Source organism: Burkholderia semiarida (assembly GCF_029268935.1).
In the GTDB taxonomy this organism is placed as follows: Bacteria; Pseudomonadota; Gammaproteobacteria; order Burkholderiales; family Burkholderiaceae; genus Burkholderia; species Burkholderia semiarida.
In genome coordinates this window covers 261,594-317,414 of sequence record NZ_JAHLCL010000003.1, presented here as the reverse complement: position 1 = coordinate 317,414, position 55,821 = coordinate 261,594, and the positions used below count along the sequence as shown (strand labels likewise).

At 68.2% G+C, this 55,821-nt stretch carries 56 protein-coding genes (2 of these 56 running past the window's edge); 43 read left to right on the top strand and 13 right to left on the bottom strand.

The window, feature by feature from the left end:
• Nucleotides 1–230, bottom strand: the start of a protein-coding gene (locus KPB06_RS05215; RefSeq protein WP_226224887.1) for a transcriptional regulator GcvA. The gene continues 760 nt to the left of window position 1, outside the view; only the first 230 of its 990 coding nucleotides appear in the window; it begins with the start codon at nt 228–230; the stop codon falls past the left edge of the window.
• A gap of 102 nt (nt 231–332) precedes the next feature.
• Here KPB06_RS05215 and KPB06_RS05210 point away from each other — a divergent pair, with 102 nt between their 5' ends.
• The 6 genes from KPB06_RS05210 (at nt 333) to KPB06_RS05185 (ending at nt 5,555) form a co-directional block, all read left to right on the top strand.
• A complete protein-coding gene (locus tag KPB06_RS05210) occupies nt 333–659 on the top strand; it encodes a DUF2917 domain-containing protein (RefSeq protein ID WP_059642796.1) in 327 nt (108 codons plus the stop codon).
• An 84-nt stretch (nt 660–743) separates the two neighbouring features.
• Nucleotides 744–1,490, top strand: coding sequence for a lipoyl(octanoyl) transferase LipB (gene lipB, locus KPB06_RS05205; protein ID WP_226224889.1), 747 nt, complete (start codon nt 744–746; stop codon nt 1,488–1,490).
• Nucleotides 1,483–2,475: a lipoyl synthase gene (gene lipA / locus KPB06_RS05200; protein WP_059576014.1), complete on the top strand. Its 993-nt coding sequence runs from the start codon at nt 1,483–1,485 to the stop codon at nt 2,473–2,475. Before lipB ends, lipA begins: the two co-directional genes overlap by 8 nt.
• A gap of 257 nt (nt 2,476–2,732) precedes the next feature.
• A complete protein-coding gene (tauA, locus tag KPB06_RS05195) occupies nt 2,733–3,749 on the top strand; it encodes a taurine ABC transporter substrate-binding protein (RefSeq protein WP_060966603.1) in 1,017 nt (338 codons plus the stop codon).
• Nucleotides 3,750–3,789: 40 nt separating this feature from the next.
• Nucleotides 3,790–4,587, top strand: a complete 798-nt coding sequence (locus KPB06_RS05190) for a taurine ABC transporter ATP-binding protein (RefSeq protein ID WP_059576019.1) — start codon at nt 3,790–3,792, stop codon at nt 4,585–4,587.
• Nucleotides 4,587–5,555, top strand: coding sequence for an ABC transporter permease subunit (locus KPB06_RS05185; protein WP_059576022.1), 969 nt, complete (start codon nt 4,587–4,589; stop codon nt 5,553–5,555). Before KPB06_RS05190 ends, KPB06_RS05185 begins: the two co-directional genes overlap by 1 nt.
• A gap of 49 nt (nt 5,556–5,604) precedes the next feature.
• Here the strand turns inward: KPB06_RS05185 and ggt are convergent, their stop codons facing one another.
• The gene (gene ggt / locus KPB06_RS05180) at nt 5,605–7,482 is read right to left on the bottom strand and encodes a gamma-glutamyltransferase (protein ID WP_059576025.1); all 1,878 of its coding nucleotides are present in this window, start codon (nt 7,480–7,482) and stop codon (nt 5,605–5,607) included.
• 95 nt (nt 7,483–7,577) lie between these two features.
• Nucleotides 7,578–8,540, bottom strand: coding sequence for a LysR family transcriptional regulator (locus KPB06_RS05175; protein ID WP_059576029.1), 963 nt, complete (start codon nt 8,538–8,540; stop codon nt 7,578–7,580).
• A gap of 263 nt (nt 8,541–8,803) precedes the next feature.
• Here KPB06_RS05175 and KPB06_RS05170 point away from each other — a divergent pair, with 263 nt between their 5' ends.
• The 9 genes from KPB06_RS05170 (at nt 8,804) to KPB06_RS05130 (ending at nt 21,887) form a co-directional block, all read left to right on the top strand.
• The gene (locus tag KPB06_RS05170; RefSeq protein WP_059576032.1) at nt 8,804–10,945 is read left to right on the top strand and encodes a 3-hydroxyacyl-CoA dehydrogenase NAD-binding domain-containing protein; all 2,142 of its coding nucleotides are present in this window, start codon (nt 8,804–8,806) and stop codon (nt 10,943–10,945) included.
• Nucleotides 10,946–10,974: 29 nt separating this feature from the next.
• Nucleotides 10,975–12,171 (top strand): acyl-CoA dehydrogenase family protein, encoded by a 1,197-nt coding sequence (locus KPB06_RS05165; protein ID WP_059576035.1) that lies wholly within the window; start codon nt 10,975–10,977, stop codon nt 12,169–12,171.
• Nucleotides 12,172–12,185: 14 nt separating this feature from the next.
• Nucleotides 12,186–13,331, top strand: coding sequence for an acyl-CoA dehydrogenase family protein (locus tag KPB06_RS05160; RefSeq protein ID WP_060009021.1), 1,146 nt, complete (start codon nt 12,186–12,188; stop codon nt 13,329–13,331).
• Between the two features lie 29 nt (nt 13,332–13,360).
• A complete protein-coding gene (locus tag KPB06_RS05155) occupies nt 13,361–14,566 on the top strand; it encodes a CaiB/BaiF CoA transferase family protein (RefSeq protein ID WP_060009023.1) in 1,206 nt (401 codons plus the stop codon).
• A 192-nt stretch (nt 14,567–14,758) separates the two neighbouring features.
• A complete protein-coding gene (locus tag KPB06_RS05150; protein WP_059576041.1) occupies nt 14,759–15,064 on the top strand; it encodes a DUF485 domain-containing protein in 306 nt (101 codons plus the stop codon).
• A gap of 11 nt (nt 15,065–15,075) precedes the next feature.
• A complete protein-coding gene (locus KPB06_RS05145) occupies nt 15,076–16,761 on the top strand; it encodes a cation acetate symporter (RefSeq protein WP_060009025.1) in 1,686 nt (561 codons plus the stop codon).
• Nucleotides 16,762–17,130: 369 nt separating this feature from the next.
• Nucleotides 17,131–18,423, top strand: a complete 1,293-nt coding sequence (locus KPB06_RS05140; protein WP_059576044.1) for a dicarboxylate/amino acid:cation symporter — start codon at nt 17,131–17,133, stop codon at nt 18,421–18,423.
• 4 nt (nt 18,424–18,427) lie between these two features.
• Nucleotides 18,428–20,437: a sensor histidine kinase gene (locus tag KPB06_RS05135; RefSeq protein WP_060008925.1), complete on the top strand. Its 2,010-nt coding sequence runs from the start codon at nt 18,428–18,430 to the stop codon at nt 20,435–20,437.
• Nucleotides 20,438–20,534: 97 nt separating this feature from the next.
• Nucleotides 20,535–21,887 carry a sigma-54-dependent transcriptional regulator gene (locus KPB06_RS05130; protein ID WP_059576050.1) on the top strand — a complete coding sequence of 451 codons (1,353 nt, stop codon included), beginning with the start codon at nt 20,535–20,537 and terminating at the stop codon, nt 21,885–21,887.
• 86 nt (nt 21,888–21,973) lie between these two features.
• On the opposite strand, the gene KPB06_RS05125 is transcribed toward KPB06_RS05130, so the two are convergent.
• Entirely contained in the window at nt 21,974–22,510 is a 537-nt protein-coding gene (locus KPB06_RS05125) for a peroxiredoxin family protein (protein WP_059576053.1), read from the bottom strand.
• Between the two features lie 172 nt (nt 22,511–22,682).
• Between KPB06_RS05125 and KPB06_RS05120 the strand changes: the two genes are divergently transcribed.
• Nucleotides 22,683–23,258 carry a hypothetical protein gene (locus KPB06_RS05120; protein WP_059576056.1) on the top strand — a complete coding sequence of 192 codons (576 nt, stop codon included), beginning with the start codon at nt 22,683–22,685 and terminating at the stop codon, nt 23,256–23,258.
• Nucleotides 23,259–23,591: 333 nt separating this feature from the next.
• On the opposite strand, the gene KPB06_RS05115 is transcribed toward KPB06_RS05120, so the two are convergent.
• Entirely contained in the window at nt 23,592–25,196 is a 1,605-nt protein-coding gene (locus KPB06_RS05115) for a YifB family Mg chelatase-like AAA ATPase (protein ID WP_059608806.1), read from the bottom strand.
• A 289-nt stretch (nt 25,197–25,485) separates the two neighbouring features.
• Nucleotides 25,486–25,737: an accessory factor UbiK family protein gene (locus tag KPB06_RS05110; protein ID WP_006489451.1), complete on the bottom strand. Its 252-nt coding sequence runs from the start codon at nt 25,735–25,737 to the stop codon at nt 25,486–25,488.
• Between the two features lie 356 nt (nt 25,738–26,093).
• On the opposite strand from KPB06_RS05110, the gene KPB06_RS05105 reads away from it, so the two are divergent.
• The 7 genes from KPB06_RS05105 to ptsP all read left to right on the top strand — a co-directional run bounded on the left by KPB06_RS05105 (nt 26,094) and on the right by ptsP (nt 33,527).
• Nucleotides 26,094–26,432: a P-II family nitrogen regulator gene (locus KPB06_RS05105; RefSeq protein ID WP_006398175.1), complete on the top strand. Its 339-nt coding sequence runs from the start codon at nt 26,094–26,096 to the stop codon at nt 26,430–26,432.
• A 37-nt stretch (nt 26,433–26,469) separates the two neighbouring features.
• Complete coding sequence (locus KPB06_RS05100; RefSeq protein WP_059576090.1) at nt 26,470–27,984, top strand: ammonium transporter; 1,515 nt, start codon at nt 26,470–26,472, stop codon at nt 27,982–27,984.
• Between the two features lie 244 nt (nt 27,985–28,228).
• On the top strand, nt 28,229–29,518 hold the full coding sequence (gene gshA / locus KPB06_RS05095) for a glutamate--cysteine ligase (RefSeq protein ID WP_059576095.1): 1,290 nt from the start codon (nt 28,229–28,231) through the stop codon (nt 29,516–29,518).
• A 27-nt stretch (nt 29,519–29,545) separates the two neighbouring features.
• Nucleotides 29,546–30,502 carry a glutathione synthase gene (gene gshB, locus KPB06_RS05090; protein ID WP_059576097.1) on the top strand — a complete coding sequence of 319 codons (957 nt, stop codon included), beginning with the start codon at nt 29,546–29,548 and terminating at the stop codon, nt 30,500–30,502.
• A gap of 231 nt (nt 30,503–30,733) precedes the next feature.
• Nucleotides 30,734–31,210, top strand: a complete 477-nt coding sequence (locus tag KPB06_RS05085) for a PTS sugar transporter subunit IIA (protein WP_059576100.1) — start codon at nt 30,734–30,736, stop codon at nt 31,208–31,210.
• Nucleotides 31,211–31,283: 73 nt separating this feature from the next.
• Nucleotides 31,284–31,553: an HPr family phosphocarrier protein gene (locus tag KPB06_RS05080; RefSeq protein WP_006477716.1), complete on the top strand. Its 270-nt coding sequence runs from the start codon at nt 31,284–31,286 to the stop codon at nt 31,551–31,553.
• A 201-nt stretch (nt 31,554–31,754) separates the two neighbouring features.
• Nucleotides 31,755–33,527: a phosphoenolpyruvate--protein phosphotransferase gene (gene ptsP / locus KPB06_RS05075; protein ID WP_059576166.1), complete on the top strand. Its 1,773-nt coding sequence runs from the start codon at nt 31,755–31,757 to the stop codon at nt 33,525–33,527.
• A 95-nt stretch (nt 33,528–33,622) separates the two neighbouring features.
• Here the strand turns inward: ptsP and KPB06_RS05070 are convergent, their stop codons facing one another.
• The 3 genes from KPB06_RS05070 to gpmA form a co-directional block, all read right to left on the bottom strand.
• On the bottom strand, nt 33,623–34,375 hold the full coding sequence (locus KPB06_RS05070; protein ID WP_060966614.1) for a HesA/MoeB/ThiF family protein: 753 nt from the start codon (nt 34,373–34,375) through the stop codon (nt 33,623–33,625).
• Between the two features lie 104 nt (nt 34,376–34,479).
• Entirely contained in the window at nt 34,480–36,033 is a 1,554-nt protein-coding gene (locus tag KPB06_RS05065) for a S41 family peptidase (protein ID WP_060966615.1), read from the bottom strand.
• 267 nt (nt 36,034–36,300) lie between these two features.
• Nucleotides 36,301–37,047: a 2,3-diphosphoglycerate-dependent phosphoglycerate mutase gene (gene gpmA / locus KPB06_RS05060; protein ID WP_060966616.1), complete on the bottom strand. Its 747-nt coding sequence runs from the start codon at nt 37,045–37,047 to the stop codon at nt 36,301–36,303.
• 135 nt (nt 37,048–37,182) lie between these two features.
• On the opposite strand from gpmA, the gene KPB06_RS05055 reads away from it, so the two are divergent.
• From KPB06_RS05055 to KPB06_RS05035, 5 genes are all read left to right on the top strand, one after another.
• Complete coding sequence (locus KPB06_RS05055) at nt 37,183–37,605, top strand: rhodanese-like domain-containing protein (RefSeq protein ID WP_040142128.1); 423 nt, start codon at nt 37,183–37,185, stop codon at nt 37,603–37,605.
• Nucleotides 37,602–37,862: a glutaredoxin 3 gene (gene grxC / locus KPB06_RS05050; protein ID WP_006477722.1), complete on the top strand. Its 261-nt coding sequence runs from the start codon at nt 37,602–37,604 to the stop codon at nt 37,860–37,862. Before KPB06_RS05055 ends, grxC begins: the two co-directional genes overlap by 4 nt.
• Before the next feature lie 107 nt (nt 37,863–37,969).
• Nucleotides 37,970–38,461: a protein-export chaperone SecB gene (gene secB / locus KPB06_RS05045; protein ID WP_059576108.1), complete on the top strand. Its 492-nt coding sequence runs from the start codon at nt 37,970–37,972 to the stop codon at nt 38,459–38,461.
• Nucleotides 38,462–38,487: 26 nt separating this feature from the next.
• On the top strand, nt 38,488–39,486 hold the full coding sequence (locus tag KPB06_RS05040) for an NAD(P)H-dependent glycerol-3-phosphate dehydrogenase (protein ID WP_124862590.1): 999 nt from the start codon (nt 38,488–38,490) through the stop codon (nt 39,484–39,486).
• Nucleotides 39,487–39,593: 107 nt separating this feature from the next.
• The gene (locus tag KPB06_RS05035) at nt 39,594–40,118 is read left to right on the top strand and encodes an O-acetyl-ADP-ribose deacetylase (protein ID WP_060312476.1); all 525 of its coding nucleotides are present in this window, start codon (nt 39,594–39,596) and stop codon (nt 40,116–40,118) included.
• Nucleotides 40,119–40,151: 33 nt separating this feature from the next.
• On the opposite strand, the gene trmL is transcribed toward KPB06_RS05035, so the two are convergent.
• Nucleotides 40,152–40,622: a tRNA (uridine(34)/cytosine(34)/5-carboxymethylaminomethyluridine(34)-2'-O)-methyltransferase TrmL gene (gene trmL, locus KPB06_RS05030; RefSeq protein ID WP_060966618.1), complete on the bottom strand. Its 471-nt coding sequence runs from the start codon at nt 40,620–40,622 to the stop codon at nt 40,152–40,154.
• 99 nt (nt 40,623–40,721) lie between these two features.
• A complete protein-coding gene (locus KPB06_RS05025; protein WP_089465176.1) occupies nt 40,722–41,519 on the bottom strand; it encodes a ComF family protein in 798 nt (265 codons plus the stop codon).
• A gap of 81 nt (nt 41,520–41,600) precedes the next feature.
• Here KPB06_RS05025 and KPB06_RS05020 point away from each other — a divergent pair, with 81 nt between their 5' ends.
• From KPB06_RS05020 to KPB06_RS04985, 8 genes are all read left to right on the top strand, one after another.
• Nucleotides 41,601–42,566 carry a methyltransferase domain-containing protein gene (locus KPB06_RS05020; protein ID WP_275906089.1) on the top strand — a complete coding sequence of 322 codons (966 nt, stop codon included), beginning with the start codon at nt 41,601–41,603 and terminating at the stop codon, nt 42,564–42,566.
• Nucleotides 42,567–42,761: 195 nt separating this feature from the next.
• Nucleotides 42,762–43,286 carry a DUF2244 domain-containing protein gene (locus tag KPB06_RS05015; RefSeq protein WP_059576125.1) on the top strand — a complete coding sequence of 175 codons (525 nt, stop codon included), beginning with the start codon at nt 42,762–42,764 and terminating at the stop codon, nt 43,284–43,286.
• A gap of 56 nt (nt 43,287–43,342) precedes the next feature.
• The gene (coxB, locus tag KPB06_RS05010; RefSeq protein WP_059576128.1) at nt 43,343–44,935 is read left to right on the top strand and encodes a cytochrome c oxidase subunit II; all 1,593 of its coding nucleotides are present in this window, start codon (nt 43,343–43,345) and stop codon (nt 44,933–44,935) included.
• Nucleotides 44,936–44,978: 43 nt separating this feature from the next.
• Complete coding sequence (gene ctaD, locus KPB06_RS05005) at nt 44,979–46,586, top strand: cytochrome c oxidase subunit I (protein ID WP_006477731.1); 1,608 nt, start codon at nt 44,979–44,981, stop codon at nt 46,584–46,586.
• 80 nt (nt 46,587–46,666) lie between these two features.
• Nucleotides 46,667–46,807 (top strand): cytochrome oxidase small assembly protein, encoded by a 141-nt coding sequence (locus tag KPB06_RS05000; protein WP_006486385.1) that lies wholly within the window; start codon nt 46,667–46,669, stop codon nt 46,805–46,807.
• 35 nt (nt 46,808–46,842) lie between these two features.
• A complete protein-coding gene (locus KPB06_RS04995) occupies nt 46,843–47,454 on the top strand; it encodes a cytochrome c oxidase assembly protein (protein ID WP_034208453.1) in 612 nt (203 codons plus the stop codon).
• 16 nt (nt 47,455–47,470) lie between these two features.
• Nucleotides 47,471–47,671 (top strand): DUF2970 domain-containing protein, encoded by a 201-nt coding sequence (locus KPB06_RS04990; protein WP_059576130.1) that lies wholly within the window; start codon nt 47,471–47,473, stop codon nt 47,669–47,671.
• A gap of 152 nt (nt 47,672–47,823) precedes the next feature.
• A complete protein-coding gene (locus KPB06_RS04985; RefSeq protein ID WP_006486364.1) occupies nt 47,824–48,681 on the top strand; it encodes a cytochrome c oxidase subunit 3 in 858 nt (285 codons plus the stop codon).
• Between the two features lie 184 nt (nt 48,682–48,865).
• On the opposite strand, the gene KPB06_RS04980 is transcribed toward KPB06_RS04985, so the two are convergent.
• A complete protein-coding gene (locus tag KPB06_RS04980) occupies nt 48,866–49,075 on the bottom strand; it encodes a twin transmembrane helix small protein (RefSeq protein ID WP_006477735.1) in 210 nt (69 codons plus the stop codon).
• 84 nt (nt 49,076–49,159) lie between these two features.
• Between KPB06_RS04980 and KPB06_RS04975 the strand changes: the two genes are divergently transcribed.
• The 5 genes from KPB06_RS04975 to KPB06_RS04955 are packed head-to-tail and all read left to right on the top strand — an operon-like array spanning nt 49,160 to nt 53,242.
• The gene (locus KPB06_RS04975; RefSeq protein ID WP_059576168.1) at nt 49,160–49,870 is read left to right on the top strand and encodes an SURF1 family protein; all 711 of its coding nucleotides are present in this window, start codon (nt 49,160–49,162) and stop codon (nt 49,868–49,870) included.
• Between the two features lie 60 nt (nt 49,871–49,930).
• Entirely contained in the window at nt 49,931–50,557 is a 627-nt protein-coding gene (locus KPB06_RS04970) for an SCO family protein (protein WP_059576133.1), read from the top strand.
• Nucleotides 50,558–50,582: 25 nt separating this feature from the next.
• Nucleotides 50,583–51,695, top strand: coding sequence for a COX15/CtaA family protein (locus KPB06_RS04965; protein ID WP_059576136.1), 1,113 nt, complete (start codon nt 50,583–50,585; stop codon nt 51,693–51,695).
• Between the two features lie 8 nt (nt 51,696–51,703).
• Complete coding sequence (gene cyoE / locus KPB06_RS04960) at nt 51,704–52,606, top strand: heme o synthase (RefSeq protein ID WP_059576139.1); 903 nt, start codon at nt 51,704–51,706, stop codon at nt 52,604–52,606.
• A gap of 18 nt (nt 52,607–52,624) precedes the next feature.
• On the top strand, nt 52,625–53,242 hold the full coding sequence (locus tag KPB06_RS04955) for an SCO family protein (protein WP_059576142.1): 618 nt from the start codon (nt 52,625–52,627) through the stop codon (nt 53,240–53,242).
• Between the two features lie 139 nt (nt 53,243–53,381).
• Here the strand turns inward: KPB06_RS04955 and KPB06_RS04950 are convergent, their stop codons facing one another.
• Nucleotides 53,382–53,672: a YciI family protein gene (locus KPB06_RS04950; protein ID WP_006477740.1), complete on the bottom strand. Its 291-nt coding sequence runs from the start codon at nt 53,670–53,672 to the stop codon at nt 53,382–53,384.
• A gap of 261 nt (nt 53,673–53,933) precedes the next feature.
• Between KPB06_RS04950 and KPB06_RS04945 the strand changes: the two genes are divergently transcribed.
• Nucleotides 53,934–55,574, top strand: a complete 1,641-nt coding sequence (locus tag KPB06_RS04945; protein ID WP_060008930.1) for a methyl-accepting chemotaxis protein — start codon at nt 53,934–53,936, stop codon at nt 55,572–55,574.
• Between the two features lie 209 nt (nt 55,575–55,783).
• Nucleotides 55,784–55,821, top strand: the start of a protein-coding gene (locus KPB06_RS04940) for a MetQ/NlpA family ABC transporter substrate-binding protein (protein WP_059576148.1). 778 nt of this gene lie beyond the right edge of the window; only the first 38 of its 816 coding nucleotides appear in the window; it begins with the start codon at nt 55,784–55,786; its stop codon lies beyond the right edge, outside the window.

The window sequence follows — 55,821 nt, the reverse complement described above, 5'->3', positions numbered from 1 at the left end:
GCGGTGCGGATCTGCTGCGCATAGCGCATGCCGGCGTCGGTCAGGCACAGCCGCTTGCCGTTGCGGGTGAAGAGCTGCACGCCGAGCTCCTCCTCGAGCGCGCGCACCTGGTGGCTGACCGCACCGTGCGTGACGAACAGCTCGTCGGCGGCGCGCGAGAAGTTCTCGTGGCGGGCGGCGGCCTCGAACGCGCGAATCGCGTTCAGCGCCGGGAGCTGGCGGAGGTCCATTTGCTAATTTTCCTCACATCGTCGTGAAAATTGGTCGTTTGGTCGGACGCCTTTGAATGACTACGATTGTAGCCATCGAAGCACTTATTGGCGGAGTCGATCATGCAAGAAATCTCTTCAAGCATCACGTTCGAAATTCCCCCGGGCGAAACCGTGCCGATGAAGGTGCAGCGCAGCACGCGGCTGACCGTCCAGTGCGGGCCGGTCTGGGCGACGCGCAGCAACGACGTCGACGACTACTTCCTGGCCGACGGCGAGACGCTGAAGCTGCGCCGCGGCGAACGGCTGTGGCTCAGCGCGGAAGGCCGCGAGGGCGCGTGTGTCGCGTTCTCGGTGTCGCGGCCGCCGCGGGAGGTCGCGCTCGGCGGGCTGACCCGGCTGCGCGAACGCGTGAGCGCGCTGTTCCACGACGGCTGGCGCACCGTTTGACCCTCGTTTCATCCGACGGATACCGGCGATCCGTCCCCCTGCCCAGGCCGGCGAGACCCACGGGTTTTCGGTAAACTACCGCCCATGTCCGTTTCGCCGGTTTCCATCGTGTCCACGCCTGTCGCCGTTTCCGCATCGCCCGCCGGAGCCCCGGATCAGCCGGTCACCGTGCGGTGGCGGGGCCGCGAGGCGTACGAAGCGAGCTTCGACGCGATGCGCGCGTTCACCGACACGCGCACGGCCGACACCGGCGACGAGATCTGGGTGGTCGAGCATCCGCCCGTCTACACGCTCGGCCAGGCCGGCGACCCCGCGCACCTGCTGGTGGCCGACAGCGGCGTGCCGCTCGTGAAGGTCGACCGCGGCGGGCAAATCACCTACCACGGCCCCGGCCAGATCGTCGTCTACCTGCTGCTGGACTTGCGCCGGCGCAAGCTGATGGTGCGCACGCTCGTGACGAAGATCGAGGAGGCCGTGATCGAAACCCTCGCGGCGTATAATCTCGCTTCGGTCCGCAAGGCGGGCGCGCCGGGGATCTACGTGGCATCCGGCGTGCACGAGGGCGCGAAAATCGCCGCGCTCGGCCTGAAGATCCGCAACGGCTGCAGCTATCACGGGCTGAGCCTGAACGTGAAGATGGATCTGCGCCCGTTTCTTGCGATCAATCCGTGCGGCTATGCCGGACTGGAAACCGTCGACATGGCGAGCCTCGAGGTTGCCGCCGACTGGAACGACGTCGCCCACACGCTGGTGGGGCGTCTGATCGCCAACCTCGACGGCGCACCCGCGGCCGCCGACAAGCCGCACGCACTGGAACAATCGAATGACTGACGTTACCGCTTCTCCCGCACCGGCCGATTCGGCCGCGACCCCGGCCTACGATCCGACCGCCAAGCAGAAGGCGCAGGCGAAGACGGCGCGCATTCCGATCAAGGTCATTCCGATCGAGAAGCTGAAGAAGCCCGAGTGGATCCGCGTGAAGGCGGCCACCGGCAGCTCGCGCTTCAACGAGATCAAGACGATCCTGCGCGAGCACAACCTGCACACCGTGTGCGAGGAAGCGAGCTGCCCGAACATCGGCGAATGCTTCGGCAAGGGCACCGCGACGTTCATGATCATGGGCGACAAGTGCACGCGCCGCTGCCCGTTCTGCGACGTCGGCCACGGCCGTCCCGATCCGCTCGACGCGGACGAACCGAAGAACCTCGCGCGCACGATCGCCGCGTTGAAGCTCAAGTACGTGGTGATCACGAGCGTCGACCGCGACGACCTGCGCGACGGCGGCGCCGCCCACTTCGTCGAATGCATTCGCGAAGTGCGCGAGCAGTCGCCCGACACGCGCATCGAGATCCTGACGCCGGATTTCCGCGGCCGTCTCGACCGCGCGATCTCGATCCTGAACGCCGCGCCGCCCGACGTGATGAATCACAACCTCGAAACGGTGCCGCGCCTGTACAAGGAAGCGCGCCCGGGTTCGGACTACGCGCACTCGCTGAAACTGCTGAAGGACTTCAAGGCGCTGCATCCGGACGTCGCGACGAAGTCGGGCCTGATGGTCGGCCTCGGCGAGACCGAAGAGGAAATCCTGCAGGTGATGCGCGACCTGCGCGCGCACGACGTCGACATGCTGACAATCGGCCAGTACCTGCAGCCGTCCGAGCACCACCTGCCGGTGCGGGCTTACGTGCATCCCGATACGTTCAAGATGTACGAGGAAGAGGCGTACAAGATGGGCTTCACGCACGCGGCCGTCGGTGCGATGGTGCGCTCGAGCTATCACGCCGATCTGCAGGCGCATGGGGCGGGGGTGGTCTGAGCGCCGCGTTCGCGTCCATCGGCAGAAGTCCCGCAATTCACAAAGCCCGCAGCGATGCGGGCTTTTTCGTTGGCGCGGCGGTTATCCGTGCCTGCGCACGGCAATCGTTACCCGACCGGACGCGCAATCCGGTCGAGCATGAAAAGCAAAGCTGAAACGGCATCGATAGCTTCGCAGGATAAGTTCGCTCCCGCCGCGCGCAAAGCCCGTAAAGTCGGCTCTCCCGCAGCAATGCCCGCATTCCGAAGGAGAGCCGCATGTCCCGTTTCAGCTTCGTCCGCCGCGCCGTCGTCGCGCTGACCGCCTTTGCCGCGCTCGGCGCGGCGCACGCCGAATCGCGCGAGGTCGTGATCGCGTACCAGGACATGGTCGTGCCGTGGCGCTACGCGCAGGCGAGCGGTGAAGTCGAAAAGGCGACCGGCTACAAGGTCACGTTCCGCAAGCTCGACAGCGGCGCCGACGTGATCCGCGCGCTCGCGTCGGGCTCCGTGCAGCTCGGGGAAGCCGGGTCGAGCCCGATCGCGGCCGGCCTGTCGCAGGGGCTCGACATCTCGCTGTTCTGGGTGCTCGACAACATCAACGACGCCGAGGCGCTCGTCGCGCGCAACGGCTCGGGCGTCACGAGCATCGCGGCGTTGAAGGGCAAGAAGATCGGCGTGCCGTTCGTGTCGACGTCGCATTTCCATACGCTCGTCGCGCTGCAGGCCGCGGGCGTCAATCCGAACGACGTGAAGATCGTCAACCTGCGTCCGCCCGAAGTCGCGGCCGCATGGACGCGCGGCGACATCGACGCGACCTACATCTGGGATCCGGTGCTCGCGAAGGTCAAGCAGTCGGGCACCGTGCTGACGACGTCCGGCCAGGTTGCGAAAGAAAGTGGCAAGGCGACCTTCGACGGCTTCGTCGTGAGCCGCAAGTTCGCGCGCGAGAACCCCGAATTCGTCACGCGTTTCGTGAAGGTGCTCGCGGCGGCGGACGCCGACTACCGCGCGCATGCGGCGGCGTGGAAGGTCGGCTCGCCGCAGGTCGCGGCGGTCGCGAAGGTGTCCGGCGCGAACGCGCAGGACGTGCCGGCCAGCCTCGCGCTCTACGCGTTCCCGACGGCGGCCGAGCAGGCTTCGCCGACGTGGCTCGGCGGCGGCGCGCAATCGGGCGCCGCGAAGTCGCTCGCGGCCACGGCCACGTTCCTCAAATCGCAAGGCACGATCCAGACGGTGCTCGCCGACTATTCGGTCGGCGTCGATCCGCAGTTCGTGCAGAAGGCCGCGCGCTGAGCGCGGCCGTTCAGCCCACTCGTCGCGGAGCCCTTCGATCATGAGCACGCTGGAAGTCCGTCAGGTATCGGTCGCCTACCCGGGCGAGCGCGGCAGGCCGACGACGCAGGCGCTCGCGCGCGTCGACCTGCGCATCGATGCCGGTGAATTCGTCGTCGCGCTCGGTGCATCCGGGTGCGGAAAGACGACGCTGCTCAACTGCATGGCCGGCTTCGTCGCGCCGACGACGGGCGACGTGCGCGTCGACGGCGTGCCGGTCACGGGCCCCGGCGCCGATCGCGGCGTCGTGTTCCAGAAGTACGCGCTGCTGCCGTGGCTCGACGTGCTCGACAACGTCGCGCTCGGGCTGCGCTTCGCGCGCGTGCCGAAGGCCGAGCGCGAAGCGCGGGCGCGCGAGATGCTCGCGCTCGTCGGCCTCGAGCGTCATGCGCATGCGCGCGTGTACGAACTGTCGGGCGGGATGCAGCAGCGCGTCGGCATCGCGCGTGCGCTCGCGAGCGACCCGCGCGTGCTGCTGATGGACGAGCCGATGGGCGCGCTCGATGCGATGACGCGCGGCACGATGCAGGCGCTCGTGCTCGACGTGTGGGCGCGCACCGGCAAGACGGTGTTCTTCATCACGCACGACGTGGAGGAGGCGTTGTTTCTCGCGACGCGTCTCGTCGTGATGACGCCAGGCCCCGGCCGCATCGCAGAAACCTTCGCGCTGCCGTTCGCTCGGCGTTACGTCGAATCGCGCGATGCGCGCGCGGTGAAGTCGTCGCCGGAATTCATCGGCTGGCGCGAGCGGCTGATCGCGTATCTGCATCGCGACGACGCGGTCGCGGAGCCCGCGTGATGAGCGAGCTCGCGCGACACGGCGTGGCCGTCGGGCGCGGCCGGAACAGCACTTTGCACAGGCAGGACGACATGAGCACGCAGGATTCCTGGGCGGCCGATCGCGCGCCCGCCGATTTCGAAGAACGGGATGCGCGCGCGGCGCAGCGGCGCCACGCGGCGCATCCCGCACGCCCATCGCACCGCTACCGGTTGCCGGGGCAAGGGAAAACGGCCGCGCTCAGCACGGCGACGATCGCGGCGCTGGCCGTGCTGTGGTGGGTCGCGACGCATCTGCAGTGGCTGCCGCCGCTGTTCCTGCCCGCGCCCGAAGCGGTGTGGACCGCGTTCGTCGACGCGTGGCACGGCCGTATCCAGGGCGGCCTGCCGCTGTCCGACCATCTGTTGTGGAGTGCCGCGCGCGTGTTCGGCGCGTTCGTGCTCGCAACCGCGATCGGCGTGCCGGCCGGCATCCTGATGGGCGTGAGCCGCGTCGCGCGCGGCGTGCTCGATCCGCTGCTGGAGTTCTATCGGCCGCTGCCGCCGCTCGCCTATCTGCCGCTCGTCGTGATCTGGTTCGGCATCGACGAGACGGCGAAACTCGTCGTGATCTTCCTCGCGTGCTTCGCGCCGATCGCGATGGCCGCGCGCGCCGGCGTGCGCGCGGCGACGGTCGAGCAGATCAACGCCGCGTATTCGCTCGGCGGCAGCTTCGCGCAGATCGTGCGCCACGTGGTGCTGCCCGCCGCGCTGCCGGAGATCCTCACCGGGCTGCGGATCGCGATCGGGTTCGGCTGGACGACGCTCGTCGCGGCCGAGATGGTCGCCGCGACGGCCGGCCTCGGGCAGATGGTGCTCAACGCATCGAGCTTCCTGCGCACCGACATCGTCGTGATGGGCATCCTGATCATCGGCGCGATCGCGTGGCTGTTCGATCTCGCGATGCGCTGGGTCGAGCGGCGCGTGGTGCCGTGGAAGGGAAGGGGTTGACGTCATGCAGGCAGCGGCGGCGCACGCGCGTCGCCGCTGCCTGTCGCACTCAATCCCCCATCGCGACCCCTTCGCGCCGCGGATCGGCCCCGCCGAACCACACCGTCTGCCCCTGCACGTTCAGCCGCTGGATGCCCTGCAGCCCCGAGTTCATCTCGACGACCTGCACGTCGTGCCCGCGGCCCTTCAGCCCGTCGGCGAGCGCGTCCGACACGCGGCCGCGTTCGAGCTGCGTCGGCCCGTTCATCGACCCGAAGTTCGGCAGCGCGATCGCCTGCTGCATCGTCATGCCCCAGTCGAGCACGCCGACCAGCGTCTTCGCGACGTGATTGATGATCGCGGGGCCGCCGGCAGAGCCGACGATCATCGTCACCTGCTTCGTCTTCTTGTCGAACACGAGTTCCGGCGACATCGCCGAGCGCGGCCGCTTGCCGGGCTGCACGCGATTGGCGACCGGCCGGCCGTTCTCGCTCGACACGAACGAGAAATCGGTCAACTGGTTGTTCAGCATGAAGCCGCGCACCATCAGCCGCGAGCCGAACGCATCCTCGATGCTGGTCGTCATCGACAGCGCCTGCCCGTAGCGGTCGACGATCGCGATGTCGGACGTCGACGGCAATTCGGGGCTGCGGTCGTCGGCCAGCGCGAGCGTCGCGCCCTGCGGCGTGCCGGCCTGCGCGACGCCCATGCTGGTGTCGCCGATCAGCCGCGCACGCTGCGCGAGATAGGCCTTGTCGGTGAGGCTCGCCCAGTTGCCGCCCGGCAGCGGCACGAAATCGGGATCGGCGACGTAGCGCGCGCGGTCCGCATACGCGAGGCGCCCGGCCTCGCTGAACAGATGCGCGGCGAACGGCGTCGGCTCGTAGCCGACTTCGTTGCGCACCGGCTTCTGCGCGCCGATCTGCTGCCAGTCGGGCATCGCCTCGAGCATGCCGAGCATCTGCGCGATCGCGAGGCCGCCCGACGACGGCGGCGGCATTCCGCACACGACCGAGCGCCGGTAGTCGGCGCACAGCGGCGCACGCACCTTCGCCTGGTAGCGCGCGAGATCCTGCAGCGACAGCAGCCCCGGGTTGCTCGGGTGCTTGCGTACCTTCGCGACGATGTCGCGCGCGATCGCGCCGTTGTAGAACGCGTTCGCGCCGCGGTCGGCGACCTGACGCAGCACGGTCGCGAGCGCCGGGTTCTTCAGCACCGTGCCGGCGGCCTTCGGCGTGCCGTCGGCGTTGTAGAAATAGGCGCGGGCCGCCGGATCGTTCTTCAGGTACCTGTCGTTCGCGATCAGCATCGCCAGGCGCGGGCTGATCGTGAAGCCGCGCTCGGCGAGCCGGATGGCCGGCTGGAACAGCCGCCGCCACGGCAGCTTGCCGTGCGCGCGGTGCGCGGCGTCGAGCATGCGCAGCACGCCCGGCGTGCCGACCGAGCGTCCGCCGACGACGCCTTCGTAGAAACTCATCGGCTGGCCGGTCGGCCCGTAGAAGAGGCGCTCGGTCGCGGCGGCCGGCGCGGTTTCGCGGCCGTCGTACGCCTGCGTCGCCTTGCCGTCGAAGTACAGCATGAACGCGCCGCCGCCGATGCCCGACGATTGCGGCTCGACGAGCGCGAGCACCATCTGCGTCGCGATCGCCGCGTCGATCGCGGTGCCGCCCGCCTTCAGCATGTCGTAGCCGGCCTGCGTCGCGAGCGGGTTCGCGGCCGCGATCATGAAGTGCTGCGAGGTCCAGCCCGGCTTGTCGGTCCAGCCGGACGACAGCTCGGGCGCGTGGAAGCCGGGCAGCGGCACGGCCGCGCCCGATGCGGCGGCGACGGGCACCACCGCGCTGGACGACGGCGCGGACGGGGACGTGCAGCCGGCGCCGAACGTGACGAGCGCGACGGCGGCAGCGAGCGTCCAGGGACGCGAATGCGGACGAATCCGGTCGAACATTGAACCCTCGGCGGCAGTGAATTCGAACGAGACGGCGGCGTTGATGTTGACGTTGAGGTCGGCGCGGGCGCAACGGCGCTGCCCGCCCCGGCGCGCTATTGTCGCCGTGCGCCCGGCGGCTTGTCATCCGACAGGAAACCCTGACGCATCGCGCCGGGCCCGCCCCGGCCGGTCTTTCCGGCCTGTTCGAGGATGAACTCTATGAACGTGGCGGTGGCGCGCGTGTGGTGGCGGTTCGGCATGTACAGCATGTACATGTGCGTGCCGAAGATACTGAGCCGGTATGCGTCGAGCGACGTGACGACGGTGCCGTGCCGCAGGTCGTCCTGCATCACGTAGTCGGGCACGATGCCGACGCCGATCCCCGCGAGGATCGCCTGGCGCAGGAAGAGGAAGTTCTCCGAAATCAGCGTCGGTTCGAGCAGCACCTCGTGGCGCTCGTCGCCGAGATACGCGGCGATCCGCAACTGCCGGCCGAGCACCGTCGCGGTGACGACCGGCGCGGCGGCCAGCGCGCCGAGCGTCGCGGGCATCCCGTGCGCGGCCGCGAACGCGGGCGACGCGCACGCGACGTAGCGCACCGCGCCCATGTCGCGCGCGACGAGGTTCTGCGGCGGCTCCGACATCACGCGGATCGCGATGTCGACTTCGTCGCGCATCAGGTCTTCCACGCGATTCTCGAACACCACGTCGAGCACGATGCCCGGATGCAGCCGCTTGAACGCGAGCAGCCACTCGGACATCACCATCTGCCCATAGCCGCTCGGCACCGACAGCCGCACGCGGCCCTGCAGGTCCTGCCCGAGCGTCGTCACCGATTCCTGCGCGGCCAGCAATTCGTTGCGGATGCGCCGGCCATGCTCGTACAGCTTGAGCCCGATCTCGGTCGGTTCGATGCGCCGCGTCGTGCGCCGCACGAGCTGCTGGCCGATCGAGCGTTCGAGCTGGTTCAGCCGGTAGCTGACGTTCGCCCGGCTCATCTTGAGCCGCTGCGCGGCCTTGCTGAGATTGCCCGCGTCGAGGATCTCGACGAGCAGCGTCAGCGCGTTCAGGTCCATCCGGGGGTCTCCTGATCCGTCCCGCTTAAAGGGCCGAAACAACGGGCCGAAACGGTTCGAAAGCATTCAATGTCAAGTCGGACTTGACAGCTTGTAAAGGCGCGCGGGAATTGTCAATGAATCTCGATCAATCGAGAATCGAGTCATGCCCGGCAACCACGCCGGACCGTTTCCCGCCGCGCGGGACCCCGCTCGCGAACCGGCGTCGCCCGCCGACCCGGCGGCCGGTCCCGCCCGCCCGGCGCACCGCACCCGGAGACACGATGAATTCACCCGCTTCCCCCGAAACATCCGCCACCGCCACCGGCACCGTCACGCGCGAACGGCGCGACAAGGTGCTCGTCGTCACGATCGATCACCCGCCCGTCAACGCGTTGTCCGCCGACGTGCGGCGCGGCCTCGCCGACGCGATCGACGCCGCGCAGGCCGACGACGCGATCCGCGCGGTGCTGATCGTCGGCGCCGGCCGCAACTTCATCGCGGGCGCCGACATCCGCGAATTCGGCAAGCCGCCCGTGCCGCCGTCGCTGCCCGACGTGTGCGAGCGGATCGAATCGGGCGCGAAGCCGGTCGTGGTCGCGCTGCACGGCGCGACGCTCGGCGGCGGCCTCGAGGTCGCGCTGGCCGCGCATTACCGGCTCGCGGTGCCCGGTGCGAAGCTCGGGCTGCCCGAAGTGACGCTCGGCCTGCTGCCCGGCGCGGGCGGCACGCAGCGCGCGCCGCGCCTGATCGGCGCGAAGGCCGCGCTCGACCTGATGCTGACGGGCCGCCATGCGAGCGCCGAGGAAGCGCTCGCGCTCGGCCTCGTCGATCGCATCGCGCACAGCGACGACACGCTCGCCGAAGGGCTCGCCTATGCGCAGGAACTCGTGTCGCTCGGCGCGCCGGTGCGCCGCACGCGCGACGCGCAGGGCCTCGCCGACCGCGCGGCCGCGCAGGCCGCGATCGATGCGGCGCGCGCGGAATTGCCGAAGAAGTCGCGTGGCCTTTTCTCGCCGGCGAAGATCGTCGACGCGGTCGAGGCCGCGCTCACGCAGTCGTTCGACGCGGGGATGAAGCTCGAACGCGGCCTGTTCCTGCAGTGCGTCGACAGCCCGCAGCGCGCGGGCCTCGTTCATGCGTTCTTCGCGGAACGCGAGGCGGCGAAGGCGCCCGAGGCGCGGCACGCGAGCGCACGGCCGGTCGAGCGGATCGGCGTGGTCGGCGGCGGCACGATGGGCGCGGGCATCGCGGTCGCGGCGCTCGACGCCGGGCTGCCGGTGACGATGATCGAGCGCGACGAAGCGTCGCTCGCGCGCGGCCGGGCGCACGTCGAGAAGGTGTACGACGGCCTCGTCGCGAAAGGGCGGATGACGCCGGCCGCGCACGCGGCGCGCCTCGCGCGCTTCAAGGGCAGCACGTCGTACGACGCGCTCGCGCAGGCCGACGTCGTGATCGAGGCCGTATTCGAGGACATGGCCGTGAAGCAGGCGGTGTTCGCCGAACTCGCCCGCGTGTGCAAGCCGGGCGCGGTGCTCGCGACCAACACGTCGTATCTCGACATCGACGCGCTCGCCGCGAGCATCGACCGGCCGGCCGACGTGATCGGCCTGCATTTCTTCTCGCCGGCCAACGTGATGAAGCTGCTCGAGATCGTCGTGCCGGCGCGCGTGAGCGCGGACGTCGTCGCGACCGCGTTCGCGCTGGCCAAGCAACTGAAGAAGACGCCGGTGCGCGCGGGCGTGTGCGACGGCTTCATCGGCAACCGGATCCTCGCCGTCTACCGGACGGCGGCCGACTATCTGATGGAAGACGGCGCGTCGCCGTACCAGATCGATCGCGCGGTGCGCGGGTTCGGCTTCCCGATGGGTCCGTTCCAGGTGGTCGACCTCGCGGGCGGCGACATCGGCTGGGCGACCCGCAAGCGCCGCGCGGCGACGCGCGATCCGAACGCGCGCTACGTGGAGATTTCCGACCGGCTGTGCGAGCGCGGCTGGTTCGGGCAGAAGACCGGCCGCGGCTACTACCTGTATCCGGACGGCGCGCGTGTCGGCACGCCCGACCCGGAAGTCGAGGCGATCGTCGCGGAAGAGCGCGCGAAGAAGGGCGTCACGCCGCGCACGTTCACCGATGAAGCAATCCTGCGCCGCTACCTCGCCGCGATGATCAACGAAGGCGCGAACGTCGTGCACGAGAAGATCGCGCTGCGCCCGCTCGACGTCGACGCGGTGTTCCTGTACGGCTACGGTTTTCCGCGTTACCGCGGCGGCCCGATGCACTACGCGGACACGGTCGGCCTCGCGAACGTGCTTGCCGATATCCGCGCGTTCGCGAAGGAAGATCCGCTGTTCTGGAAGCCGTCGCCGCTGCTCGTCGATCTCGTCGCGCGCGGCGCGGATTTCGCGAGCCTGAACCGCATCGACTGAACGCCCACCGCATCCGCAACGGACCTACGATGAACCTCGATTTCACTCCCGAAGAGGAAGCGTTCCGCACCGAAGTGCAGCGCTTCCTGCAAGCCGAACTGCCCGAGCGCATCGCGCGCAAGGTGAAGGGCGGCCTGCACTTGACGCGCGACGACATGCGCGAATGGCACGCCATCCTCAACGCGCGCGGCTGGCTCGCGAGCCACTGGCCGCGCGAATACGGCGGCCCCGGCTGGAGCGTCGCGCAGAAGTTCCTGTTCGACAACGAATGCGCGCTCGCCGGCGCGCCGCGCATCGTGCCGTTCGGCGTGAACATGCTCGGCCCCGTGCTGATCAAGTACGGCAGCGACGCGCAGAAGCGTCACTGGCTGCCGCGCATTCTCGACGGCACCGACTGGTGGTGCCAGGGCTACTCGGAGCCGGGCGCCGGGTCCGATCTCGCGTCGGTGAAGACCACCGCGGTACGCCACGGCGATCACTACGTCGTGAACGGCCAGAAGACATGGACCACGCTCGGCCACTACGCGAACATGATCTTCTGCCTCGTGCGCACCGCGACCGACGTGCGCAAGCAGGAAGGCATCAGCTTCCTGCTGATCGACATGAACACGCCGGGCGTCGAGGTCCGCCCGATCATCACGCTCGACGGCGAGCACGAGGTGAACGAGGTGTTCTTCACCGACGTGCGCGTGCCGGTGGAGAACCTGGTCGGCGAGGAGAATCGCGGCTGGACCTACGCGAAATACCTGCTCACGTACGAGCGCACCAACATCGCGGGGATCGGCTTCTCGACGGCCGCGCTCGACCGGCTGCGCGCGGTGGCCGCGAAGGTCATGAAGAACGGTCGGCCGCTCGCCGACGATCCGTTCTTCGCGGCGCGCGTCGCACGCGTCGAGATCGAGCTGGAAAACATGCGCACGACCAATCTGCGCGTGCTGGCCGCGGTCGCGGGCGGCGGCGTGCCGGGCGCGGAAAGCTCGATGCTGAAGATTCGCGGCACGCAGATCCGCCAGGAGATCACCGCGCTGATGCGGCGAGCGATGGGGCCGTACGCGCAGCCGTTCGTCGATGAAGCGCTCGATGCCGATTACGACGGCGAACCGGTCGGCCCGGAAGAAGCCGCGAGCGCCGCGCAGCAGTATTTCAACAACCGGAAGCTGTCGATCTTCGGCGGCTCGAACGAGATCCAGAAGAACATCATCGCGAAGATGATGCTCGGGCTGTGACGAGGGACGCGACGATGGATTTCCAGCACACAGAAGACCGCCGGATGCTGGCGGACACGTTGAACCGCTTCATCGCCGAACAGTACGCGTTCCCGGTGCGCGACCGCATCGCGCAGTCGGCCGAAGGCTTCGACCGCGCGATGTGGCGGCGCTTCGCCGAACTCGGTACGGTCGGCGCGCTGTTCGCCGAAGCCGACGGCGGCTTCGGCGGCGCGGGCTTCGACATCGCCGTGGTGTTCGAATGCCTCGGGCGCGGGCTCGTCGTCGAGCCGTTCCTCGGCGCGCTGCTCGCAGGCCGTGCGCTCGCGCTCGCCGGCGGCGATGCGCATCGCGAGCGGCTCGCCGCGCTGATCGACGGCAGCGCGAGCGCCGCGTTCGCGCACGACGAACCGGGCTCGCATTACGAGCTGACGACCGTGCGCACGCGCGCCGAACGTGCGGGCGACGGCTGGGTGCTGACGGGCGCGAAGGGCGTCGTCGACCAGGCCGCGCAGGCGGCGTTCTTCGTCGTCAGCGCGCGCGTGTCGGGGCGCGACGACGATGCGGCCGGCATCGGCCTGTTCGTCGTGCCGGCCGATGCGCCGGGCGTGTCGCTGCGCGATTACAAGAAGATCGACGGCGGCCGCGCGGCCGAAGTGCGCTTCGAGCGCGTCGCGCTGCCGGCCGATGCCGCGCTCGGCGCGCCGGATGCGCTCGGCGGCGAAGCGGGCGCCGAGTTGCTCGAGCGCGTGCTCGGCTACGGGCTGCTCGCGCTGTCGGCGGAAGCGCTCGGCGCGATGGACGTCGCGAAGGCGCACACGCTCGACTACCTGCGCACGCGCAAGCAGTTCGGGATGCCGATCGGCAGCTTCCAGGCGCTGCAGCACCGGATGGCCGATCTGCTACTCGAAGTCGAGCAGGCGCGCTCGGCCGTGATCAACGCGGCCGCGCAGCTCGATGCGCCGCGCGTGGTGCGCGAGCGCGCGCTCGCCGCGGCGAAATACAGCATCGGCCGGATCGGCACGCTCGTCGCGGAGGAAAGCATCCAGCTGCACGGCGGGATCGGGATGACGTGGGAGCTGCCGCTGTCGCATTACGCCAAGCGTCTCGTGATGATCGATCACCAGCTCGGCGACGAGGATCACCACCTCGCGCGCTACATCGCGCTGTCGAAACAATAAGCGGCGAAACGCGAATGGAGGAGACAAGGATGACGAACGACACGCGCGCGCTGCCGCTGGCCGGCGTGAAGGTGCTCGATTTCTCGCGCGTGCTCGCGGGCCCGTGGTGCGCGATGGTGCTCGCCGATTTCGGCGCGGAGGTGATCAAGGTCGAGCATCCGGCGCGCGGCGACGATACGCGCGACTGGGGGCTGCGGATCGGCGACACCGAAACCACCTATTTCAACAGCGTGAACCGCAGCAAGCGGTCGATCTGCGTCGACCTGCAGACGGAAGCCGGCCAGCGCATCGCGCGCGAGCTGGCCGCGCAGGCCGACGTGGTGATCCACAACTTCAAGTGCGGCGGCGCGGAGAAGCTCGGGCTCGGCTACGACGCGCTGGCCGAACTGAATCCGCGGCTCGTGCATTGCGCGATCTCCGGCTACGACCGCTCCGGCCCGGAGGCCGGGCGGCCCGGCTACGACCTCGTCGTGCAGGGCGAGGCCGGGCTGATGGCGCTGAACGGCGAGGCCGGCCAGCCGCCGCTGAAGTTCGGCGTCGCGGCGGTCGACCTGTTCACCGGCATGTATTCGGCGCAGGCGATCCTCGCCGCGTTGTACGAGCGCCATGCGACCGGGCGCGGGCGGCGCATCGAGATGGCGCTGTTCGACTGCGGGCTGATGATCACCGCGTACTACGGGCTCGACGCGCTGCTGATGGGCGAGGACCCGCCGCGCTACGGCAACGCGCATCCGTCGATCGTGCCGTACGGCGTGTTCGACGCGGCCGACGGTCCGCTCGTGATCACGGTCGGCAACAACACGCAGTTCGCACGCTTTTGCGACGCGATCGAGCGGCCCGATCTCGCGGCGGACGAACGCTACAGGACCAACCTCGGCCGCTCGGAGAATCGCGCCGACCTGCTGCCCGAGATTCGTGGCGAACTCGCGCGCCGGTCGCGCGCGACGCTGCTGGCGGCGCTCGCCGAGGCGGGCATTCCGTGCGGCGAAGTGCTCGGATTACACGAAGCGCTGACGTCCGAACGCGCGACCCGCGCCGGGCTCGTCACGCGGCAGCCGCATCCGGTCGCGGACGGCGTCGACGTGCTCGCGCCGCCGTACCGCTTCGACGGCGCGCGGCTGCCGGTGCGCGGCGCGCCGCCGGTGCTCGGCGCGGATACGGAGGCGGTGCTCGGCGGCTGGCTCGGGATGTCGGCGGAGGACGTCGCGCGGCTGCGGGCGGATCGCGTCGTGTAACGCATTGATGTGCCGCCACGGCGCGGGCGGATGCCGATCACGCGCCGATCATCCACAAGACAGCTCTCGCGACGACGAGGCGACTTGCCCTGCGGGGACCTGAGTAGGCGCTGAAGCGCCAACTCCGGTCGACCGCGAAGCATGGGACCGGAGTAAGCGCTAAAGCGCTAACTCCGGTCGACAGGAGACAACATGGAGCTTTCCGTCATCGAATCGGTCACGGCGCGCCGCGACTACCAGCAGCTCGTGCGCGCACGGCGCCGCTTCAGCTTCACGCTCACCGCGCTGATGATTGCTACGTACTACGGCTTCATCCTGCTCGTCGCGCTCGCGCCGCACGTGCTCGCCGCGCCGCTGTACCGCGGCGCGACGACGACGGTCGGGATCGCCGCGGGCGTCGCGATCATCCTGATCGCGATCGGCCTGACCGCGTGCTACGTGCTGCGCGCGAACCGTGCGTTCGACCGCCGCGTCGACGCGATCCTGCAACGTCCGTGACGGAGGCCGACATGCGATTCATTTCGAGCGCGCCCGTCGCGCTGGCCGTTCTCGTTGCCTCCACCGCCCATGCGACCGGCGTCGCCGGCCCGATGCCCGACAAGGTCGAGCTGAACCCGGTCGCGATCGCGATGTTCTTCGCGTTCGTGTTCGCGACGCTCGCGCTCACGCGCTGGGCCGCGCGCCGCACGCGCTCGACGCGCGATTTCTACACGGCCGGCGGCGGCATCACCGGGCTGCAGAACGGGCTCGCGATCGCGGGCGACTACATGTCGGCCGCGTCGTTCCTCGGGCTGTCGGGGATGGTGTTCATGTTCGGCTTCGACGGGCTGATCTACTCGATCGGCTTCCTGGTCGGCTGGCCGTTCGTGATGTTCCTGATCGCCGAGCCGCTGCGCAACCTCGGCAGGTTCACGTTCGTCGACGTCGTCGCGTATCGCTTCGCGCAGCGGCCGATCCGGCTGCTGACGTCCGCGAACGCGCTGACGATCGTCGTGCTGTACCTCGTCGTGCAGATGGTCGGCGCGGGCAAGCTGATCCAGTTGCTGTTCGGGCTGTCGTACGGCACGGCCGAGCTGATCGTCGGCGTGCTGATGGTCGTCTACGTATTCTTCGGCGGAATGACCGCGACCACCTGGGTGCAGGTGATCAAGGCCGTGCTGCTGCTCGCCGGCGCGACGCTGCTCGCGTGGCTCGCGCTCGGCGAATTCGGCTTCAGCATCGACGCGATGTTCCGCCGCGCGGTGGCCGTGCATCCGGGCGCGCTGTCGATCATGGGGCCCGGCAAGCTGATCCGCGATCCGGCCAACGCGCTGTCGCTCGGCATCGCGCTGATGTTCGGCACGGCCGGCTTCCCGCACATCCTGATGCGCTTCTTCACGGTGCCGAACGCGAAGGAGGCGCGCAAGTCGGTGCTGTACGCGACCGGCTTCATCGGCTACTTCTACCTGCTGACCTTCGTGATCGGCTTCTCGGCGATCGTGCTGCTCGCGCAGCATCCGGAGTTCTTCAAGCTCGGCGCGAACGGCACGTTCAACCTGACGCACGACCTGCTCGGCGGCTCGAACATGGTCGCGGTGAAGCTCGCGCAGGCGGTGGGCGGCAACTGGTTCTACGGGTTCATCGCGGCTGTCACGTTCGCGACGATCCTCGCGGTGGTCGCCGGGCTGACGCTCGCCGGTGCGACCACGATCTCGCACGATCTCTATGCGCAGATGTGGGCGCGCGGCAAGCCCGACGAGCGGCTGGAGATGCGCATTTCGCGCGCGGCGACGATCGGGCTGTCGGCCGTCGCGATCGCGCTGTCGATCCTGTTCGAGCACGTGAACGTCGCGTTCATGGTCGGGCTCGTCGCGGCGGTGGCCGCGAGCGCCAATTTCCCGGTGCTCGCGATGTCGATCTTCTGGCGCGGGATGACGACGCGCGGCGCGGTGCTCGGCGGCGGCCTCGGCCTCGTGTCGGCGGTCGCGCTCACGGTGCTGTCGAAGTCGGTGTGGGTCGACGTGCTGCACCACGCGCATGCGGCGGTGTTCCTCGACAATCCGGCGCTCGTGTCGGTGCCGCTCGCGTTCGTCGGGATCGTCGTCGGCTCGCTCCTGGATCGCGGCGAGCGCGCACGCCGCGAGCGCGACGCGTTCGCGCGGCAGGAGTTCTACGCGCAGACGGGCGTGCTCGCGAGCCGGGCCGTGCAGCACTGATTCGTCCGATGAAACGATGGATCCGTCCGGATCGCCGGACGGATATTTTCCGGAAATCCGGAATACCGGATTTCCTTGCCTGCCGCATTATGAGAAATACAATGAAAACAACGGCTTGAGGGGTTCCGGAAACCTGGCATCGACCTTGCAATATAAAGCGCATGGCCGGCCCCCCGGCCTGACTATTAAACCAAGGAGACAACCGATGACCAATGCCTTCCTCCCCCTCCGGATGTCCTGAGGCATCGCTTGTTGCGGCACGGCAGCCGCGCGGGCGAATGCCTTCGGGGGGGATTGCCCCCCGTTCTCATTCATCCCTGCGCGCGTGACGCCGTTTCCACCGGCTCATCTACTTCAGCAGGAACCATCGTGAAGAAGAAACCCTTCTACAAAGTGCTCTATGTGCAGGTGATCTTCGCCATCATCGTCGGCGTGATCCTCGGCCACTACTACCCGTCGATCGCCACCGACATGAAACCGCTCGGCGACGGCTTCATCAAGCTGATCAAGATGGTGATCGGCCCGATCATCTTCTGTACGGTCGTCACCGGCATCGCCGGCATGGAGGACATGAAGAAGGTCGGCCGCGTCGGCGGCAAGGCGCTGCTGTACTTCGAGATCGTGTCGACCTTCGCGCTGCTGCTCGGCCTCGCGGCCACGCACCTGCTGCGCCCGGGCGTCGGCTTCAACATCGATCCGGCGACGCTCGACGGCAAGGCCGTCGCGTCGTACGCGGCGAAGGCGCACGGGCAGTCGACGGTCGACTTCCTGATGCACATCATCCCGAACACGATGGTCGATGCGTTCGCGCAGGGTGAAATCCTGCAGATCCTGCTGATCGCGCTGCTGTTCGGCAGCGTGCTCGCGCACCTCGGCGAGCGCGGCAAGGTCGTGACCGACTTCATCGACGGCCTGACGCGCGTGCTGTTCGGCATCGTGCACATCGTCACGAAGCTGGCGCCGATCGGCGCGTTCGGCGCGATGGCGTTCACGATCGGCAAGTACGGCGTCGGCTCGCTGGTGCCGCTGCTCAAGCTGATCGGCACGTTCTACCTGACGTCGCTCGTGTTCGTGCTCGTCGTGCTCGGCGCGATCGCGCGCTTCACCGGCTTCTCGATCATCCGCTTCGTGTCGTACATCAAGGAAGAGCTGCTGATCGTGCTCGGCACGAGCTCGTCGGAAGCCGCGCTGCCGCAGCTGATGGAAAAGCTCGAGAAGGCCGGCTGCTCGCGTTCGGTCGTCGGCCTCGTCGTGCCGACCGGCTATTCGTTCAACCTCGACGGCACCAACATCTACATGACGATGGCCGTGCTGTTCATCGCGCAGGCGACCAACATCGAGTTGACGTGGATGCAGCAGCTCACGCTGCTGGCCGTCGCGATGCTCACGTCGAAGGGCGCGAGCGGCGTGACGGGCGCGGGCTTCATCACGCTCGCCGCGACGCTGGCCGTCGTGCCGACGATCCCGCTGTCGGGCATGGTGCTGATCCTCGGCATCGACCGCTTCATGAGCGAATGCCGCGCGCTGACCAACATCGTCGGCAACGGCGTGGCGACGGTCGTCGTGTCGGCGTGGGAGAAGGAGCTCGACCGCAACAAGCTGCGCCAGGCGCTGAAGGGCGGCGGCGAAGTCGCGCCGACCGAGACGACGGCCGGCGTCTGACGGCATGAGCGAGCAGGCGGCGGTGTCGCCCGCGGGCGGCGCGCCGCGCGGCGGCCCGGGCATCGATGCGGAGCCCTATGACACAATAGGCGATCCGCATCGTCAGGAAGCCTCGACCGTGACGCGCCGCCTGCTCATCCTCGTCGTGCTCGCCGCCGCGCTCGCCGCGGCGTGCGCGCTGACGTGGACGATCACCTGGCAGCGCGGCGTCGCCGAGCTGCAGCGCAATGCCGCGGTGCGCGTCGATCGCACCACCAACGCGCTCAAGAGCACGCTCGACCGCTACGAATCGCTGCCTTATCTGCTCGGCAGCCATCCGTACGTGCAGGATCTGCTCGCCGAGCCGAAGCGCGCCGACTACACCGCGCGCGTCAACCGCTATCTCGAAGACCTCAACGAGCACGCGCACGCGACCGTCACCTACGTGATCGGCGCGGACGGCCTGTGCGTCGCCGCCAGCAACTGGCGCGCGCCCGACAGCTTCGTCGGGATCGAATACCGTTTCCGCCCGTATTTCGTCGATGCGATGAACGGCCGGGTCGGCCGCTTCTTCGGGATCGGCACGATCTCGCGCGACCCCGGCTACTACATCTCGCAGCCGGTGTGGCGCGACGGCAGGATCGCGGGCGTCGTCGTCGTGAAGCTCAATCTCGAATGGTTCCAGGGCGCCGATGCGTCGGAGCCGCTCGTCGTCGCGGACGATCACGGCGTCGTGTTCCTGTCGTCGGTGCCCGCATGGAAGTACCACACGCTGCGCCCGCTCACGGGGCCCGTCGCCGCGTCGATCTACGAAACGCGCCAGTACGCGCAGCAACCGGTCACGCCGCTGCCGCTGCGCGTCGAGCAGACGCTCGGCGCCGATGCGGAAATCGTGCGCCTCGGCGCCGGCCGGCGCGCGCCGCGCTTTCTCGCCAGCAAGCGCCGGATCGGCGAGCCCGACTGGCTGCTCGTCACGCTCGCGCCGATCGCGCCGATCGATGCCGACGCGCGCAACGCGACGATCGTCACCGGCTTCGGCTTCGTGTCGGTCGCGCTGCTCGCGTTCTACTGGCGGATGCGCCGCGCCCGCGTGCGCGAGATGATCCGTGGCCGCGCGCTGCTGCAGCAGGCGTACGCGGAGCTGAACCGGCGCGTCGAGGAGCGTACGGCCGATTTGTCTGAAGCGAACGAGCAGTTGCAGAAGGAAGTCGGCGACCGGATCCGCGCGGAGCAGGAGCTGCGCGCCGCGCACGACGAACTGATCCAGGCGAGCAAGCTCGCCGCGCTCGGCCAGATGGCGGCCGGCATCACGCATGAACTGAACCAGCCGCTCGCGGCGCTGCGCAGCTTCTCGGACAACACGCGCGTGCTGCTCGATCGCGGCGAGCAGGCCGCCGCGCGCGAGAATCTCGAGGCGATCGCCGCGCTCACCGAGCGGATGGGCAAGATCACCAACCAGTTGAAACTGTTCGTCGGCCGCGCGAAGCCGCGCAACGAGCAGGCGCTCGTCGTGCGTGCGCTGCGCAGCGTGCTGTCGTTGCTCGACGAGCGCCTGCGCGGCGTCGCGCTCACGCTGACGCTGCAGGATGCCACCGTGTCGCCCGCGCGGGATGCGCCGCTCGATCTGGCGCGCGACTATCCCGAACTCGTCGCGCGCTGCGAGGACCTGCGCCTCGAACAGGTGCTGATCAATCTGCTCGGCAACGCGCTCGACGCGGTGGCCGGCGTCGCGGCGCCGGCCATCGAGGTGACGATCGCGGTGTCGGCCGCGACGCTCGCGGTCGAGGTGTGCGACAACGGCTCCGGCATTGCGCCCGATTTGCTGCCGCGCCTGTTCGAGCCGTTCTTCACGACCAAGGAAATGGGGCGCGGGCTCGGGCTCGGCCTCGCGATCTCGTCGTCGATCGCCAGCGACGCGGGCGGCGCGCTGACCGCCCGCAATGCCCCGTCGGGCGGCGCGCTGTTCGTCTTGACGCTGCGGCGCGCCCGCACGCATCATCCGGACTCCGTGTCCGAGCCGGCGGGCTCGCATTAGCCTGGACGGGCGGCAGGATGCAGGCCCGGTCGGCGACGACCGGCATCAACGAGAGCCGCGCGGGCGCCGCGCGGCCTGTCAGGAGCAAGTGACCAAGATGGCCAACCGGCTGCAAGTGATCTATATCGAAGACGATGCGCTCGTGCGCCGGGCGAGCGTGCAGAGCCTTCAACTGGCGGGCTTCGACGTCGCCGGCTTCGAGTCGGCCGAGGCGGCCGAGAAGGCGATCGTCGCGGATACCGCCGGCGCGATCGTGAGCGACATCCGGCTGCCGGGTGCCAGCGGGCTCGACGTGCTCGCGCAGTGCCGCGAGCGCGTGCCCGACGTGCCGGTGATCCTCGTCACCGGGCACGGCGACATCTCGATGGCCGTGCAGGCGATGCGCGACGGCGCGTACGACTTCATCGAGAAGCCGTTCGCGGCCGAGCGCCTGATCGAGACGGTACGCCGCGCGCTCGAGCGCCGCGAGCTCGTGCTCGAGAACCACGCGCTGCGGCGCGAGCTGGCCGGGCAGAACGTCGTCGCGCCGCGCATCATCGGCCGCAGCCCGGCGATCGAGCAGGTGCGCAAGCTGATCGCGAACATCGCGCCGACCGACGCGTCGGTGCTGATCAACGGCGACACGGGCGCCGGCAAGGAGCTGATCGCGCGCAGCCTGCACGAGCTGTCGCCGCGCCGCGACAAGCCGTTCATCGCGGTCAATTGCGGCGCGCTGCCCGAGCCGATGTTCGAGTCGGAGATGTTCGGCTACGAGCCCGGCGCGTTCACCGGCGCGGCGAAGCGGCGCGTCGGCAAGCTCGAATACGCGTCCGGCGGCACGCTGTTCCTCGACGAAATCGAAAGCATGCCGCTCGCGCTGCAGGTGAAGCTCTTGCGCGTGCTGCAGGACGGCGTGCTGGAGCGGCTCGGCTCGAACCAGCCGATCCGCGTGAACTGCCGCGTGGTCGCGGCCGCGAAGGGCGACATGAGCGAGCTCGTCGCGGCCGGCACGTTCCGGCGCGACCTGCTGTACCGGCTCAACGTCGTGACGATCGCGCTGCCGCCGCTCGCCGAGCGCCGCGAGGACATCGTGCCGCTGTTCGAGCACTTCATGCTCGACGCGGCCGTGCGCTACGGGCGGCCCGCGCCGGTGCTGACCGACCGGCAGCGCGCGAGCCTGATGCAGCGCGACTGGCCGGGCAACGTGCGCGAGCTGCGCAACGCGGCCGACCGGTTCGTGCTCGGCGTGGCCGACATGCCGCAGGAAACGGGCGCGGGCGACGCGGCCGACAACGACCAGACGCTGAAGGAGCGCATCGAGCAGTTCGAGCGCGCGGTGATCGCCGAGGCGCTGAACCAGACGGGCGGCGCGGTCGCGGCGACGGCCGACCGGCTGCATGTCGGCAAGGCGACGCTGTACGAGAAGATGAAGCGCTACGGGCTGTCGGCGAAAGGCGAAACCGAGCGCTGAAATGCAAACGGACCGCGGTGCGGTCCGTTTTGCGGAGCAGGGCGCGGTGTGCGGCCCTGCAAGTCCTGCCGTGCGGTGTGCGGCGCTCAGGCCGCGTTGCCGTCGAGCGCCTTCTTGAGCAGCGCGTCGAGTTCCGCGAATTGCGGCGCGCCGACGTAGCGCTTCAGGATCTTGCCGTCCTTGTCGACGACGAAGGTCGTCGGCGTGAGCTGCACGTTGCCGAACTGCTTCGCGACGCTGCCGTCGTCGAGCGCGACCTTGAACGGCAACTGGCGCGTCTGCGCGTAGTTCGCGACGTACATCGGCGGATCGTAGTTCATCGCGACCGCGACGAATTCCAGCCCCTGACCCTTGAAGCGATTGTAGGTATCGACCATCTGCGGCATTTCCTGCATGCAGGTCGCGCAGCTTGTCGCCCAGAAGTTCACGAGATAGACCTTGCCCTTCAGGTCGCCGGCGGTCGAGACCTTCTGGCCCGACAGCAGCGTGAAGGTCGCGTCCGGCACGCTGGACTTGCCGTTGAACGCGAAGAAGCCGGCGACGGCGATCGCCGCGACGACGGCGGCCGCGACGAGGTAGCGCACGGGGCCGGCACTGCGGCGGGTGGAAGGCGTGGTGTTCATCTGGTGCTCTCGGAGTCGATGACGCGGATCGATGCAAACGACGTCGACGAAAAGGACGTCGAAATTCGGCGCTCATTTTAGCGCGAATGCGGCGCGCGCACCGGCGGCGGCCCCGCGTCCCGGTTTTCGGGTTCGGCGGATAATGGCCGTTTTGCCTGCCGCGATCCACGCCATGCCGAAGGAAGTCATCGATTCGTTGCGCCCCCGTTTTCGTCCACTGCGACACTTCGCCGCGCTGGCCTGCCTGAGCGCCGCCCTGGCCGCGTGCTCGCCTTCGTACGACTGGCGCACGCTGCACAACGATGCGGGCTACACGATCGACCTGCCGGCGAAGCCGACCGTCGAGGAGCAGCCGGTGGTGCTCGGCGGCACGTCGATGCCGATGCGGATGCAGGCCGCGCACGTCGACGGCGCGGTATTCGCGGTCGGCACGTTGACGCTGCCCGACGATCGCGACGACACGCGCCGCGCGGCGCTCGAATTTCTGCGCGCCGGGCTGTCGCGCAACCTCGACGGCGCGCCGCGGACGGCGGCGGTGCCGGTGCCGCTCGCGGCCGGCGGCGCGGTGAACGGGGTCGAGCTACGCATCGCCGGCGCAGCCGCCGCCGGAGGCGATCGCGCCCGCAAGACGATCGTCGCGCGGCTCGCCGCGCGCGGCCGGCACGCGTATCAGGCCGTCGTGATCGCCGACGGGCCGCTCGCGCAGGAGCAGCTCGACCAGTTTTTCGGCTCGTTCAAACTCGATTGACGACGGCCGGCGAGGGCGCTCAGACACGCTGCGACAACTGAAAGTTCATTCGCAGCTTTCGACGCTAATCGCCGGATTTTGCGAGGGTTTTTCGACTATCCACAGCGCATGTGGATAACTTTGTTGAAAAGTCGCGCGTATCTCCCGCAAAGCCGCGCCGGACGGCCTTCCGACTCGTTTGGTCGCCCGCTCGCCGTTTGAGAAAAATCAATTAAAACAACGGGATACGAATTCCCTTCGGTAAAGGCCGCGGCGAGCCGCGATCCGGGGCCGGATTCGCGAAATTGTGCATAAGTCAAGTCTTGACAGCCTGATTTTGTCCTCCTCGCGCGCTCACAGCGCCGTCAACGCGCGCCGGTAGCGGATCGCCTCGGCGATCTGCGCGGCCGTCGGCAGCGGGTCGCCGGCCAGGTCGGCGATCGTCCGCGCGACTTTCAGCACGCGGAAATACGCGCGCGCCGACCAGCCGAAGCGCTCGCCGGCCTCGCGCAGCAACCGCTCGCCTTCGTCGGTCGGCCGGCACAGGTCGTCGGTTTCGCGGCCGCTCAGCATGTGATTCGTCTTGCCCTGCCGCTCGAGCTGCAGCGCACGCGCCTGCGCGACGCGGGCGGCCACCGCCGCGCTCGGCTCGCCGGGCGCCGTCGCGCGCGTCGCGAGCTCGGCCGGCGACAGCGCGGGCAGGTCGATCTGGATGTCGATGCGATCGAGCAGCGGCCCCGACAGCTTGCGCAGATAGCGGGCGGCGACGTCCGGCGAGCAGCGGCAGCGCCCGGACGGATCGCCGTGCCAGCCGCACGGGCACGGGTTCATCGCGGCGATCAACTGGCACGCGGCGGGGAAGTCGGCCTGCTGGGCCGCGCGCGAGATCGTGATGCGGCCGGCTTCCAGCGGCTCGCGCAGCATTTCCAGCACGTGCCGGTCGAATTCCGGCAGCTCGTCGAGAAACAGCACGCCGAGGTGCGCGAGCGTGATTTCGCCCGGCTGCGGCGGATTGCGGCCGCCCACCAGCGCGGCGGCGCTCGACGAGTGGTGCGGCGCGCGGAATGGCCGGCGGCGCCACTGCGCGGGCGAGAAGCCAAGCCGGCTCGCGGACAGCAGCGCGGCCGAGGTCAGCGCCTCGTCGTCGGTGAGCGGCGGCAGCAGCCCCGCGAGGCGCGCGGCCAGCATCGACTTGCCGGCCCCGGGCGGCCCGACCATCAGCATGTGATGGCCGCCCGCGGCCGCGACTTCGAGCGCGCGCCGGGCGCCCCGCTGCCCGACGACGTCCGCGAGGTCGGGGGCGGCCGGCGCCGCGAGGCCGTCGAGGCAGGGCGCCGCGACCGGCGCGAGCCGCCCGTCCGGCGCATCGGCGAGGTGCGCGCATAGTGCGGGCAGGTCGCGTGCACCGAATACGGTCACGCCCGGCACGAGCGCGGCCTCGGCGGCGCTGTCGAGCGGCAGATACAGCTCGGGCGGCCGCGATGTCGCGGTGCAATCGCGCGAGGCGGGGAAATCAAGGCTCGGGCCGCCGGCGCTGCCAGCGCCGGATTGCGCCGCGCGCCAGTCCCGCGCGGCGCCGCAGGCCATCGCGAACGCGCCGCGCATCGGCCGCAGCGCGCCCGTCAGCGACAGCTCGCCCGCGAATTCGCGGCCGGCCAGCGCGTCGGCCGGGATCTGGCCGTTCGCGGCAAGGATGCCGAGCGCGATCGGCAGGTCGAAACGGCCCGATTCCTTCGGCAGATCGGCCGGCGCGAGATTGACGGTGATGCGGCGCACCGGGAATTCGAATCCGCAGTTCTGCAGCGCGGCGCGCACGCGCTCGCGGCTTTCGCGGACTTCGAGATCGGGCAGCCCGACGATCGAGAACGACGGCAATCCGTTGGCGAGATGGACTTCGACGGTGACGTCCGGCGCGCGGCCGGAGGCGGGCGCGCGACTGCGCACCACGGCGAGCGACATGGCGAGGCTCCTGCATGACGGGCGGACGACGGCCGTTCGGGGCCGCACGCCGCGGGAATCGGAGAAATCGGTGCGCGCTTGCCGGCGTGGCGCGGGGAAAGAACGAGGTGTTGCGAACGACGAACTGCGAAGAGCGATGGACTGCGAAGAGCGGAGGATGCTGCGAAGAACGATGAACGGCGAAGAGCGGAGGGTACGGCGAAGAACGACGGACGACGAAGCGTGGAGGAAGGTGGCGGGCGCAGGCCGCACGTGGCGGCCCGCGCCCGGCCCTCGCGGCCGGGTGGCGTCAGGCCTGCGGGGCGGCGAGCTTCTGCTCGAGTTCCGCGACGCGCTTTTCGAGTTCCTCGAGGCGCACGCGGGTGCGGGCGAGCACCTGTGCCTGGGTGTCGAATTCCTCGCGCGTGACGAGATCGAGCTTCGAGAAGCCTTGCGACAGCATGGCCTTCACGTTGCGCTCGACGTCCTTGGCCGGCGAGTTTTTCAGCAAATCGCTGACGCGCGATTGCAGGTCGTTGAAAACGTCGCTGGGTTGCTTCATGGTGATTCCCCTTCCTTGCACAAAAAATGTGCATCTTCAGTTGCGTACGTGCCCATGATGCACGCATGACCGGAAATGGTGCGCGCGGGGCGCGAATTCCGGGCATGGCGCCCGCATGGGTGAATGGCCCGGCGTTCCGGGACGTGCGTGCACTCTAGCAACGATCCTTTCGCCGCGCCAGCAAAGCGGCCCATGTTGGCCATTCGGCCGGGCTTCCGCGCCTTACACCACGCGATGTGACCCCGTTCCGAAGCCGTTCGAGACGGTGTTCGGGCCGACATGGCATGCGAGTTGCTGAGAAGAGTCCGTTACAACATTCCAACCAATTCGACGGGACAACCCAGCGAGAGGACTTCATGAAACTCATTACCGCAATCATCAAGCCGTTCAAGCTCGATGAGACGCGCGAGGCGCTGTCGGCGCTTGGCGTCTCGGGCATCACGGTGACGGAGGTGAAAGGGTTCGGGCGCCAGAAGGGGCACACCGAGCTGTACCGCGGCGCCGAATACGTGGTCGATTTCCTGCCGAAGATGAAGATCGAGGCGGCCGTCTCCGACGATCTCGTCGACCAGGCGGTGGAAGCGATCGAGCGGGCGGCGCGCACGGGCAAGATCGGCGACGGCAAGATCTTCGTCACGCCGATCGAACAGGTGATCCGGATTCGCACCGGGGAGACGGGCGCCGACGCGCTGTAACAGAACAGACAAGACAAGCGACAAGAGGAAACCCAAGATGCGCAAACTTCTGATGTCCCTGCTGATGGCAGGCTCGCTGATCGCGGCCGGCGTCGGCTCCGCGCTCGCGGACGACGCGGCGTCCGCCGCGGCTGGTTCCACCGCGGCTGCTTCCGCGCCCGCCGCCACCGCTTCCGACGCATCGGGCGCGGCCGCGCCGGCGGCTTCCGCACCGGCCGCCGACGCATCCGCCGCCGCACCGGCTTCGGGCGCGGCCGACGCATCGGCTGCCGCCGCCGCGTCCGCGCCGGCCGCCCCGGCCGCACCGACGGCCCCGTTCTCGGTCGATTCGTCGAAGATCAGCGCGGGCGACACCGCGTGGATGCTGACGTCCACCGCGCTCGTGCTGTTCATGACGATCCCCGGCCTCGCGCTGTTCTACGCGGGCATGGTCCGCAAGAAGAACGTGCTCGCGACCGTGATGCAGAGCTTCGCGATCACCGCGCTGATCACGGTGCTGTGGACGGTGGTCGGCTACAGCCTCGCGTTCACGCCGGGCAACGGCTTCATCGGCGGCCTGTCGCGCGTGTTCCTGCACGGCATGGCCTACGTGAAGGGCGACAAGGCGACGACGCTGACCGTCAGCCACCTCGCGACGACGATTCCGGAATCGGTCTACTTCGTCTACCAGATGACGTTCGCGATCATCACGCCGGCGCTGATCTGCGGCGCGTTCGCCGACCGGATGAAGTTCTCGGCGATGCTCGTGTTCATGACGCTCTGGTCGCTGATCGTCTATGTGCCGATCGCGCACATGGTGTGGGAGCCGACCGGCTGGCTGTCGTCCGACGGCGTGCTCGACTTCGCGGGCGGCACGGTGGTGCACATCAACGCCGGTATCGCGGGCCTCGTGTCGTGCCTGGTGCTCGGCAAGCGCGTCGGCTACGGTCGTGAATCGATGGCGCCGCACAACCTGGTGCTGACGATGATCGGCGGCTCGATGCTGTGGGTCGGCTGGTTCGGTTTCAACGCGGGTTCGGCGGTCGCGGCCGACGGCCGTGCCGGCTTCGCGATGCTGACGACGCAAGTCGCGACCGCCTGCGCGGCGCTCGGCTGGATGTTCGCCGAGTGGATCGCGAAGGGCAAGCCGTCGGTGCTCGGCATCGTGTCGGGCGCGGTCGCGGGTCTCGTGGCGATCACGCCGGCAGCCGGCTTCGTCGGCGTGGCGGGCGCGCTCGTGATCGGCATCGCGGCGGGCGTGATCTGCTTCTGGTCGGCCACCTGGCTCAAGTCGAAGCTCGGCTACGACGATTCGCTCGACGCGTTCGGCGTGCACGGCATCGGCGGGATTCTCGGCGCGCTGCTGACCGGGGTATTCGCGGTCAAGGACATCGGCGGTTTCGACGGCAGCCTGCTGCTGCAGGCGAAGGGCGTGCTGATCACGCTGGTCTACAGCGGCGTGCTGAGCTTCGTGCTGCTGAAGCTGATCGACCTGACCATCGGCCTGCGCGTGACCGAAGAGGAAGAGCGCGAAGGTCTCGACGTGATCCTGCACGGCGAGCACGTGGAATAAGTCACACGAATCAACGGCGGGCCGCCGCGACGACGGCGCCCGCTCCGAATGAGCGCAGCGACTTCGGCCCGCCTCACCGGCGGGCTTTTTTTCTCCTGTCACGGGCTGCCGTAGCGGATAACCCTTCACTCTATCGGGTCAATAGCCGAAAACTGCCTCCATAATCCTTGTGAAGCCGGGAACAATCCCCAAATGGGCAAGGCAATTGCTCTACAATCTTCATTCTCCCGCTCGCGAGTGATTCATGGTTCCCCACCTCGTTACCGCGTTGAACGGTCCGCTGCTCGAACTCGAGCAGAAGATCCTCGACGCGACGCCTGCGATCGAACGCTGGTTCAGGCTCGAATGGCAGGAACACACCCCGCCGTTCTATTGTTCGGTGGACCTGCGCAATGCCGGCTTCAAGCTGGCGCCCGTCGATGCGAACCTGTTTCCCGGCGCATTCAACAATCTGCCGTCCGAAGTGCTGCCGCTCGCCGTGCAGGCCGCGATGGCCGCGATCGAGAAGATCTGCCCGGACGCGAAGAATCTGCTCGTGATTCCCGAGTTGCCGACCCGCAACGCGTTCTATCTGGAAAACGTCGCGCGTCTCGCGACGATCATGCGCCAGGCCGGCCTGAACGTGCGCTTCGGCTCGCTCGACCCCGGCATCACCGACATGACGCCGATCACGCTGGCCGACGGCCAGAAGATCGTGCTCGAACCGCTCGAGCGTTCGCAGCGCCGCCTCGGCCTGAAGAATTTCGATCCGTGCTCGATCCTGCTGAACAACGACCTGTCGGCCGGCATCCCGGCCGTGCTGGAAAACCTGCACGAGCAATACCTGCTGCCGCCGCTGCACGCGGGCTGGGCCGTGCGCCGCAAGTCGACGCACTTCGCGTGCTACGACGACGTCGCGAAGAAGTTCGCGAAGATGGTCGGCGTCGATCCGTGGATGGTGAATCCGTATTTCGCGCACGTGGAAGGCGTCGACTGGCAGGCGCATGAAGGCGAGCAGGCGCTCGCCGACGCGATCGACGGCGTGCTGAAGAAGATCGCGCGCAAGTATCGCGAATACGGGATCAGCGAGAAGCCGTACGTCGTCGTGAAGGCCGACGCGGGCACCGCGGGCCGTGGCGTGATGACCGTGCACGACGCGGCCGAGATCGGCCGCATGACGAAGGCCGAGCGCGCGCAGATGGCCGAATCGAAGGCCGGCCTCGCGGTGCGCGACGTGATCGTGCAGGAAGGCGTCTACACGTTCGAGCGCGTCGGCGACGAAGTGGCCGAGCCGGTCGTGTACATGATCGACCGCTACGTGGTCGGCGGCTTCTACCGCACGCACGGCGGCCGCGAGCGCGACCAGAACCTGAACGCGCCCGGCATGCACTACGTGCCGCTCGGCTTCGAGCACACCGCGCTGCCGGATGCAGGCGCCAAGCCGGGCGCCGCGCCGCCGAACCGTTTCTACATGTACGGCGTCGTCGCGCGGCTGTCGCTGATCGCGTCGTCGATCGAACTGGAAAAGACCGACCCCGAAGCCATCCAGGTGTAACGGACCTTCGCTACGTACAGGACCCGCATGGACATTCTTTTTATCGCCGACCCGCTCGAGCATTTCAAGATCTACAAGGATTCGACCTACGCGATGATGGCGGAGGCCGCCCGGCGCGGGCATGCGGTGTACGCGTGCGAGCCGCGCCACCTCGCGTGGACGGGCTCGGCGGTCGAGGCCGACGTGCGGCGCATCGCGTTCGTCGGCGAACTGGACGACCTGCATCGCGACACCTGGTTCGACGCGGGCCCGGTCGACGCGCGCCGTCTCGAATCGTTCGGCGCGGTGCTGATGCGCAAGGATCCGCCGTTCGACATGGAATACGTGACGTCGACGTGGCTGCTCGAGCTGGCCGAGCGCGCGGGGGCACGCGTGTTCAACAAGGCGCAGTCGATCCGCGATCACTCGGAGAAGCTCGCGATCGGCGAGTTTGCGCAGTTCGTCGCGCCGACGCTCGTCACGCGCGACGCGAAACGGCTGCGCGCGTTCCACGCCGAGCACGGCGACGTGATCCTGAAGCCGCTCGACGGGATGGGCGGGATGGGCGTGTTCCGCGTGAAGCCGGACGGCATGAACCTCGGCTCGATCGTCGAGATGCTGAGCCACGACGGCACGCGCTCGGTGATGGCGCAGAAGTTCATTCCCGAGATCAAGGCCGGCGACAAGCGCATCCTGCTGATCGGCGGCGAGCCCGTGCCGTATTCGCTCGCGCGGATTCCGCAGGGCAGCGAGGTGCGCGGCAATCTCGCCGCGGGCGGCCTCGGCGTCGCGCAGCCGCTGACGGAGCGCGACCGCGAGATCGCCGCGACGCTCGGGCCCGTGCTCGCGTCGCGCGGGCTGCTGCTGGTCGGCCTCGACGCGATCGGCGACTGGCTGACCGAGGTGAACGTCACGAGCCCGACGTGCTTCCGCGAGATCATGGAGCAGACGGGCTTCGACGTCGCCGCGATGTTCATCGACGCGCTGGAGCGTGCGGCCGCGTAGGCCGCCGCCCGTGCAACCCCGGCGGCGGCCGCGCAGGTCCCCCGTCGCCGGAGCCGCTTGACCGGCCTGCTACAATGCCCGCTTGCCCGGTGCCGTGATCGGCGCACCGAAGGCCCGGCGGTCGGGCCGACACTGTTGCAAGGCTGAACATGAAACGTTCCCCACACTCGCTACGCTCATTGCCCCGCCGCGGGGTATCGGCCCGCCAGGGGCGGCCGGGAGCGATCTGACATGGCCGGGATCCTGATCATCGCGCACGCCCCGCTCGCCACCGCGCTGCGCGACTGCATCGCGCACATCTACGGCGGCGTGCCCGCCCGCATCGGCTGCATCGACGTGATGGCCGACAGCGATCCGGCCCAGGTGATGGCGTTTGCGCACGCGGAACTCGCGCGGCTGCGCGAAGACAACGGCGTCGTGGTGCTGACCGACATGTACGGCGCGACGCCCGCGAACATCGCGGGCCAGCTCGCGAAGCTCGACAACGTGCGCGTGCTGGCCGGCGTGAACCTGCCGATGCTCGTGCGGGCCGTCTGCTATCGCACCGTGCCGCTCGACAAGCTGGTCGACAAGGCGCTGTCCGGCGGCGCGAAGGGCGTGCACGAGGTGTCGTCCGGCACGCCGCCGCCGCCGACGGAAACCGGCTGCGGCCAGTGCGCGCCGATTCCGCCCGAACCGCAGCCGCGTACCCCGAGCGAATCGCACTGAGCATCCGTTTTCCGTTTTAGACCGACCCGCCGGCGCGCGCCGCCGGCGGTCCCGACCGACCCGACCGAGAATCATGCTTCAACAAGAAACCACCATCGTCAATAAATTGGGGCTCCATGCGCGCGCATCGGCCAAGCTCACGCAACTGGCCGGCAACTTCCAGTCGGAAGTCTGGATGACACGCAACGGGCGCAAGATCAACGCGAAGAGCATCATGGGCGTGATGATGCTGGCGGCCGGTATCGGCAGCACCGTGACGATCGAGACCGAAGGGCCCGACGAGCGGGAAGCGATGGACGCGCTGCTGAAGCTGATCGCCGACAAGTTCGGCGAAGGTCAGTGATCGCCGCGCGCGATCGTTGCCGTTTCGACTGAGAATGCCGCGGGTTTCGCGGCATTTTTTTCGTCGGAAGCATTGATGCGAAATGCGCAATGCTGCGGTGCATGCAGTCAGCAGGGAGTCGCGGAATTTATAATCGCTAACCGGGGTCATAAGCGCATCGCAGCAGTGTGCCGCGGCTTTACTTGTACAGAGGAGGTGCGCGTGTCCTTCACGCTGCATGGCATTCCCGTCTCACGAGGTATCGCGATCGGGCGAGCGTATCTGATCGCGCCTGCGGCGCTCGACGTCGCCCATTACCTGATCGAGGCCAACCAGATCGACGCCGAAGTCGAGCGATTCCGCACGGCGCTCGACGTCGTGCGTCGCGAGCTCGGAGCGCTGCGCGCCGACCTGACCGACGACACCCCGAGCGAAGTCGGCGCTTTCATCGACGTTCACACGATGATCCTGAGCGACGAGATGCTCGTGCAGGAAACCATCGACTTGATCCGCACGCGCCGCTACAACGTCGAATGGGCGCTGACCGAGCAGCTCGAGCTGCTCACGCGCCATTTCGACGACATCGAGGACGAATACCTGCGAGAGCGCAAGGCCGACATCGAGCAGGTGGTCGAGCGCGTGCTGAAGGCGCTCGCCGGTGCGCCGTCGGCGTCACAGGCGCTCGACGGCGCGGCCAGGAATGGCACGAACGAGATGATCGTGGTCGCGCACGACATCGCGCCGGCCGACATGATGCAGTTCAAGACGCAGTCGTTCCAGGCGTTCGTCACCGATCTCGGCGGGCGCACGTCGCACACCGCGATCGTCGCGCGCAGCCTCGGCATTCCGGCCGCGGTCGGCGTCCAGCATGCGAGTGCGCTGATCCGCCAGGACGACCTGATCATCGTCGACGGCGACGCGGGCATCGTGATCGTCGATCCGGCGCCGATCGTCCTCGAGGAATATTCGTACCGCCAGTCCGAGAAGCTGCTGGAGCAACGCAAGCTGCAGCGCCTGAAGTTCTCGCCGACGCAAACGTTGTGCGGCACGAAGATCGACCTGTACGCGAACATCGAGCTGCCCGACGACGCGAAGGCGGCCGTCGAGGCCGGCGCGGTCGGCGTCGGCCTGTTCCGCTCCGAGTTCCTGTTCATGCATCAGAAGGAGATGCCGGAAGAGGAGGAGCAGTTCGCCGCGTACAAGCGGGCCGTCGAGTGGATGAAGGGCATGCCGGTGACGATCCGCACGATCGACGTCGGCGCCGATAAACCGCTCGAGGCGCTCGACGAAGGCTACGAAACGGCGCCGAACCCGGCGCTCGGGCTGCGCGCGATCCGCTGGAGCCTGTCCGAGCCGCAGATGTTCCTCACGCAGTTGCGCGCGATCCTGCGCGCGTCCGCGTTCGGCCAGGTGAAGATCCTGATCCCGATGCTCGCGCACGCGCAGGAAATCGACCAGACGCTCGACCTGATCCGCGAGGCGAAGCGCCAGCTCGACGACGCGGGGCTCGCGTACGATCCGAACGTGCGCATCGGCGCGATGATCGAGATCCCGGCCGCGGCGATCGCGCTGCCGCTGTTCCTGAAGCGCTTCGATTTCCTGTCGATCGGCACGAACGACCTGATCCAGTACACGCTCGCGATCGATCGCGCCGACAACGCGGTCGCGCATCTGTACGATCCGCTGCATCCGGCGGTGCTGCATCTGATCGCGTACACGTTGCGCGAGGCGAAGCGCGCGGGCGTGTCGGTGTCGGTGTGCGGGGAGATGGCGGGCGATCCGGCGCTCACGCGCCTGTTGCTCGGGATGGGGCTCACCGAGTTCTCGATGCATCCGAGCCAGTTGCTCGTCGTGAAGCAGGAGATCCTGCGCGCGCACCTGAAGGCGCTCGAAAAGCCGACGGCCGACGTGCTGGCCGCGTTCGAGCCGGAAGAAGTGCAGGCGGCGCTGCAGCGGCTGTCGGTCGCCGAGCCGCGCGCGGACGCGGCCGCCTAGGCAAGCCTGGGCGCGCTTGGGCGTTCAGCCGCCGCTGGCCGCGAATTGTAGCGAAGTGTCACGCAAGCGCGTCCGGCGCGTGCGTGATGCGCGCGTCAGTGCCGCCCGCCGCACACGGGGCAATCGGCCTGGCGCGCGATTTTCATCGTCGTCCATTCCATCCGCAGCGAATCGAGCATCATCAGCCGCCCGTTGAGCGTCTTGCCGATGCCGCCGATCACGCGCAGCGCCTCGGCCGCCTGCATCGCGCCGATGATCCCGACGGTCGGTGCGAACACGCCCATCGTCGCGCACGCGACTTCCTCGAACGGCTGGTCTTCCGGGAACACGCACGCATAGCAGGGCGCGGCCGCGTCGCGGAAGTCGAACGTGCTGATCTGGCCGTCGAAGCGCAGCGCGGCGCCCGACACGAGCGGCACGCCGTGCGCGACGCACGCACGGTTGATCGCGTGCCGCGTCGCGAAGTTGTCGGTGCAGTCGAGCACGACGCTCGCGTGCGGCACGTGCGCGTCGAGCCATGCATCGTCGACGCGCGCCGCGACCGCGTTCACCTTCACCTCGGGATTCAGTTGCGCCAGCGCGTCGCGTCCCGACTCGACCTTGCTGCGCCCGACCGATGCCGTCACGTGCAGGATCTGCCGCTGCAGGTTCGTGAGGTCGACCGTGTCGGCGTCGACGAGCGTGAGCGTGCCGACCCCCGACGCCGCGAGGTACATCGCGGCGGGCGAGCCGAGGCCGCCCGCGCCGACGACGATCGCATGCGCGTCGAGAAAGCGCTGCTGCGCCTCGATGCCGATTTCGTCGACGAGGATGTGGCGGGAGTAGCGAAGGAGTTGATCGTCGTTCATGGGCAGTCGTGGGCGAGGCGGGCGGACGTTCGTTATTTTAGGCGCGCATGAAAAACGGGCCATCGCGGTCTTCCCGCGATGGCCCGTCGGATGCCGGCCGGCGCTTACTTCGGCGCGGAGGCGGGCTTCGGTGCGGAAGCCGGCTTCGCGGCGCTCGCGCCCGATGCCTTCGCGCTCGCGGCAGCCTTCGCGGCCGGGCTCTTCGTCGTGCTCTCGGCGAGCAGCGACTTCGATTCCTGGACCGGCTTGCCTTCGAGCTTGTTGAGCGCCTGCTGCATCATGAAGTCGTCGGCGCTGCCGAACTCGATCGGCTTGCGATCGCGATCCTTCTGGCGCTGCTCCGGCGTCTTCTTGTCGTTCTGCTCTTCGAGCACGCGCAACTGATCCATCCGGCGCTGCTCGCGCTCTTCCTGTTCCTTCTTCTCGTTCGGATCCTGCGTGTTCGCGAGGTGGTTCGTGTAGTCGACCTCGCGCGTCACGAGCACGTCGTCCGGATCGCCGTCCGCGTACTGATCGACCGGCACGTCCGGCGTGATGCCCTTGTTCTGGATCGAACGGCCGCTCGGCGTGTAGTAGTACGCGGTGGTCAGGCGCAGCGCGGTGTCGGCCGTCATCGGGCGCACCGTCTGCACCGAACCCTTGCCGAACGTCGTCTTGCCCATGATCTGCGCGCGCTTCGAATCCTGCAGCGCACCGGCGACGATTTCCGACGCGGACGCCGAATATGCGTTCGTCAGCACGATCATCGGCACGGTCTTGAAGACGGGCGGCAGGTTCTTCAGCGGATCGCCGTCGAAGGACGGCAGGCGATAGTTGTCGTACGTATCGCGGTAGACCTGCTTCGAATCGGGGATCTGGCCGTTGGTCGACACGACGACCGAGTCGGGCGGCAGGAACGCGCCGGCCACGCCGACCGCGCTCTGCAGCAGGCCGCCGCCGTTGTTGCGCAGGTCGAGGATCAGGCCCTTCAGGTTCGGCTGCTGGCGCGCGATGTCCTGCAGCTTCTGCGCGAGATCGGGCGTCGTGCGCTCCTGGAAGCTCGTGATGCGGATATACGCGTAGCCCGGATCGAGCATCTTCATCTTCACGCTCTGGACCTTGATGATCGCGCGCGTGACCGTGACCGGGAACGTGCGGTCGTCGCTCTTGCGGAAGATCGTCAGCGTGACCTTGGTGCCCGGCTCGCCGCGCATCTGCTTGACGGCCTTGTCGAGCGTCATGCCGCGCACCGGCTTGTCGTTGATGCGCGTGATCAGGTCGCCCGGACGGATGCCGGCGCGGAACGCGGGGGTGTCCTCGATCGGCGAGATCACCTTGACGAGGCCGTCTTCCTGCGAGATCTCGATGCCGAGACCCGCGAAACGGCCCTTCGTCTGCTCCTGCAGCTCGTCATAGTCGGTCTTGTCGAGGAACGACGAGTGCGGATCGAGGCTCGACACCATGCCCTTGATCGCGGCCGTCAGCAGCTTCTTGTCGTCGACCGGCTCGACGTACTCGCGCTTGATCTGCCCGAATACTTCCGCGAACAGGCGGAGCTGGTCGAGGGGAAGCGGCGCCGTGGCGGTCTGCTCGGCCGATGCGGAAACCTGCAGCGTGGCGAATACGCCCGTGGCGAGGCCCGCGGCAATCAGGCCGATGTTCTTCAAATTCATTCGCATAGAGAGTCGGGTGCGGTCGGGAAGCGCGTGGCGGTAGCGGGGATGTAGCGGACAAGTATAACTGTTCGTCCGATAACTCAGTGGAACGGCGCGAAAAGCGCCGCAACGGCCGCTGAGGGCCCGGCAGGGCGCCGCCGGGCGCGCAGCGGAGTTCGAAAGCGGATTCGACCGCGGCAGGGCCGCGAAGGTTCGCGCGGCGTGCAGGCCGCGGCCCGAAGCGCGGACGGACGGCCGCGCCGGGGCGCGGGCCGCCCGCCGCGACGGGCGTCAGCCCGCCTTGCCCTGCTTCGCGACGGCGGCCTGCGCCTGCGCGATCGCTTCCTGGTCGCCGAGGTAATAGTGCGTGATCGGCTTCAGGTTCTCGTCGAGTTCATACACGAGCGGCACGCCGTTCGGGATGTTCAGGCCGACGATGTCGCTGTCCGAGATGCCGTCGAGGTACTTGATCAGCGCGCGCAGCGAGTTGCCGTGCGCGGCGATCAGCACCTGCTTGCCGGCGCGCACCGCGGGCGCGATCGACTCGTTCCACAGCGGCAGCACGCGCGCGACCGTGTCCTTCAGGCATTCGGTGAGCGGCAGCTGCTCGCGCGGCACCTTCGCATAGCGCGGGTCGCCGAACGGCGCGCGTTCGTCGGTCGGCTCGAGCGCGGGCGGCGGCGTGTCGTAGCTGCGGCGCCACACGAGCACCTGCTCGTCGCCGAACTTCGCGGCCGTTTCCGCCTTGTTCAGGCCCGACAGCGCGCCGTAGTGGCGCTCGTTCAGGCGCCACGAGTGGACGACCGGCAGGTACATCAGGTCCATCTTGTCCTGCACGTGCCACAGCGTGCGGATCGCGCGCTTGAGTACCGACGTGTACGCGATGTCGAACGTGTAGCCGGCCTCCTTGAGCAATTCGCCGGCCTGGTAGGCTTCGTTGCGACCCTGTTCGGTCAGGTCGACGTCGACCCAGCCGGTGAAGCGGTTTTCCTTGTTCCACGTCGATTCGCCGTGGCGGATGAGAACGAGTTTGTACATGGATCTTGCGGTCGGTAGTGAGAGGGAAGCGGGGCGCGTCGCGCGGCGCCCGGTTCGGGCCCGCCATCGCGCAAGACGGTTATTTTATAATGGCGGGATTGTCCTCATCCGATTTCTCTTTTCCGGCGACATTCCGTGACGTTCTTTACCAATTACACGAACCTGGCCCTTATCGCGATCCTGCTGGTTTCCGGCGGCCTGCTTGCATGGCCGGCGCTGCGCCGCGGCCGCGGCGGCTTGTCGGCCGCGGAGGCGACGCAGCTCATCAATCGTCGCAACGCGGTCGTGATCGACCTGCGCGCGCCGTCCGATTTCGCGGCCGGCCATCTGCCGTCGGCGCGTCAGGTCGCCGCGGGCGAGATCGGCGCGAAAATTGCGCAGGTCGCGAAGAACAAGAGCACCCCGGTGCTGCTCGTCTGCCAGAACGGCCAGCAGTCGCAGAAGGCGGCGCGCGAGGTCGAGGCGGCGGGCTACGCCGAGGTGCACGTGCTCGAAGGCGGCGTGGCCGCCTGGCAGCAGGCCGGGATGCCGGTCGTCAAACAAGGAGTGGCGAAGTGAACAAGGTTTTGATGTACAGCACGCAGGTGTGTCCGTATTGCATGCAGGCCGAGCGCCTGCTGAAGCTGCGCGGCGTCGAGCAGATCGAAAAGGTGCTGATCGATCGCGATCCGGCCCGCCGCGAGGAAATGATGACGCGCACGGGGCGCCGCACGGTCCCGCAGATCTATATCGGCGACACGCACGTCGGCGGTTACGACGATCTGTCGAAGCTCGACCGCGAAGGCGGCCTCGTGCCGCTTCTGCAAGCGGCCTGATTAGGGCAGAATGGCCGCCGGCCGCGCCGCGGCTTGGGCGCGCACGATACATCCGTGGCGGCCGGCGAACAGCCGGGCCGCCCCGTCACCACTTTTAGGGAAACACCATGTCCGACGTCGAAAACCAACCGTTCTTCAACATCCAGCGCGTCTACCTGAAGGATATGTCGCTCGAGCAGCCGAATTCGCCGGCGATCTTCCTCGAGCAGGACATGCCGTCGGTTGAAGTCGAAGTCGACGTCAAGGCCGACCGCCTCGCGGAAAGCGTGTTCGAAGTCATCGTGTCGGGTACCGTCACCGCGAAGGTGAAGGACAAGGTCGCATTCCTGATCGAAGCGAAGCAGGCCGGCATTTTCGACATCCGCAACATTCCGGACGAACAGCTCGACCCGCTCGTCGGCATCGCGTGCCCGACGATCCTGTTCCCGTACCTGCGCTCGAACATCGCCGACGCGATCACGCGTGCCGGCTTCCCGCCGATCCACCTGGCCGAAATCAACTTCCAGGCGCTGTACGAGCAGCGTCTCGCGCAGCTTCAGCAGCAGGCCGGCGCCGCGGCAGGCGCGAACGGTGCGCCGAACGGCACGACGCTGAACTGACGTTTCACTCCGGACCGGTGCTGGGTATGAAAGTAGCCGTTCTCGGCGCCGGTGCCTGGGGCACCGCGCTCGCGGGCCATCTGGCCGCGCGGCACGATACGCTTCTGTGGGCGCGCGACGCCGCGCTCATCGCCGGGCTGCAGGCCCGGCACGAAAATTCCCGCTATCTGGACGGCATCGCGCTGCCTGATGCGCTGCGCTACGACGCCGATCTCGGCGCCGCGCTCGCGCATGGCGCTGCTCACGACGCGCTGTGCGCGATCGCCGCGCCGGTGGCCGGGCTGCGCACGCTGTGTCGCGCGATGCGCGATGCAGGCTGCGTGCCCGCGCACATCGTCTGGGTCTGCAAGGGCTTCGAGGCCGACACGCATCTGCTGCCGCATCAGGTGATCGCGGCCGAGTTGCCCGAACAGCGGAGCAACGGCGTGCTGTCGGGCCCGAGTTTCGCGCGCGAGGTCGGCCAGTCGCTGCCCGTCGCATTGACGGTCGCGAGCGCGTCGGCCGAATGCCGCGAGCGCACGCTCGCCGCGTTCCATCACGGCGCGATGCGGATCTACACGGGCGACGACGTGGTCGGCGTCGAGGTCGGCGGCGCGGTGAAGAACGTGCTGGCGATCGCGACCGGCATTTCCGACGGCCTCGGCCTCGGGCTGAACGCACGCGCCGCGCTGATCACGCGCGGCCTCGCTGAAATGTCGCGGCTCGGCGTGGCGCTCGGCGGCCGCGCGGAAACCTTCACGGGGCTCACGGGCCTCGGCGACCTGATCCTGACCGCGACGGGCGACCTGTCGCGCAACCGCACCGTCGGCCTGCAACTGGCGGCCGGCCGCACGCTGAACGACATCCTCGGCGCGCTCGGCCACGTGGCCGAAGGCGTGCGCTGCGCGCAGGCCGTGCTGGCGCTCGCGCGCGCGCAGTCGATCGAAATGCCGATCACGGAAGCCGTATGCGGCGTGCTGTTCGACGGCATCGCGCCGCGCGACGCCGTGAGCGGCCTGCTGCGCCGCGACGCGCGCGCTGAATAGGCGCGGTCCGCGTCGCGCGCGACCGGATCGCCCGGCACGGTTGCGCCGGGCGCGCGGCGCCAAAGCGGACTACGCTTGAACGGTCTCCCGCGTTCCGCGAGGTTGTCATGCTGCAGATCCATTCCACCACGCTCGATGCACAGCTCGTCGACATCACGACGCTCGACGTCGATGCGATCGTCAACGCCGCGAACGGCTCGCTGCTCGGCGGGGGCGGCGTCGACGGCGCGATCCACCGCGCGGCAGGCCCCGGCCTGCTCGCCGAGTGCCGCACGCTCGGCGGCTGCGACACCGGCGACGCGAAGCTCACGCGCGGCCACGGGTTGCCGGCGCGCTACGTGATCCACGCGGTCGGGCCGGTCTGGTACGGCGGCGCGCGCGGCGAGGCCGAGCTGCTCGCGTCGTGCTACCGGCGCGCGATCGAGCTGGCCGAAGAAGTGGCCGCGACGTCGATCGCGTTTCCCGCGATCAGTTGCGGCGTCTACCGCTATCCGGCCGAAGCCGCCGTCGACATCGCGGTCGGCACCGTCGCCGAGATGCTCGCGCAGGCGCCGAATCTCGCCCGCGTGGTGTTCGCGTGCTTTTCCCCCGACATCTACGACCTGTACCGCGCGCGGCTCGCGCGAACCTGACGGGCTCCGCGCCGCGGATTGCGCCAGCGAGCGTTACGCGCCGCCTTCGAAGCCGGCCTGGCGCCACGCCTCGAACACGACCACCGCGACCGTGTTCGACAGGTTCAGGCTGCGGTTGTCCGGCCGCATTGGCAGGCGCACGCGCTGTTCGTTCGGGAAGCGGTCGAGCAGCTCGGCGGGCAGGCCGCGCGTTTCCGAGCCGAACACGAACCAGTCGCCGGGCAGGAACGCACGATCGTGGAAGCGGCCCGAGCCGCGCGTCGTGAACGCGAACATCCGCGCGGGATCGGGCGCTTCGGCGGCAACGAACGCGTCCCAGTCGCGGTGCACGCGCATCTGCGCATACTCGTGATAGTCGAGGCCGGCGCGGCGCATCCGCGCGTCGTCGAGCGGGAAGCCGAGCGGCTCGATCAGGTGCAGGTGCGCGCCGGTGTTCGCGCACAGGCGGATCACGTTGCCGGTGTTCGGCGGAATTTCGGGAGCGACGAGGACGACGTTGAACATGTTTCGGTTTGGCTGGGGTGGCCGGAGCGGCGCAACGCGCGTGCATCCGGCCGGCCGGTTCGTGACGGCCGCGCGCGGGCGGCCGGCCTTTCCATCTAATTAATCCTTGGCGGTGCGCAGCGCAACCAGATTCGTCACGCGCACGGCGCCCGCCGCCTTCAGCGCCTGCGCGGCCGCCGCGAGCGTCGCGCCGGACGTCATCACGTCGTCGACGAGCGCGACGTGGCGGCCGGCGACGCCGCCTGCCACCGCGAACGCCGCCATCACGTTGTCGTGCCGTGCGCGCCGATCGAGCCGCGATTGCGGCGCGGTGTCGGCGACGCGTGCGAGCAGGGCCGCGTCCGCTGGCACGCCGAGCCGGCGCGCCAGCGGACGCGCGATCGCCCACGCCTGGTTGTAGCCGCGCGCGACGAGCCGCCGGTGCGACAGCGGCACCGGCGCGACGAGGTCGAAGCCGCTCGCGCCGCGCGTATCGTCGACCAGCCGTGCGAGGCGGGCCGCGAATTCGCCGCCGAGCGCGAGCCGCGCGTGAAACTTCAGGCCGCGCGCGAGCCCGTCGAGCGGCGCGCGGTAATCGGCGAGCGCGAGCGTCGCATCGAACGGCGGCGGCGCGGTGCGGCATGCGTCGCACCGGTACGCGGCCGCGCGGCCGGTGCCCATGCGTGTGCCAGCGGGCGATCGTGCCTGCCCGACGCCGAGCGGCAGCGCGCACACGTCGCAGCGCAGCCGCGCTTCGTTCCAGTACGCGGCATCGCAGGCGCCGCAAATCACGGTGTGTGACAAATTGCCGCACAACGCGCAGCGATTCGGCAACGTGACCGCGGCAACGCGCACGACCAGCGTTCGAACCTGCGACAAAACGACGCGCATCGTGCGCCCGGCGGAACCGCGGACCATCGCAACACTCCTGGCATGCCGCCTCAATGAAGCTTGCGAGGCGAGCGAGTATACTTCGGGCTCTTCGCCAGTGTGCCCGACATGTCCCCAGCTTCGACTTCAACCGGCCGTCCGGCCAATGACGCCAGGCGCGTGCGGCGGATCTTCGACCGCCGTGCCGCCACGTTCGATGCGGTTGCGTTCCTGCCGCGCGAGATCGCGCAGCGGATGAACGAGCGCCTCGAATACATCAAGGTGAGCCCCGCGGCCGTGCTCGATGCGGGCTGCGGCCCGGGCGACGACCTGCCGGCGCTGCGCGCGCGCTTTCCGGAGGCGCCGGTGTTCGGCGTGGACCTGTCCGGCGCGATGCTCGCGCGGGCCGGTCAGCGCGAGGTCGAGCAGACCACCTGGCGCCGCTGGTTGCCGGCCTCGCTCGGCCGGGCGCTGGGCCAGCGCGGCCCGCGCGTCGCGCAGGCCGATTTCGCGGCGCTGCCGTTTGCCGGCGGCGCGTTCGACCTGATCTGGTCGAATCTCGCGCTCCACTGGCATTCGCGTCCCGATACCGTCTTCCCCGAATGGCAGCGCGTGCTGCGCGTGAACGGGCTGCTGATGTTCAGCACGCTCGGCCCGGACACGCTGCGCGAGCTGCGCGCGGCCTGCGCGGACGCCGAAGCCGCGCTCGGCATCGCGCCCCCCGCCGCGCGCGTGATCGATTTCGTCGACATGCACGACCTCGGCGACATGCTCGTCGAAAGCGGCTTCGAGATTCCCGTGATGGACCAGGAAGTGCTGACCGTCACGTACAAATCCGCCGATTCCCTGCTGGCCGACGTGCGCCGCTGGGGCGCCTATCCGTTCGCGCGCACGGCGCCGCCGCAAGCGGCGCGGCGCTTTCGCGCGGCGCTCGGCGACGCGCTGGACGCGCGCCGGCGCGAGGACGGCACGATCCCGCTGACGTTCGAGGTGATCTACGGCCACGCGTGGAAGGCCGTGCCGCGCACGACCGCCGAAGGGCACGGGATCGTGCGCATCGAGGACATCGGCAAGGGGCGCCCGAAGAATCGGTAAAGCGGTAAAGAGGGGTTTTGTTATGTCCGAAATTAGCGGTGCAAAGCGGGGTCGAATTGGCGGCTAAAACGGCCGGAAAGCTTGTCGCGCTTGGCTTGGCGGGCGATAGGCGCTTGCTTGTGGATGCCATTGAACCCGCCTATAATGCGTCAGCTTGTCGTCCCGGGGTCCCCGCAATACGGGCCGGCGAGTCCGATGCAGGCATGCATCGCATGCCATTCGCGTGAGGCGGCGATGGAAGCAGCGAACGTTTTGGCGGAGACGGCGGACAGCGAACCGGTCCTCGAAGACTGGCTCATGAAACGCAACTGTTCGGTGTCGCCGCGCCAGTTCGTGCTGTTTTACGCGTCGCTCGCGGGCTTCTCGCTGGCGATCGCGGCGTTGCTGATGTGGAGAGGGGCCTGGCTCGTCATGCCCTTCACCGGGATCGAGTTGCTGGCGGTGGGTGTCGCATTCGCGATCTACGCTCGCCATGCGGTTGACTACGAGCGCATCAGGCTGTTTCCGCACCGGCTCGTGATCGAGCGGATGGATGCGGAGCGGCTCACGCAGATCGAATTCAACCCGCGCTGGGTGCGGGTCGAGCCGGGTGCGACGCCACGCGATCCGATTCGGCTGGTGTCGCGCGGGCAGACCGTCGTGATCGGGCAGCATCTCGCGCAGTACAAGCGTGCGCAGTTCGCCGACGAGCTGCGTGCGTCGCTCAGGCGCTGCGGCTGACGAGGCGCGGCCAATGGCCGGAACAGGCCGGCGGCTTGCGACGGGGGAGGGTTTGAATGGAAATTTTGGGTAAGGATGCTATGAAAACAATCAAGCGAGCCCTCGCGGGCGTGCTGGCATGCAGCGGATTGCTCTTTGCCGGTGCGGCCCTGGCGGTCGGTGATAGCCCGGGCGGCCCCCGTGTCAACGAGATCAACTTTCAGCCGCCTGTCACGAAGATCGCCGAGGAGCTCTACGATCTCCACACGATGATGCTGATCCTGTGTACGGTGATCTTCGTCGGCGTGTTCGGCGTGATGTTCTATTCGATCTTCGCGCACCGCAAATCCAAGGGCCACAAGGCCGCCAATTTCCATGAAAGCACGACCGTCGAGATCATCTGGACGATCGTGCCGTTCGTCATCGTCGTGCTGATGGCGCTGCCGGCGACGAAGGCCGTCGTCGCGATGAAGGACACGACGAACGCCGATCTCACGATCAAGGTCACCGGCTACCAGTGGAAGTGGGGCTACGACTACGTGAAGGGCCCGGGCGAGGGCATCGGCTTCCTGTCGACGCTGACCACCCCGCGCGACGAAGTGATGGGCAAGAAGCCGATCACCGACACCTATCTGCAGGAAGTCGACAACCCGCTCGTCGTGCCGGTCAACAAGAAGATCCGCATCATCACGACCGCGAACGACGTCGTCCACTCGTGGTACGTGCCCGCGTTCGGCGTGAAGCAGGATGCGATCCCCGGCTTCGTGCGCGACACGTGGTTCAAGGCCGACAAGGTCGGCACGTTCCGCGGTTTCTGTACCGAGCTGTGCGGCAAGGAACACGCGTACATGCCGGTCGTGGTCGAAGTCCTGTCGGACGACGATTACGCGAAGTGGGTCACCGCGCAGAAGGCCAAGCTGGCGAGCGCCGCGGTCGATCCGAACAAGGTCTACACGATGGCCGAACTCGTCGCGCACGGCGAGGAAGTCTACAAGGCGAACTGCGCGGCCTGCCACCAGGTGAACGGCAAGGGCCTCGGCGCATTCCCGGCGATGGACGGCAGCCCGATCGTGAACGGCCCGATCGCCGCGCACGTCGAGCGCGTGCTGCACGGCAAGGGCGCGATGCCGTCGTGGGCGTCGCTGTCGGATCTCGACATCGCTTCGGTCGTCACGTACGAACGCAACTCGTGGGGCAACCACAAGAACGACCTGCTGCAGCCGAAGCAAGTGGCCGACGCACGCAACGGCAAGCTGCCGGAAGACACGGCGGGCGCGGCAGCGGCACCGGCTGAAGCGGCTTCCGCGCCGGCGCAAGCCGCGTCGGGCGCCGAGCAGCCGGCGGCAGCGGCATCGGCCGCGCTGTCGACGATCTACTTCGAGACGGGCAAGAGCGTGCTGCCGGCCGACGCGAAAGCGGCGATCGCCGCCGCGGCCGACTATGCGAAGGCGCATCCGGACGCGAAGCTCGCGCTGTCGGGCTTCACCGACAAGACGGGCTCGGCCGACGCGAACGCCGAACTGGCGAAGCATCGGGCGCAGGCCGTGCGCGATGCGCTGAAGGCAGCAGGCGTGGCGGAAGACCACATCATTCTCAAAAAGCCGGAAACGATCACGGGCGGGGCTGACGCGAAGGAAGCCCGGCGTGTCGAGATCGGCCCGGCGGCTTGACGTGTCGCTGAGTTAGTCGACGTATTCGCATTAGGAGATTCTCATGTCTAGCATCGGGCACGACGTAGCCGCGGACCACGCGCACGACGACCACGCGCACGAAGCCCCGCACGGCTGGCGTCGCTGGCTGTTCGCCACCAACCACAAGGACATCGGTACGCTGTACCTGCTGTTCTCGTTCATCATGTTCCTGTCGGGCGGCGTGATGGCGCTCGGCATCCGTGCCGAGCTGTTCGAGCCGGGCCTGCAGATCATGCGTCCGGAGTTCTTCAACGAACTCACGACGATGCACGGCCTGATCATGGTGTTCGGCGCGATCATGCCGGCGTTCGTCGGCTTCGCGAACTGGATGATTCCGCTGCAGATCGGCGCATCCGACATGGCGTTCGCGCGGATGAACAACTTCAGCTTCTGGCTGCTGCCGGTCGCGGCGGTGCTGCTGGTCGGCTCGTTCTTCGCGCCGGGCGGCGCGACGGCCGCCGGCTGGACGCTGTACGCGCCGCTGTCGACGCAGATGGGCCCGGGCATGGACTTCGCGATCTTCGCGGTCCACATCATGGGCGCGTCGTCGATCATGGGCGGGATCAACATCGTCGTGACGATCCTGAACATGCGCGCACCGGGCATGACGCTGATGAAGATGCCGATGTTCGCGTGGACGTGGCTGATCACCGCGTACCTGCTGATCGCCGTGATGCCGGTTCTGGCGGGCGCGATCACGATGGTGCTGTTCGACCGCCACTTCGGCACGTCGTTCTTCAACGCGGCAGGCGGCGGCGACCCGGTGATGTACCAGCACATCTTCTGGTTCTTCGGCCACCCCGAGGTGTACATCATGATTCTGCCGGCGTTCGGGATCGTGTCGCAGGTGATCCCGGCGTTCGCACGCAAGACGCTGTTCGGCTATAGCTCGATGGTGTACGCGACGGCGTCGATCGCGATCCTGTCGTTCATGGTCTGGGCGCACCACATGTTCGCCACGGGCATGCCGGTCACCGGCCAGTTGTTCTTCATGTACGCGACGATGCTGATCGCGGTGCCGACGGGCGTGAAGGTGTTCAACTGGCTCGCGACGATGTGGCGCGGCTCGATGACGTTCGAAACCCCGATGCTGTTCGCGATCGGCTTCCTGTTCGTGTTCACGTTCGGCGGCCTGACGGGCCTGATGCTCGCGATGGCGCCGCTCGACATCCAGTATCACGGCACCTACTTCGTGGTCGCGCACTTCCACTACGTGCTGGTGGCCGGCTCGCTGTTCGCGCTGTTCTCGGGCTGGTACTACTGGGCGCCGAAGTGGACGGGCTGGATGTACAACGAGACGCGCGGCAAGATCCACTTCTGGGCGTCGATGATCTTCTTCAACCTGACGTTCTTCCCGATGCACTTCGTCGGTCTCGCGGGCATGCCGCGTCGCTATGCGGACTACCCGGCGCAGTTCACGGACTTCAACCAGGTGGCGACGATCGGCGCATTCGGCTTCGGCCTCGCGCAGGTGTACTTCCTGTTCGCGGTCGCGCTGCCGGCCTACCGTGGCGGCGGCGAGCTGGAAAAGGCGTCGGACAAGCCGTGGGACGGCGCGACGGGCCTCGAGTGGACGGTGCCGAGCCCGGCTCCGTTCCACACGTTCGAGCAACCGCCGCACGTCGAATAAGTTTTACCGAGCGCTCCGCCGCTGCCTGCCGCGCAGGCAGGCGCGGCGGGCGCGAAACTGAGGTTTCAGCGAAGTTTCAGATGACCCGGAATCCACAAGAAAGACGAACGCCCGAGCAGATCCGCGCGGGCAACAAGCGGCTCGGCCTCACCCTGCTCGTCATCGCCGCCGTTTTTTTCGTGGGTGTCGTGATCAAGCAGTGGTGGCTGTCCACCCACTAATGCAGCAACTGACGCAGTAGCGAGGAAGTCGTCGTATGTCGAAGCCGGAAGAGGGCGCCGTGGATCGCGCGTTCAATCGTTCGATGCTGGTGAAGCTCTTCGTCGTGGCCGGGCTGATGTTCGGTTTCGGCTTCGCGCTGATTCCGATGTATCGGGCGATCTGCCAGATCACCGGCATCAACAACCTGGTGCAGCGCGATGTCAGCGAGCGCGAGGTGAAGAACTCGCAGGTCGACTACAGCCGCACGGTGTCGGTCGAGTTCGATGCGAACGCACGCGGGCCGCTCGGGTTCAAGCCGGAGCACAACAGCCTCGACGTGCACCCGGGCGAACTGACGACGATCGTGTACGACGTGACGAACGGGCAGGGCCGGCCGGTCGTCGCGCAGGCGATTCCGAGCTACGCGCCGAAGCAGGCGACGGAGTTCTTCAAGAAGATCGAGTGCTTTTGCTTCACGCAGCAGACGCTGACCGCGAACGAGTCGCGCAAGATGCCGGTGGTGTTCGTGATCGACCCGAAATTGCCGAAGGACGTGAAGACGATCACGCTGTCGTACACGTTCTTCGAGCTGAATACCCCGGCCACGCCGGCCCCGGCGCAGCGCAGTACGGCGGCGGCGCAGGGTGCGGCGAAGCCGGACGCATGACGAAGGAGACGGGGCGATGACGGAAGCCAAGCGGAGCGGAACGTTCGGTCAGGCGCTGAAAGCGGTGCTGTGGTCGTTCTTCGGGGTGCGCAAGCGGCGCGACCTGGAGGCCGACGCGACGCAGCTCAATCCGCTGCACGTGCTGATCGTCGCGTTGATCGCGGCCGGCGTGTTCATCGGCGTGCTGATCCTGATCGTGCGTGCGGTGGTGGGTTGAGGGCGCGGCGTGCACGGCTAGCGGCCAGACAGAATGCAGTGCGCGGCGCCACGGCGCGGCGTGCAGGAACGAGCGGTGGCGGTCTCGCCGCGCAAGAAATAAAGCCGGAGCGGTTTCCGGTACACAAATTGGACTGAAGTGGAGAATCAAGCATGAGCGGTCAAAACCAGACCCCGTACTATTTCGTGCCGCATCCGTCGCAGCATCCGATCAGCGCGGCCATCGGCCTGCTGGTCATGCTCGGCTCGGTAGCGCTGTGGATCAACGGTCACGACTGGGCGCCGTTCACGGCGCTGCTCGGCCTGCTGTGGTTGCTCTTCACGCTGTATCACTGGTTCGGCGACGCGATCGCCGAATCGGAAGGCGGTCATTACGGCAAGAACGTCGACAAGTCGTACCGCTGGAGCATGAGCTGGTTCATCTTCTCGGAAGTCATGTTCTTCGGCGCGTTCTTCGGCGCGCTGTTCTATGCGCGTGAAATCGCGCTGCACCAGCTCGGCAGCCTCGACTACAAGCTGATCTGGCCGGACTTCTCCGCCGTGTGGCCGAACGAAGGCCCCGCCGCGCTCGCCGGTCACTTCAAGACGATGGGCCCGTGGCCGGTCCCGACGCTGAACACCGCGTTCCTGCTGTCGTCGGGCGTGACGCTGACGATCTCGCACCACGCGCTGCGCGACGATCATCGCAAGAAGGCGATCGCATGGCTGGCCGCGACGCTCGTGTTCGGGATCTGCTTCCTGTTCCTGCAGGGCTTCGAGTACTACCACGCGTACAACGAGCTGAACCTGACGCTGAACTCCGGCGTGTACGGTTCGACGTTCTTCCTGCTGACCGGCTTCCATGGCTTCCACGTGTTCCTCGGCGGCACGATGCTCGCGGTGGTGCTGGTGCGGATGATCCGCGGCCACTTCAAGCCCGATCATCACTTCGCATTCGAAGGCGCCGCGTGGTACTGGCACTTCGTCGACGTCGTCTGGCTCGGCCTGTACGTCGTCGTCTACTGGCTGTAAATGGAAAAACGGCCCGCGCAGCGATGCGCGGGCCGTTTTCATTGGTGTCGTGGGCGCGGCGGCGACGCCGCGAGCGACACGGCCCCGGCGCCGCCGCGACTCAGTCAGGCGGCGCTTTTGCTTGGTGGCGCGGCCGTGCGGCTAAATGTCACAGCGGTCACGGCGTGCCACAGCGGCAACGGCATCAACGCCCGATCGGCAGGCCGGTCGAATGGATCCAGCCCATCCAGTTCGCGAACAGGATGAGCAGGAACAGCGACACCGACAGCCCGACGCGGGTGGCGAGCGACCAGACCATGCGTTTCGTGTGGCCGCGGTCGTGCATCATGAAGTAGAGCGCCGAGCCCATGCTGGCAATGATGAGGACGAAGGCGATGGGAACGAGGATGTGCATGACACGAACCGGACGACGGCAATTCGAAAGGAAGAGGATAATTATCGCACTTCGTTTTCGCGGATGTGCCGGGCGGGCCGCACGATGAAGATTCGCTGGCTGCCCGCGCTGCTGATCCTCGTCGTCGTCGCCGTCACGGTCCGTCTCGGTTTCTGGCAGCGCGACCGCGCGCACCAGAAGGAAGCGCTGCAGGCGAGCATCGCGCGCTACGAGCGGGCGGCGCCCGTCGACATCGGCGCGCAGCCGGTTCCGCTCGCGTCGATCGAGTTTCATCGCGTGCGGGCAAAGGGCCGTTTCATGCCCGAGCAGGCGGTGTTCCTCGACAATCGGCCGTATAACGACCAGCCGGGCTTTTACGTCGTGATGCCGCTTAAACTCACGGGCGGCGGCGTCGTGCTCGTGAATCGCGGCTGGCTGCCGCGCAACATCGCCGATCGCACGGCGATCGAGCCGTTCGCGACGCCGGCGGGCGACGTCGAGATCGTCGGCATCGCGCGCGCCGACGCGTCGCGCGCGTTCGAGCTCGGCGAAGGCGGGTCGGCCGCGCACCAGAAGATCCGGCAGAACCTCGACGTCGCCGCGTATGCGAAGGAAACCGGGCTGCCGCTGCAGCCGTTCGTGATCCAGCAGACGAGCGACGACGGCGACAAGCTCGTGCGCGACTGGCCGGCGGCGACGACCGGCGTCGAGCGCAATTACGGTTACATGTTTCAGTGGTGGGCGATGGCGGCCGCCGCGCTCGGCTTCGGCCTGTACGCCGCGCGGCGTGCGGCGAAGAAGTCGGCCGGCGCGTGAGCGTCGTGCCAGGACGCGGCGCCGGCGCCGCGGGTTCGTTTCGAGAGGTCTGATTTGTCCATGCAATCTTCCCGTCAGGGTCCGGCCGCCGCGCCGATGTCGCAGGCGGCCCGCAAGCGCGGCCGCTGGATGCTCGTGCTACTGGGGCTCGTGTGCGCCGCGCCGATGATCGCGTCGTACTTCACCTATTACGTGATCAAGCCGAAGGGCGGATCGACGAACTACGGCACGCTGATCGAGCCGCAGCGCCCGATCCCGGCCGATCTGCAGGTGACCGACGAAACCGGCAAGACGGTACCGCTGTCGTCGCTGCGCGGCGTCTGGCTGTTCGTGATGACCGACCGCAGTGCGTGCGACGACGCGTGCGCGAAGAAGCTCTATTTCATGCGGCAGATCCGCGTCACGCAGGCGGGCGAGCGGCACCGGATCACGATGGTGTGGCTGCGCAGCGATGCGGGCGCGGTGCCGCAGAAGGTGCTGGACGCGTATCCGGACACGCGCCGGCTCGTCGCCGATCCGGCCGCGGTGGCCGCGTGGCTGCCCGCCGACGCCGGCACGAAGGACAGCGACCACCTCTACCTGGTCGACCCGAACGGCAACCTGATGATGCGTTTCCCGAAAGACCCGAATCCCAGCAAGATCAAGTCGGACGTGACGAAGCTGCTGAAGTGGTCGAGCATCGGTTAAGGCGAGAGAACGAGGCACCATTCCGATGTCGTATCTACTGCAACTCGGCCTGATCGGCCTGTGCATCGCGCTGCTGCCGCTGTCGTACGTGTGGGTGAAGGCCGACGACGACAAGTTCCGCAAGCTCGTGTGGATCACCACGTTCCTGACCCTCGACCTCGTGATGTTCGGCGGCTTCACGCGGCTGACCGATTCGGGCCTCGGCTGCCCCGACTGGCCCGGCTGCTACGGCACGTCGTCGCCGTTCATCGCGCACGCGGCGATCACGGCCGCGCATCAGGCGATGCCGACGGGGCCCGTCAGCATGACGAAGGCGTGGATCGAGATGATCCACCGCTATTTCGCGATGGCGATCGGCGTGCTGATCATCGCGCAGGTGGTGATCGCGTGGGCCGCGCGGCTGCGCCGCCGCCCGCTGCACGTGTCGCCGTGGTGGCCGACGAGCCTGCTGCTGCTGATTCTCGTGCAGGGCGCGTTCGGCGCATGGACGGTCACGATGAAGCTGCAGCCGGTGATTGTCACGATCCACCTGCTGCTCGGCCTCACGCTGCTCGGCACGCTCGGCTGGCTTGCGGCGCGGCAGACGCCGCTGCCGTCGCATGACCCGGAGGCCGGGCGTTACCGCGCGGCCGCGCTCGCGGCGCTCGTGCTGCTCGTCGTGCAGATCGCGCTCGGCGGCTGGGTGAGCACCAATTACGCGGTGCTCGCGTGCACCGACTTCCCGACCTGCAACGGCCAGTGGATTCCGCCGATGGACTTCCAGCACGGCTTCCACCTGTGGCGCGCGCTCGGGATGACGAAGGACGGCGACGCGATCACGCAGGACGCGCTGGTGGCGATCCACTGGACGCACCGCACGTTCGCGTTCGTCGTGGTCGCGTACCTGGTTGCGTTCGCGCTGAAAATGCGCCGCTTCGAGTCGCTGCGGCGGCCCGCGAACGGCGTGCTGCTGGTCGTCCTGCTGCAGTTCGTGACGGGGCTGACCAACATCGTGCTGCAGTGGCCGCTGCCCGTCGCCGTCGCGCACAACGGCGGGGCCGCGATCCTGCTGCTGCTCGTCGTCATGTTAAACTTTCGCATCCTTTCAAGCCGCCCCGGCCGTGTCGCGCAGCCTGCGCGCGACGCCGCCCCGGCGTGACCGCCCCCATGCAAAGCACCCTCTCCCAATCGCCCGGTAGCCGCTTTTCCCAGTACATGGCGCTGACGAAGCCGCGCGTCACGCAGCTCGCGGTGTTCTGCGCGGTGATCGGCATGTTCCTCGCGACGCCGGGCATGGTGCCGTGGCATGTGCTGATCGGCGGCACGGTCGGCATCTGGCTGCTGGCCGGCGCCGCGTTCGCGATCAACTGCCTCGTCGAACAGAAGATCGACGCGATGATGCGCCGCACCGCGTGGCGTCCGTCCGCGCGCGGCGAGATCACGACGCCGCAGATCCTGCTGTTCTCGGCCGTGCTCGGCAGCGTCGGCGCCTGGACGCTCTATACGTTCACGAATCCGCTGACGATGTGGCTGACGATCGCGACGTTCGTCGGCTACGCGGTGGTCTACACGCTGCTGCTCAAGCCGATGACGCCGCAGAACATCGTGATCGGCGGCGCGTCGGGTGCGATGCCGCCGGCGCTCGGCTGGGCCGCCGTCACCGGCGCGGTGCCGGGCGACGCGTGGATCCTCGTGCTGATCATCTTCGTATGGACGCCGCCGCATTTCTGGGTGCTGGCGCTCTATCGCCGCAAGGATTACGAGAACGCCGGGCTGCCGATGCTGCCCGTCACGCACGGCGAGCAGTTCACGCGGCTGCACATCCTGCTGTACACGGTGATCCTGTTCGCGGTCACGATGATGCCGTTCATTTCCGGCATGAGCGGCGCCGTCTACCTGACGAGCGCGGTGCTGCTCGGCGCGGTGTTCCTCGCGTATGCGTGGAAGATCCATCGCGACTATTCGGACGAACTCGCCCGCAAGGCCTTCCGCTACTCGATCGTCTATCTGTCGCTGCTGTTCGTCGCGCTGCTCGTCGATCACTATGCACGCCCGCTGCTCGGCGTGTAACCGCACGGTTTGAACGCAATGCTCCCATCACGGTTCGGGCGCCGCGCGCGCCAAGGCTGGATGCTCGCGTGCGCATTCGCGGCAGCGCTGCTGCTTGCCGGATGCGACAACGCGCCGAAATTCCAGAATCTCGACATCACCGGCAACACGCAGTTCGGCAGCGACTTTTCGCTGCCCGATACGACCGGCAAGGTCCGCACGCTCGCCGATTTCAAGGGCAAGGCCGTCGTGATGTTCTTCGGCTATACGCACTGCCCGGACGTGTGCCCGACCACGATGGCCGAATTGTCCGAAGCGCTGAAGCAGCTCGGGCCCGATGCCGCGAAGCGCGTGCAGGTGCTGTTCGTCACCGTCGATCCGGAGCGCGACACGCCGGCGTTGCTCGGCCAGTACGTGCCCGCGTTCGATCCGTCGTTCATCGGCCTGCGGCCGGCCGACGAAGCGGCGCTGAAGAAGGTCACGAAGGATTTCCGCGTGTATTACGCGAAGGTGCCCGGCAAGACGCCCGGCAGCTACACGATGGATCACACGGCCGCGAGCTACGTGTTCGACCGCGACGGCAAGCTGCGCCTGTTCGTGCGCGACGGCCAGGGCCCGGCCCCGTGGGTCCACGATCTTAAGCTGCTGGTCGACTGATCGGCAGCCGCCGGGCGCCCGGCCCGGCGTTTTGCGTGACGGCCGTTCGCGCCGCCACGCTTTCCCTCTATCTTCGTCGTGTGCATGCGCTCCCGCCGGGCGGCGCGTCGGCATGCGCGCGTATCGCGCCGCAGCCGCGTTACGGCAGCGCCGGCACGTTGAAGCCGGAGGCGGCGCGCGTGATCCGGAATTCCGTCACGCGATAGGTGGCGAGCCCCTCGGTGACGAACGGGTCGGTCTCGAGGATCGCGTCGAGTTCGTCGCGATCGATGCGGGCCGCGAGGATCACGCCGCCTTCGCGCGGCACTTTCGGCCCCGCCGCGATGAAAATGCCCTTGTCGAATTGCGGCTGCAGATACGCGCGGTGGCGTTCGAGCGCGTCGTCGATGCGCTCGAGCGACGCGGTGTAGTGGATGTCGATGACGTACATGGATGGCCCTGGGATGATGCCGGCGCGCCGCGCACCGGCCAGCCGGTCTTTTTAGCACAGCGGATGCGGGCTGTCGCGCCGGCGAGCCGCGTGGCGGGCGGCGGGCGGCGGGCGGCTGGTGGCGCTGCCAGTCGAACGCCGGTTCGCCGCGGCCGCGCGTATTCAAGATGTAAGCCTCGTTGCCGTAAATGAAAGAGCAACCGTTTGCGCGCGGCAGGCCGTTCGCGCGCCGGAGGCATCGACATCGACAGAGGCACGCAGATGAGCAGAATGAGTTTGAACCGCAAGCTGTGGCTCGCGCTTGCGCTGGTATGGATCGGTCTTCTGGGCGTCGGCGCATGGAGCGCCTACGAGACGCGCGCGACGATGCTCGCCGAACGCAAGGCCGGCATCGCGAATCTCGTCGACTCGGCGGCGGGCATCGTGAAGGCCTATCACGCGCTCGCGCAGAGCGGCACGCTGCCCGAGGCCGACGCGAAGCGCGACGCGCTCGCGAGCCTCGCCGCGATGCGCTACGGCGATTCGGGCTACGTGTTCGTGATGGATTCGAAGCCGGTCGTGCTGATGCATCCGACGCTGCCGAAGCTCGTCAACACGCAGGTCGGCGACTATCTCGATCCGGACGGCAAGCCGCTGTTCGTGACGATCCTGAACGCGGCGAAGGCGACCGGCAGCGGGTTCGCCGAATATCGCGGGCGGCTGCCGCACAGCGAGACGGCCGTGCCGAAGATCAGCTACGTCACGCGGTTCGCGCCGTGGGACTGGAACATCTCGAGCGGCGTGTTCCTGAAGGACATCGACACCGTCTACTACCGCACGCTGCTCGGCCACCTGGCCGTGGTGTTCGTGATCGGCCTCGTGATCAGCGCGGCGATGCTGGTGATCATCCGCAACGTGCGCGGCAGCCTCGGCGGCGAGCCGGACGAAGCGGCCGCGCTCGCGGCGCGCATCGCGCGGGGCGACCTCACGCAGCCGGTGCCGGTGCGCGCGGGCGACCGCACGAGCATGATGGCCGCGATGCACGACATGCAGGCGCGGCTGCAGGCGACGATCGGCGGGATTCGCCAGTCGGCCGAATCGATCGCGTCGGCGAGCCGCCAGATCTCGGCCGGCAACGACGACCTGTCGCAGCGCACCGAGGAGCAGGCCGCGTCGCTCGAGGAAACGGCCGCGAGCATGGAGCAACTGACCGCGACGGTGAAGCAGAACGCCGACAACGCGCGACAGGCGAGCGGGCTCGCGAACAACGCGTCGGACATCGCGCGCACGGGCAGCGACGTCGTGAACCGCGTGATCGGCACGATGGGCGAGATCGACGACAGTTCGCGCAAGATCGCCGACATCATCGGCGTGATCGAGGGCATTGCGTTCCAGACCAACATCCTCGCGCTGAACGCCGCGGTCGAGGCCGCGCGCGCGGGCGAGCAGGGCCGCGGCTTCGCGGTGGTCGCGGGCGAGGTGCGCTCGCTCGCGCAACGCAGCGCGACGGCCGCGAAGGAGATTCGCGCGCTGATCGTCGATTCGGTCGAGCGCGTGCGCAACGGCTCGGCGCTGGTCGGCCAGGCCGGCACGACGATGGGCGAGATCCTGCAGGCGGTCGCGCGCGTGACCGACATCATGGGCGAGATCGCGGCCGCGTCCGAGGAGCAGGCGAGCGGCATCACGCAGGTCGGCCGCGCGGTCACGCAGATGGACCAGGTGACGCAGCAGAACGCGGCGCTGGTCGAGGAAGCCGCGGCGGCGGCCGCGTCGCTGCAGGAACAGGCCGCGCGGCTGCGCGACGCGGTCGGCGCGTTCCGGGTCGGCAATGCCGGCGGCCTGTCGTCGCAGGGAGCCCGTGGCACGGCGGCCGAACCGGCATTCGGTAGTGCGAAGGCGGCCGACGAACTGGCGGCGGCGTGACGCATGCCGCGTGAGGGGGATGCGTCGCGGCAGGAACGCAACTAACGGCCGAGTCGTGCAGCGGTCGCCGGCACTGCGCTGGTGCATACCCATATGAGCGGGATGTATTTCACTTCGCGCCGATCCTGTGACACCATTTGCCCCTTCGTGCGAGTCCGGGCATACCCGTATCGCGCCCCATTTCAGTCAAGCAAGAAAGCGAGAAACAGATGAAGCGTCGCAGTCTCCTGAAGGTATTTTCCGTGCT

Bases quoted from the DNA above. Each gene is read 5' to 3' on its own strand.
- KPB06_RS05165 (WP_059576035.1), top strand. From the start codon at position 10,975: ATGAACCTCGATTTCACTCCCGAAGAGGAAGCGTTCCGCACCGAAGTG.
- gshB (WP_059576097.1), top strand. From the start codon at position 29,546: ATGGACATTCTTTTTATCGCCGACCCGCTCGAGCATTTCAAGATCTAC.
- KPB06_RS05145 (WP_060009025.1), top strand. From the start codon at position 15,076: ATGCGATTCATTTCGAGCGCGCCCGTCGCGCTGGCCGTTCTCGTTGCC.
- KPB06_RS05190 (WP_059576019.1), top strand. From the start codon at position 3,790: ATGAGCACGCTGGAAGTCCGTCAGGTATCGGTCGCCTACCCGGGCGAG.
- KPB06_RS05080 (WP_006477716.1), top strand. From the start codon at position 31,284: ATGCTTCAACAAGAAACCACCATCGTCAATAAATTGGGGCTCCATGCG.
- coxB (WP_059576128.1), top strand. From the start codon at position 43,343: ATGGAAATTTTGGGTAAGGATGCTATGAAAACAATCAAGCGAGCCCTC.
- KPB06_RS04980 (WP_006477735.1), bottom strand. From the start codon at position 49,075: ATGCACATCCTCGTTCCCATCGCCTTCGTCCTCATCATTGCCAGCATG.
- cyoE (WP_059576139.1), top strand. From the start codon at position 51,704: ATGCAAAGCACCCTCTCCCAATCGCCCGGTAGCCGCTTTTCCCAGTAC.
- ctaD (WP_006477731.1), top strand. From the start codon at position 44,979: ATGTCTAGCATCGGGCACGACGTAGCCGCGGACCACGCGCACGACGAC.
- gshA (WP_059576095.1), top strand. From the start codon at position 28,229: ATGGTTCCCCACCTCGTTACCGCGTTGAACGGTCCGCTGCTCGAACTC.
- KPB06_RS05170 (WP_059576032.1), top strand. From the start codon at position 8,804: ATGAATTCACCCGCTTCCCCCGAAACATCCGCCACCGCCACCGGCACC.
- KPB06_RS05040 (WP_124862590.1), top strand. From the start codon at position 38,488: ATGAAAGTAGCCGTTCTCGGCGCCGGTGCCTGGGGCACCGCGCTCGCG.
- KPB06_RS05185 (WP_059576022.1), top strand. From the start codon at position 4,587: ATGAGCGAGCTCGCGCGACACGGCGTGGCCGTCGGGCGCGGCCGGAAC.
- KPB06_RS04955 (WP_059576142.1), top strand. From the start codon at position 52,625: ATGCTCCCATCACGGTTCGGGCGCCGCGCGCGCCAAGGCTGGATGCTC.
- KPB06_RS04985 (WP_006486364.1), top strand. From the start codon at position 47,824: ATGAGCGGTCAAAACCAGACCCCGTACTATTTCGTGCCGCATCCGTCG.
- KPB06_RS05115 (WP_059608806.1), bottom strand. From the start codon at position 25,196: ATGTCGCTCGCCGTGGTGCGCAGTCGCGCGCCCGCCTCCGGCCGCGCG.
- KPB06_RS04945 (WP_060008930.1), top strand. From the start codon at position 53,934: ATGAGCAGAATGAGTTTGAACCGCAAGCTGTGGCTCGCGCTTGCGCTG.
- secB (WP_059576108.1), top strand. From the start codon at position 37,970: ATGTCCGACGTCGAAAACCAACCGTTCTTCAACATCCAGCGCGTCTAC.
- KPB06_RS05070 (WP_060966614.1), bottom strand. From the start codon at position 34,375: ATGAACGACGATCAACTCCTTCGCTACTCCCGCCACATCCTCGTCGAC.
- KPB06_RS04990 (WP_059576130.1), top strand. From the start codon at position 47,471: ATGACGGAAGCCAAGCGGAGCGGAACGTTCGGTCAGGCGCTGAAAGCG.
- KPB06_RS05105 (WP_006398175.1), top strand. From the start codon at position 26,094: ATGAAACTCATTACCGCAATCATCAAGCCGTTCAAGCTCGATGAGACG.
- lipA (WP_059576014.1), top strand. From the start codon at position 1,483: ATGACTGACGTTACCGCTTCTCCCGCACCGGCCGATTCGGCCGCGACC.
- KPB06_RS05020 (WP_275906089.1), top strand. From the start codon at position 41,601: ATGTCCCCAGCTTCGACTTCAACCGGCCGTCCGGCCAATGACGCCAGG.
- KPB06_RS04995 (WP_034208453.1), top strand. From the start codon at position 46,843: ATGTCGAAGCCGGAAGAGGGCGCCGTGGATCGCGCGTTCAATCGTTCG.
- KPB06_RS05150 (WP_059576041.1), top strand. From the start codon at position 14,759: ATGGAGCTTTCCGTCATCGAATCGGTCACGGCGCGCCGCGACTACCAG.
- KPB06_RS05210 (WP_059642796.1), top strand. From the start codon at position 333: ATGCAAGAAATCTCTTCAAGCATCACGTTCGAAATTCCCCCGGGCGAA.
- KPB06_RS05175 (WP_059576029.1), bottom strand. From the start codon at position 8,540: ATGGACCTGAACGCGCTGACGCTGCTCGTCGAGATCCTCGACGCGGGC.
- KPB06_RS04965 (WP_059576136.1), top strand. From the start codon at position 50,583: ATGTCGTATCTACTGCAACTCGGCCTGATCGGCCTGTGCATCGCGCTG.
- KPB06_RS05025 (WP_089465176.1), bottom strand. From the start codon at position 41,519: ATGGTCCGCGGTTCCGCCGGGCGCACGATGCGCGTCGTTTTGTCGCAG.
- gpmA (WP_060966616.1), bottom strand. From the start codon at position 37,047: ATGTACAAACTCGTTCTCATCCGCCACGGCGAATCGACGTGGAACAAG.
- KPB06_RS05015 (WP_059576125.1), top strand. From the start codon at position 42,762: ATGCAGGCATGCATCGCATGCCATTCGCGTGAGGCGGCGATGGAAGCA.
- KPB06_RS04975 (WP_059576168.1), top strand. From the start codon at position 49,160: ATGAAGATTCGCTGGCTGCCCGCGCTGCTGATCCTCGTCGTCGTCGCC.
- KPB06_RS05000 (WP_006486385.1), top strand. From the start codon at position 46,667: ATGACCCGGAATCCACAAGAAAGACGAACGCCCGAGCAGATCCGCGCG.
- KPB06_RS05110 (WP_006489451.1), bottom strand. From the start codon at position 25,737: ATGAAGCAACCCAGCGACGTTTTCAACGACCTGCAATCGCGCGTCAGC.
- KPB06_RS05100 (WP_059576090.1), top strand. From the start codon at position 26,470: ATGCGCAAACTTCTGATGTCCCTGCTGATGGCAGGCTCGCTGATCGCG.
- KPB06_RS05065 (WP_060966615.1), bottom strand. From the start codon at position 36,033: ATGCGAATGAATTTGAAGAACATCGGCCTGATTGCCGCGGGCCTCGCC.
- KPB06_RS04970 (WP_059576133.1), top strand. From the start codon at position 49,931: ATGCAATCTTCCCGTCAGGGTCCGGCCGCCGCGCCGATGTCGCAGGCG.
- KPB06_RS05135 (WP_060008925.1), top strand. From the start codon at position 18,428: ATGAGCGAGCAGGCGGCGGTGTCGCCCGCGGGCGGCGCGCCGCGCGGC.
- KPB06_RS05120 (WP_059576056.1), top strand. From the start codon at position 22,683: ATGCCGAAGGAAGTCATCGATTCGTTGCGCCCCCGTTTTCGTCCACTG.
- ggt (WP_059576025.1), bottom strand. From the start codon at position 7,482: ATGTTCGACCGGATTCGTCCGCATTCGCGTCCCTGGACGCTCGCTGCC.
- trmL (WP_060966618.1), bottom strand. From the start codon at position 40,622: ATGTTCAACGTCGTCCTCGTCGCTCCCGAAATTCCGCCGAACACCGGC.
- KPB06_RS05085 (WP_059576100.1), top strand. From the start codon at position 30,734: ATGGCCGGGATCCTGATCATCGCGCACGCCCCGCTCGCCACCGCGCTG.
- tauA (WP_060966603.1), top strand. From the start codon at position 2,733: ATGTCCCGTTTCAGCTTCGTCCGCCGCGCCGTCGTCGCGCTGACCGCC.
- KPB06_RS05125 (WP_059576053.1), bottom strand. From the start codon at position 22,510: ATGAACACCACGCCTTCCACCCGCCGCAGTGCCGGCCCCGTGCGCTAC.
- KPB06_RS05035 (WP_060312476.1), top strand. From the start codon at position 39,594: ATGCTGCAGATCCATTCCACCACGCTCGATGCACAGCTCGTCGACATC.
- lipB (WP_226224889.1), top strand. From the start codon at position 744: ATGTCCGTTTCGCCGGTTTCCATCGTGTCCACGCCTGTCGCCGTTTCC.
- KPB06_RS05160 (WP_060009021.1), top strand. From the start codon at position 12,186: ATGGATTTCCAGCACACAGAAGACCGCCGGATGCTGGCGGACACGTTG.
- KPB06_RS05155 (WP_060009023.1), top strand. From the start codon at position 13,361: ATGACGAACGACACGCGCGCGCTGCCGCTGGCCGGCGTGAAGGTGCTC.
- KPB06_RS05130 (WP_059576050.1), top strand. From the start codon at position 20,535: ATGGCCAACCGGCTGCAAGTGATCTATATCGAAGACGATGCGCTCGTG.
- KPB06_RS04950 (WP_006477740.1), bottom strand. From the start codon at position 53,672: ATGTACGTCATCGACATCCACTACACCGCGTCGCTCGAGCGCATCGAC.